The organism is Methylobacterium gossipiicola (assembly GCF_900113485.1).
Lineage (GTDB): Bacteria > Pseudomonadota > Alphaproteobacteria > Rhizobiales > Beijerinckiaceae > Methylobacterium > Methylobacterium gossipiicola.
This window is the reverse complement of sequence record NZ_FOPM01000009.1, coordinates 55209-108688: the sequence shown is the minus strand read 5'-3', so window position 1 is coordinate 108688 and position 53480 is coordinate 55209. Positions and strand designations below refer to the sequence as shown.

The 53480-nt window shown below is 69.9% G+C and carries 63 protein-coding genes (2 of these 63 cut by a window edge); 32 read left to right on the top strand and 31 right to left on the bottom strand.

Annotated elements, in window-relative coordinates:
* The 4 genes from msuE to BM249_RS10275 all read right to left on the bottom strand — a co-directional run.
* A protein-coding gene (gene msuE, locus BM249_RS10290; protein WP_091971514.1) for an FMN reductase crosses the window boundary here: on the bottom strand, positions 1-362 show its 5' portion. The gene continues 220 nt to the left of window position 1, outside the view; only the first 362 of its 582 coding nucleotides appear in the window; it begins with the start codon at positions 360-362; its stop codon lies beyond the left edge, outside the window.
* A 379-nt stretch (positions 363-741) separates the two neighbouring features.
* The gene (locus BM249_RS10285) at positions 742-1056 is read right to left on the bottom strand and encodes a lysozyme inhibitor LprI family protein (protein ID WP_091971612.1); all 315 of its coding nucleotides are present in this window, start codon (positions 1054-1056) and stop codon (positions 742-744) included.
* A gap of 73 nt (positions 1057-1129) precedes the next feature.
* Complete coding sequence (gene hemJ, locus BM249_RS10280; protein WP_091971511.1) at positions 1130-1573, bottom strand: protoporphyrinogen oxidase HemJ; 444 nt, start codon at positions 1571-1573, stop codon at positions 1130-1132.
* On the bottom strand, positions 1573-2703 hold the full coding sequence (locus BM249_RS10275; RefSeq protein ID WP_091971508.1) for a uroporphyrinogen decarboxylase: 1131 nt from the start codon (positions 2701-2703) through the stop codon (positions 1573-1575). The genes hemJ and BM249_RS10275 overlap by 1 nt, the downstream gene beginning before the upstream one ends.
* Positions 2704-3220: 517 nt before the next feature.
* Between BM249_RS10275 and BM249_RS10270 the strand changes: the two genes are divergently transcribed.
* The 9 genes from BM249_RS10270 (at position 3221) to BM249_RS10230 (ending at position 9827) form a co-directional block, all read left to right on the top strand.
* Positions 3221-4051 (top strand): pyruvate, water dikinase regulatory protein, encoded by an 831-nt coding sequence (locus BM249_RS10270; RefSeq protein WP_091971506.1) that lies wholly within the window; start codon positions 3221-3223, stop codon positions 4049-4051.
* A 78-nt stretch (positions 4052-4129) separates the two neighbouring features.
* A complete protein-coding gene (locus BM249_RS10265) occupies positions 4130-4360 on the top strand; it encodes a hypothetical protein (RefSeq protein WP_091971609.1) in 231 nt (76 codons plus the stop codon).
* A 105-nt stretch (positions 4361-4465) separates the two neighbouring features.
* Positions 4466-5080: a Maf family protein gene (locus BM249_RS10260; RefSeq protein ID WP_091971504.1), complete on the top strand. Its 615-nt coding sequence runs from the start codon at positions 4466-4468 to the stop codon at positions 5078-5080.
* A 40-nt stretch (positions 5081-5120) separates the two neighbouring features.
* Entirely contained in the window at positions 5121-6050 is a 930-nt protein-coding gene (locus tag BM249_RS10255) for an AEC family transporter (protein WP_091971501.1), read from the top strand.
* A 100-nt stretch (positions 6051-6150) separates the two neighbouring features.
* Positions 6151-7143 (top strand): cation diffusion facilitator family transporter, encoded by a 993-nt coding sequence (locus BM249_RS10250; RefSeq protein ID WP_091971498.1) that lies wholly within the window; start codon positions 6151-6153, stop codon positions 7141-7143.
* On the top strand, positions 7140-7979 hold the full coding sequence (locus BM249_RS10245; protein WP_091971495.1) for a shikimate dehydrogenase: 840 nt from the start codon (positions 7140-7142) through the stop codon (positions 7977-7979). The genes BM249_RS10250 and BM249_RS10245 overlap by 4 nt, the downstream gene beginning before the upstream one ends.
* On the top strand, positions 7976-8584 hold the full coding sequence (gene coaE / locus BM249_RS10240; protein WP_091971492.1) for a dephospho-CoA kinase: 609 nt from the start codon (positions 7976-7978) through the stop codon (positions 8582-8584). Before BM249_RS10245 ends, coaE begins: the two co-directional genes overlap by 4 nt.
* A gap of 59 nt (positions 8585-8643) precedes the next feature.
* The gene (gene dnaQ, locus BM249_RS10235) at positions 8644-9369 is read left to right on the top strand and encodes a DNA polymerase III subunit epsilon (RefSeq protein WP_091971490.1); all 726 of its coding nucleotides are present in this window, start codon (positions 8644-8646) and stop codon (positions 9367-9369) included.
* 17 nt (positions 9370-9386) lie between these two features.
* Positions 9387-9827, top strand: coding sequence for a protein tyrosine phosphatase family protein (locus tag BM249_RS10230; RefSeq protein WP_091971488.1), 441 nt, complete (start codon positions 9387-9389; stop codon positions 9825-9827).
* 179 nt (positions 9828-10006) lie between these two features.
* Here BM249_RS10230 and BM249_RS10225 read toward each other — a convergent pair whose 3' ends face one another.
* From BM249_RS10225 to BM249_RS10205, 5 genes are all read right to left on the bottom strand, one after another.
* Positions 10007-11053 (bottom strand): sulfate/molybdate ABC transporter ATP-binding protein, encoded by a 1047-nt coding sequence (locus tag BM249_RS10225; RefSeq protein ID WP_091971486.1) that lies wholly within the window; start codon positions 11051-11053, stop codon positions 10007-10009.
* Between the two features lie 4 nt (positions 11054-11057).
* Positions 11058-11936: a sulfate ABC transporter permease subunit CysW gene (gene cysW / locus BM249_RS10220; RefSeq protein ID WP_091971484.1), complete on the bottom strand. Its 879-nt coding sequence runs from the start codon at positions 11934-11936 to the stop codon at positions 11058-11060.
* Entirely contained in the window at positions 11929-12783 is an 855-nt protein-coding gene (cysT, locus tag BM249_RS10215; RefSeq protein WP_091971482.1) for a sulfate ABC transporter permease subunit CysT, read from the bottom strand. The genes cysW and cysT overlap by 8 nt, the downstream gene beginning before the upstream one ends.
* A 57-nt stretch (positions 12784-12840) precedes the next feature.
* On the bottom strand, positions 12841-13893 hold the full coding sequence (locus BM249_RS10210) for a sulfate ABC transporter substrate-binding protein (RefSeq protein ID WP_091971480.1): 1053 nt from the start codon (positions 13891-13893) through the stop codon (positions 12841-12843).
* A gap of 319 nt (positions 13894-14212) precedes the next feature.
* Entirely contained in the window at positions 14213-15538 is a 1326-nt protein-coding gene (locus tag BM249_RS10205; protein WP_091971478.1) for a flavin monoamine oxidase family protein, read from the bottom strand.
* Between the two features lie 336 nt (positions 15539-15874).
* Between BM249_RS10205 and BM249_RS10200 the strand changes: the two genes are divergently transcribed.
* The 10 genes from BM249_RS10200 to BM249_RS10165 all read left to right on the top strand — a co-directional run bounded on the left by BM249_RS10200 (position 15875) and on the right by BM249_RS10165 (position 22456).
* Complete coding sequence (locus BM249_RS10200; RefSeq protein WP_091971476.1) at positions 15875-16591, top strand: sulfate transporter family protein; 717 nt, start codon at positions 15875-15877, stop codon at positions 16589-16591.
* Positions 16592-16775: 184 nt separating this feature from the next.
* On the top strand, positions 16776-17918 hold the full coding sequence (locus BM249_RS10195) for a complex I NDUFA9 subunit family protein (protein WP_091971474.1): 1143 nt from the start codon (positions 16776-16778) through the stop codon (positions 17916-17918).
* Between the two features lie 19 nt (positions 17919-17937).
* Positions 17938-18306, top strand: coding sequence for a fluoride efflux transporter CrcB (gene crcB, locus BM249_RS10190; protein ID WP_091971471.1), 369 nt, complete (start codon positions 17938-17940; stop codon positions 18304-18306).
* 266 nt (positions 18307-18572) lie between these two features.
* On the top strand, positions 18573-18737 hold the full coding sequence (locus tag BM249_RS21660) for a hypothetical protein (RefSeq protein ID WP_177232383.1): 165 nt from the start codon (positions 18573-18575) through the stop codon (positions 18735-18737).
* The gene (locus BM249_RS10185) at positions 18734-19057 is read left to right on the top strand and encodes a hypothetical protein (RefSeq protein WP_177232382.1); all 324 of its coding nucleotides are present in this window, start codon (positions 18734-18736) and stop codon (positions 19055-19057) included. Before BM249_RS21660 ends, BM249_RS10185 begins: the two co-directional genes overlap by 4 nt.
* An 88-nt stretch (positions 19058-19145) precedes the next feature.
* Positions 19146-19316, top strand: coding sequence for a hypothetical protein (locus BM249_RS21655; RefSeq protein WP_177232381.1), 171 nt, complete (start codon positions 19146-19148; stop codon positions 19314-19316).
* Positions 19317-19487: 171 nt separating this feature from the next.
* Positions 19488-19736 (top strand): hypothetical protein, encoded by a 249-nt coding sequence (locus BM249_RS10180; protein ID WP_091971466.1) that lies wholly within the window; start codon positions 19488-19490, stop codon positions 19734-19736.
* A gap of 216 nt (positions 19737-19952) precedes the next feature.
* Positions 19953-20414: a hypothetical protein gene (locus BM249_RS10175; RefSeq protein ID WP_091971464.1), complete on the top strand. Its 462-nt coding sequence runs from the start codon at positions 19953-19955 to the stop codon at positions 20412-20414.
* Positions 20415-20671: 257 nt separating this feature from the next.
* Complete coding sequence (locus BM249_RS10170; RefSeq protein ID WP_091971461.1) at positions 20672-21568, top strand: GGDEF domain-containing response regulator; 897 nt, start codon at positions 20672-20674, stop codon at positions 21566-21568.
* 213 nt (positions 21569-21781) lie between these two features.
* Positions 21782-22456, top strand: a complete 675-nt coding sequence (locus BM249_RS10165) for a response regulator transcription factor (RefSeq protein ID WP_091971458.1) — start codon at positions 21782-21784, stop codon at positions 22454-22456.
* A gap of 71 nt (positions 22457-22527) precedes the next feature.
* Here BM249_RS10165 and BM249_RS10160 read toward each other — a convergent pair whose 3' ends face one another.
* Positions 22528-23751, bottom strand: a complete 1224-nt coding sequence (locus tag BM249_RS10160) for a DNA topoisomerase IB (RefSeq protein WP_091971455.1) — start codon at positions 23749-23751, stop codon at positions 22528-22530.
* Between the two features lie 71 nt (positions 23752-23822).
* Positions 23823-24245, bottom strand: coding sequence for a GNAT family acetyltransferase (locus tag BM249_RS10155; RefSeq protein WP_091971453.1), 423 nt, complete (start codon positions 24243-24245; stop codon positions 23823-23825).
* A gap of 44 nt (positions 24246-24289) precedes the next feature.
* Here BM249_RS10155 and BM249_RS10150 point away from each other — a divergent pair, with 44 nt between their 5' ends.
* Positions 24290-25441: a glycosyltransferase gene (locus BM249_RS10150; protein WP_091971452.1), complete on the top strand. Its 1152-nt coding sequence runs from the start codon at positions 24290-24292 to the stop codon at positions 25439-25441.
* Positions 25438-26097 (top strand): class I SAM-dependent methyltransferase, encoded by a 660-nt coding sequence (locus BM249_RS10145; RefSeq protein WP_091971450.1) that lies wholly within the window; start codon positions 25438-25440, stop codon positions 26095-26097. The genes BM249_RS10150 and BM249_RS10145 overlap by 4 nt, the downstream gene beginning before the upstream one ends.
* Here the strand turns inward: BM249_RS10145 and BM249_RS10140 are convergent.
* From BM249_RS10140 to BM249_RS10130, 3 genes are all read right to left on the bottom strand, one after another.
* The gene (locus tag BM249_RS10140) at positions 26087-26767 is read right to left on the bottom strand and encodes a hypothetical protein (RefSeq protein WP_091971448.1); all 681 of its coding nucleotides are present in this window, start codon (positions 26765-26767) and stop codon (positions 26087-26089) included. The two genes, BM249_RS10145 and BM249_RS10140, sit on opposite strands and share 11 nt — an antisense overlap.
* Positions 26768-26873: 106 nt before the next feature.
* Positions 26874-27275 carry a DoxX family protein gene (locus BM249_RS10135; RefSeq protein WP_091971446.1) on the bottom strand — a complete coding sequence of 134 codons (402 nt, stop codon included), beginning with the start codon at positions 27273-27275 and terminating at the stop codon, positions 26874-26876.
* A 251-nt stretch (positions 27276-27526) separates the two neighbouring features.
* Complete coding sequence (locus BM249_RS10130; protein WP_091971444.1) at positions 27527-27745, bottom strand: hypothetical protein; 219 nt, start codon at positions 27743-27745, stop codon at positions 27527-27529.
* Between the two features lie 388 nt (positions 27746-28133).
* On the opposite strand from BM249_RS10130, the gene BM249_RS22185 reads away from it, so the two are divergent.
* Complete coding sequence (locus tag BM249_RS22185) at positions 28134-28316, top strand: hypothetical protein (RefSeq protein WP_091971442.1); 183 nt, start codon at positions 28134-28136, stop codon at positions 28314-28316.
* Between the two features lie 25 nt (positions 28317-28341).
* On the opposite strand, the gene BM249_RS10120 is transcribed toward BM249_RS22185, so the two are convergent.
* The 4 genes from BM249_RS10120 to zapE form a co-directional block, all read right to left on the bottom strand.
* The gene (locus BM249_RS10120; protein ID WP_091971603.1) at positions 28342-28740 is read right to left on the bottom strand and encodes a hypothetical protein; all 399 of its coding nucleotides are present in this window, start codon (positions 28738-28740) and stop codon (positions 28342-28344) included.
* A gap of 216 nt (positions 28741-28956) precedes the next feature.
* The gene (locus tag BM249_RS10115; protein WP_091971440.1) at positions 28957-31302 is read right to left on the bottom strand and encodes a xanthine dehydrogenase family protein molybdopterin-binding subunit; all 2346 of its coding nucleotides are present in this window, start codon (positions 31300-31302) and stop codon (positions 28957-28959) included.
* A complete protein-coding gene (locus tag BM249_RS10110) occupies positions 31299-31778 on the bottom strand; it encodes a (2Fe-2S)-binding protein (protein ID WP_091971438.1) in 480 nt (159 codons plus the stop codon). The genes BM249_RS10115 and BM249_RS10110 overlap by 4 nt, the downstream gene beginning before the upstream one ends.
* Before the next feature lie 358 nt (positions 31779-32136).
* Positions 32137-33366 carry a cell division protein ZapE gene (gene zapE, locus BM249_RS10105; RefSeq protein WP_425284816.1) on the bottom strand — a complete coding sequence of 410 codons (1230 nt, stop codon included), beginning with the start codon at positions 33364-33366 and terminating at the stop codon, positions 32137-32139.
* 220 nt (positions 33367-33586) lie between these two features.
* On the opposite strand from zapE, the gene BM249_RS10100 reads away from it, so the two are divergent.
* From BM249_RS10100 to BM249_RS10090, 3 genes are all read left to right on the top strand, one after another.
* A complete protein-coding gene (locus BM249_RS10100) occupies positions 33587-34153 on the top strand; it encodes a GNAT family N-acetyltransferase (protein ID WP_091971436.1) in 567 nt (188 codons plus the stop codon).
* A 39-nt stretch (positions 34154-34192) separates the two neighbouring features.
* Positions 34193-34492 (top strand): hypothetical protein, encoded by a 300-nt coding sequence (locus BM249_RS10095; RefSeq protein WP_091971434.1) that lies wholly within the window; start codon positions 34193-34195, stop codon positions 34490-34492.
* A 107-nt stretch (positions 34493-34599) separates the two neighbouring features.
* Complete coding sequence (locus BM249_RS10090; protein WP_091971432.1) at positions 34600-34800, top strand: hypothetical protein; 201 nt, start codon at positions 34600-34602, stop codon at positions 34798-34800.
* A 202-nt stretch (positions 34801-35002) separates the two neighbouring features.
* Here BM249_RS10090 and BM249_RS10085 read toward each other — a convergent pair whose 3' ends face one another.
* A complete protein-coding gene (locus BM249_RS10085) occupies positions 35003-35689 on the bottom strand; it encodes a spermidine synthase family protein (RefSeq protein ID WP_091971429.1) in 687 nt (228 codons plus the stop codon).
* A gap of 155 nt (positions 35690-35844) precedes the next feature.
* Between BM249_RS10085 and rlmN the strand changes: the two genes are divergently transcribed.
* The 3 genes from rlmN to ggt are packed head-to-tail and all read left to right on the top strand — an operon-like array spanning position 35845 to position 39395.
* Positions 35845-37146, top strand: coding sequence for a dual-specificity RNA methyltransferase RlmN (gene rlmN, locus BM249_RS10080; protein WP_091971427.1), 1302 nt, complete (start codon positions 35845-35847; stop codon positions 37144-37146).
* A 23-nt stretch (positions 37147-37169) separates the two neighbouring features.
* Positions 37170-37658, top strand: a complete 489-nt coding sequence (locus BM249_RS10075; RefSeq protein ID WP_091971425.1) for a hypothetical protein — start codon at positions 37170-37172, stop codon at positions 37656-37658.
* Positions 37659-39395 (top strand): gamma-glutamyltransferase, encoded by a 1737-nt coding sequence (gene ggt, locus BM249_RS10070; RefSeq protein WP_091971423.1) that lies wholly within the window; start codon positions 37659-37661, stop codon positions 39393-39395.
* Positions 39396-39561: 166 nt separating this feature from the next.
* Here the strand turns inward: ggt and rpoN are convergent, their stop codons facing one another.
* The 6 genes from rpoN to BM249_RS10040 all read right to left on the bottom strand — a co-directional run bounded on the left by rpoN (position 39562) and on the right by BM249_RS10040 (position 45026).
* Positions 39562-41145: an RNA polymerase factor sigma-54 gene (rpoN, locus tag BM249_RS10065; RefSeq protein ID WP_091971421.1), complete on the bottom strand. Its 1584-nt coding sequence runs from the start codon at positions 41143-41145 to the stop codon at positions 39562-39564.
* A gap of 280 nt (positions 41146-41425) precedes the next feature.
* Entirely contained in the window at positions 41426-42271 is an 846-nt protein-coding gene (gene lptB / locus BM249_RS10060) for an LPS export ABC transporter ATP-binding protein (RefSeq protein ID WP_091971419.1), read from the bottom strand.
* A complete protein-coding gene (locus BM249_RS10055) occupies positions 42268-43011 on the bottom strand; it encodes an LptA/OstA family protein (protein WP_091971417.1) in 744 nt (247 codons plus the stop codon). The genes lptB and BM249_RS10055 overlap by 4 nt, the downstream gene beginning before the upstream one ends.
* The gene (lptC, locus tag BM249_RS10050) at positions 43008-43745 is read right to left on the bottom strand and encodes an LPS export ABC transporter periplasmic protein LptC (RefSeq protein WP_091971415.1); all 738 of its coding nucleotides are present in this window, start codon (positions 43743-43745) and stop codon (positions 43008-43010) included. Before lptC ends, BM249_RS10055 begins: the two co-directional genes overlap by 4 nt.
* A gap of 126 nt (positions 43746-43871) precedes the next feature.
* Positions 43872-44498, bottom strand: coding sequence for a ribonuclease D (locus BM249_RS10045; protein ID WP_091971413.1), 627 nt, complete (start codon positions 44496-44498; stop codon positions 43872-43874).
* Between the two features lie 114 nt (positions 44499-44612).
* Entirely contained in the window at positions 44613-45026 is a 414-nt protein-coding gene (locus BM249_RS10040; RefSeq protein WP_091971411.1) for a ComEA family DNA-binding protein, read from the bottom strand.
* A gap of 330 nt (positions 45027-45356) precedes the next feature.
* Between BM249_RS10040 and rpmF the strand changes: the two genes are divergently transcribed.
* The gene (gene rpmF / locus BM249_RS10035; protein WP_018046018.1) at positions 45357-45545 is read left to right on the top strand and encodes a 50S ribosomal protein L32; all 189 of its coding nucleotides are present in this window, start codon (positions 45357-45359) and stop codon (positions 45543-45545) included.
* Between the two features lie 117 nt (positions 45546-45662).
* Here the strand turns inward: rpmF and BM249_RS10030 are convergent, their stop codons facing one another.
* Positions 45663-45899: a hypothetical protein gene (locus BM249_RS10030; protein ID WP_091971409.1), complete on the bottom strand. Its 237-nt coding sequence runs from the start codon at positions 45897-45899 to the stop codon at positions 45663-45665.
* A gap of 92 nt (positions 45900-45991) precedes the next feature.
* A complete protein-coding gene (gene phaR, locus BM249_RS10025) occupies positions 45992-46603 on the bottom strand; it encodes a polyhydroxyalkanoate synthesis repressor PhaR (RefSeq protein WP_091971407.1) in 612 nt (203 codons plus the stop codon).
* 298 nt (positions 46604-46901) lie between these two features.
* On the opposite strand from phaR, the gene BM249_RS10020 reads away from it, so the two are divergent.
* Together BM249_RS10020 and phbB are read left to right on the top strand one after the other, a co-directional pair.
* On the top strand, positions 46902-48083 hold the full coding sequence (locus BM249_RS10020; RefSeq protein ID WP_091971405.1) for an acetyl-CoA C-acetyltransferase: 1182 nt from the start codon (positions 46902-46904) through the stop codon (positions 48081-48083).
* Positions 48084-48227: 144 nt separating this feature from the next.
* Positions 48228-48956 carry an acetoacetyl-CoA reductase gene (gene phbB, locus BM249_RS10015; protein WP_091971403.1) on the top strand — a complete coding sequence of 243 codons (729 nt, stop codon included), beginning with the start codon at positions 48228-48230 and terminating at the stop codon, positions 48954-48956.
* Positions 48957-49005: 49 nt separating this feature from the next.
* Here the strand turns inward: phbB and BM249_RS10010 are convergent, their stop codons facing one another.
* The 4 genes from BM249_RS10010 to BM249_RS09995 form a co-directional block, all read right to left on the bottom strand.
* The gene (locus BM249_RS10010; protein ID WP_177232386.1) at positions 49006-49539 is read right to left on the bottom strand and encodes a c-type cytochrome, methanol metabolism-related; all 534 of its coding nucleotides are present in this window, start codon (positions 49537-49539) and stop codon (positions 49006-49008) included.
* 120 nt (positions 49540-49659) lie between these two features.
* A complete protein-coding gene (locus BM249_RS10005) occupies positions 49660-50115 on the bottom strand; it encodes a cupin domain-containing protein (RefSeq protein ID WP_091971401.1) in 456 nt (151 codons plus the stop codon).
* Positions 50116-50320: 205 nt separating this feature from the next.
* Positions 50321-51067 carry a hypothetical protein gene (locus tag BM249_RS10000; RefSeq protein ID WP_244528677.1) on the bottom strand — a complete coding sequence of 249 codons (747 nt, stop codon included), beginning with the start codon at positions 51065-51067 and terminating at the stop codon, positions 50321-50323.
* On the bottom strand, positions 51064-51312 hold the full coding sequence (locus BM249_RS09995) for a hypothetical protein (RefSeq protein ID WP_091971398.1): 249 nt from the start codon (positions 51310-51312) through the stop codon (positions 51064-51066). Before BM249_RS09995 ends, BM249_RS10000 begins: the two co-directional genes overlap by 4 nt.
* Before the next feature lie 219 nt (positions 51313-51531).
* Here BM249_RS09995 and BM249_RS09990 point away from each other — a divergent pair, with 219 nt between their 5' ends.
* On the top strand, positions 51532-53480 hold the 5' portion of the coding sequence (locus BM249_RS09990; protein ID WP_091971396.1) for a phosphoenolpyruvate carboxylase. Its footprint extends 949 nt past the window's final position; the window shows 1949 of its 2898 coding nt (coding positions 1-1949); it begins with the start codon at positions 51532-51534; its stop codon lies beyond the right edge, outside the window.

Below are 53480 nucleotides of genomic sequence, written 5' to 3'. Positions count from 1 at the left end.
AGGGCGTGGCGGGCGCCGCCCCCCGTGGCCACGATGGCGACGGGCGTGCCCGTGAGCGCCGTCGGATCGACGAGATCGAACAGGTGCTTGAACAGGCCGGTATAGGCGCCCTTGTAGACGGGCGAGCCGACGATGAGGCCGTCCGCCGCCTCGATGGCCTCGACGATGCGGCGGGCCGGCAGGGACAGGTCCTGCCGCGACCAGGCGGCCCCGAGGGCGGTGCCGGCATCGACCATGTCGAACAGCTGGATGTCGGCCTGGAGCTGGGTCTCGGTCTGGGCGGCGACGGCCTCCACGAGGCTGCGCGTCTTCGAGGGGCGCTGCAGATTCGCGCTGAAGCCCACGATGCGAGGACGTGTCATGATGGTTCCGATCGGACAGCTTTTTGAAGGAAAGGCAGCGTCGCCCGAAGCAACGCTGTATTCATAAAAAGATGTCCGACGGCCACGCGCCGGTCAATGAAACGTTCCTGCAAAGATCAGTCGGAACAAGGATGGTCTTGTTCTCAACTCCACGCGTGGGCAGGATATTCTTTCGCGACGCACCGAAGCCCCCCGAGATTTCAGACCGCTTCGCCTAGGGGACGGTCTCCGCCTGATCGAAGCCGAAACCGTCTCACAAAGCCCGCGCGGCGCGTGAGGACAACCGAACTCCGCCCGTCACCGGCAAGCAAACGGAGTTCGTGTCGCGGAATCCTGCCGCTTCCGGGTGATCGCCGCGGATCGCTGCGATGCGACGGGATCAGAGCGGCCCCTGCTTGGCGAATTCCGAAAACACCGCCCGTAGGGTCGTCAGCCGGGCATCGTAGGCTTGGGTGAGGCAGGCGAGGTCGGCCCCGCAGGCGCGGCGCTCCGTGAGCCACGCTTCCTGATCCTCGCGCAGCTTGGCGTTGCCGCCCATGGGCAGCATCGCCCGCAGGATCTCGAACCGCGTCGCCATCTCGACGTCACGGTCGTTGAGGGGAAGATGGGCGCAGACCGCCTTCTCGTCGGCGGCCTCGGCCCTATCGCACGGGAAACTCGCCGCCCCGGCGGCTCCCGTAGTGACGAGGAGCATGACGATTCCGGCGAGGACGGACGTCGGATCGATACGCATGGCAGTCCTCGGAAAACGGATCGGATCTGCGTCTCTACGTTCCCGGCTTCAGCACCACCAGCACGACGATGACGACCATCAGCAGGGTCGGGGCCTCGTTGAGCACCCGGTAGAACGTGTGGCCGCGCGTGTTCCGGTCGGCGGCGAAATCCTTGACCATGCGGGCGAGCCAGCCGTGGATGCCGCTCATGGCGAGCACGAGGGCGGCTTTCGCCTGGAGCCATCCGGCGGCGTAGAACCCGCTCTGCCAAGCGAGGATCAGGCCGAAGATCCAGGTGGCGATCATGGCCGGCGTCATGATCGCCTTGAGGAGCCGGCGCTCCATGACCTTGAAGGTCTCGGACTGCGCCTGCGCGTGCGGTCCCGGCACCAGGGAGGCGTGGTAGACGAACAGGCGCGGCAGATAGAGCATCGCCGCCATCCAGGAGATGACGGCGACGATGTGGAGCGCCTTGATCCAGAGGTAGAGGCTGTCCATCAGCCGCGCAGCCGCTTCAGCATCTGCTCGACATGGGCGATGGGCGTCTGCGGCGTGATGCCGTGGCCAAGGTTGAAGATGTGCGGCAGGCCGTCCGTGGCCGCGAGCACGCCGTCCACGGCGGCGTCCAGGGCCGCGCCACCCTCAATGAGCGTCTCGGGATGGACGTTGCCCTGCGTGACCGTGGAGGCCGGCACGCGGCCCCGCAGGGCCGCGAGATCCACCGACCAGTCGACGCCGACGGCATCGGCCGCCGTCTCGGGCACCACGCGGGCATGACCGTCGAGGCCCGAGCCCCGGGCGAACACGATGATCTTCGCGCCCGGCACGCGGGCCCGCACACCCGCGATCATCCGCGCGATGGGCTGGAGCGACCAGCGGGTCAGGGCATCGCGGGGGCCGGTCTCCGGCAGGGCGCTCTCGGCGACGTCGTTGACGGGCGCCTCTTCGGGCTCCGCAGCACCACGCGCATCGGGCAGCGACCCCGCATGGGACTCGAAGATCTGCACGGCGTCGGCCCCGGCCTCGAGCTGGCGCACGAGGTACTCCGTCTGCACCGTCACGAGGCGGTCGATGAGGGCTTCGACGAGGGCGGTGTCGTGGCGGGCAAGCGCCCGCGACGGGGCGAGGTCGGGCGTGCCGCGTCCGCCGATCATGTAGCTCGCCACCGTCCAGGGCGCGCCGCAGAAACCGAGCAGCGTGGTCTCGCGGGGAAGCTCGGCCCGCAGGCGCCGCACGGTCTCGAACACAGGGGCCAAGTGCGAAAAAATCGCCGGATCGTCGGCCTGGCGCAGGCGCTCGAACTCGGCCCGGCCCGCCATCGGGTCGAGGCGCGGCCCCTCCCCTTCCACGAAGCGGACGTTCTGCCCGAGGGCGTCGGGGACCACGAGGATGTCGGAGAACAGGATCGACGCCTCGAAGCCGAAGCGGCGGATCGGCTGCAGGGTCACTTCCGTGGCGAAATCCGGATTGTAGCAGAGGTCGAGGAACGAACCGGCCTTCGCCCGCACTGCCCGATACTCGGGGAGATAACGCCCGGCCTGACGCATCATCCAGGCGGGCGGTCGCGCCTGCGCCTCGCCGGAGAGCACCCGCAGGACCACGCGGTCCGCCCCATCACCCTGGCTCATCCGATCTCCGACCCTAAGCACCGTGATCGCTATGTAGCACCGATGCTCCGGCTGTCTCCCCTCGAAAACCGTCCTTGCCGCCTATCCGGATGGATCGCGACGGATCGGTCCCCACACGGCCCCTCTAAAAGGAAAGAGAGATTCTAGGACTCTGTTTTTTCTTTTAGGGGGCCGGATGGCGGGAGCGGAAAAACGTCCACAGGCCGTCCCCGCCGCCACGGCGTTAAGAGGGCTTTAACGGATTGAGAGCAATGTCCCGGATAGACGATGCGAGACAGTGCCTTGCGTGGCGTGATGCGCCGCCGGAGGCCGGTCGGTCCCTGATTCTCCCAAACCCGCGTTTTCACGACGCGCGCCTGATGGGGTGTGGAGGCCAGAGTCGACAAGACGGGGCGGCCTTTCCCTGGACCCCGTTGGCGAGCCGGCTTATCCACACTCATCGACTCCCCCTAGGCGGCGCCGTGGACAAGGCCGGCCCGCTCCGTGTCTCCTGGCGTCCAAGGAGACCGTTTTCTCGATGAGCCGCAGCTACTTCCACCTCCACCTCGTGTCGGATTCCACCGGCGAGACCCTCATCAATGTCGGTCGCGCGGCGGCGGCCCAGTACGAGGGCGTCTCGGCCATCGAGCACGTCTACCCCCTCGTGCGTTCGGGGCCGCAGCTCGAACGGGTGATCTCCGAGATCGAGGCGGCGCCCGGCCTCGTGCTCTACACCCTCGTGGGCCAAGACCTCACGGAGCGCCTGGAAGCGGCCTGCCGCGAGACCGGCTCGCCCTGCCTCTCCGTGCTCCAGCCCGTGCACGCCCTGCTGCAATCCTATCTGGGCGCGGATTCCACGGCCCGGCCGGGGGCGCAGCACATGCTCAACGCCGAGTATTTCAAGCGCATCGACGCCATGAACTTCACCCTGGCGCACGATGACGGAAACCTGCCCGTCGATGTCGAGGAGGCCGACGTGATCCTGGTGGGGGTCAGCCGCACCTCGAAGACCCCCACCGCCATCTACCTCGCCAATCGCGGCCTCAAGACCGCGAACTTCCCCCTCGTGCCCGGGATGCCGCTGCCGCCCTCCCTGGAGAATGCGCGCAAACCCCTCCTCGTCGGCCTCCTGGCGAGCCCCGAACGCATCGTGCAGATCCGGCAGAACCGCCTGCTCAGCCTCAAGGCCGACGATTCGTCCCTCTATGTCGACCGCTCGGCCGTGGCGGACGAGATCGCGGCGTGCCGGCGTCTCTGCACCAAGCACCGCTGGCCGACCATCGACGTGACGCGCCGCTCCATCGAGGAGACGGCCGCCGCCATCCTCGACCTGCACCGCGAGCACCGCCTGAAATTTCTGGTGGCGTGAGCCGGGGCCTTCGCCCGAGGCGAACCGATGGGGCCGATGCGGGTTGACGGATCGTTCGCCCATCACCCGGACTGCTCGATGCCGCACCGTCTCGCCCGCGCCGCCCTCCTGTCCCTGATCGTCGGAGTACCGATCACCGTCTCGTCCGCCGAGGCCGGCCGGGCGCAGAGCTGGGAGTACCGCAACAAGCAACACAAATTCTCCTGCCGGCCGCCGCTGAAATTCGCGGCTGGGGCCTGCGTCGCCCGCTGTCCCGGCGGCTTCCAGGATAACGGCCGCTATTGCCGCTTCCGCAGCATGCGCCGCTGATTCGGCGTCCGCTGGATCGGCGAACTCCGTCATGCCGCGGACCGCGAACGGCGTTCGTATGGGGCCGGAACTTGTCGCCGCGCGCCGATCCGTGACACTGGAGCGATGGCTTCCCCCTCCCCCCTCTGGCGCTGTGCCGCGCCCCTGCTCCTCGCCTCCACCAGCCCGACGCGGCGCGCCCTTCTGGCCGGGGCCGGGCTGACCGTCGAAACCCGCAGCCCCGGCGTCGACGAGCGCGCCATCGAGGCCGCCTGTCTCGGTCTTTCCCCCGCCGACCTCGCCCGCCGCCTCGCCCGCGCCAAGGCCGAGGCGGTGGCGGCGTCGGCGCCGGGCCGGATCGTCGTCGGGGCCGATCAGGTGCTCGAATGCGACGGCGTCGTGTTCCACAAGCCCGCCGATGCCGAGGCCGCCCGCGCGCAGCTCGGGCAACTCGCCGGGCGCACCCACCGTCTCCATTCCGCCGTGGCGCTAATCGCCGGTGAGCCCGAGACCTTCGTCGAGACGGCGCACCTCACCCTGCGGCCCCTGCAGCCGGAGGCCATCGCCGCCTATGTCGCCCTCGCCGGTCCCGGCGCGACGGCGAGCGTGGGGGGCTACCAGCTCGAAGGTCTCGGCATTCACCTGTTCTCCGAGATCGCGGGCGACCACACCACGATCCTGGGCCTTCCGCTGCTTCCGCTCCTGGCTCGCCTGCGCGCCCGCGACCTCCTGGCGTTCTGATGTTCCCTCCGGAAATCGGCCCGCGAAACGCCGGGCCACGATGATTGCGTCGGTCGTCCTCGCCCTCATCCCCATCGGGTTGCTCATCGCCCTCGGCGCCGTCCTGCGCCGGGCCGGCTTTCCCGGGGAGACGTTCTGGCCGCAGGCCGAGCGCCTGAGCTATTACGTGCTGCTGCCCGCCCTGTTCGTGCACGGGCTCGCCACCGCCCATCTCGACGGCGTGCCGGTCTTCACCCTGGCGCTCGCCCTCATGGCCGCCACCTGCGCGGTCGCGGCGGGGCTGCTCGCCGCGCGTCAAAAACTCGGATTTGAGGGCGCGGCCTTCACCTCGGTGTTCCAGGGCGGGGTCCGGTTCAACAATTACGTCGGCGTCTCGGCCACCATCGGGGTGTTCGGCGCGCAGGGGATCGCCCTCGCGGCCGTGGCCAACGCCGCCATCGTGCCGACGGTGAACATCCTGTGCGTCCTCGTCTTCGCCCGGTTCGGCACCGGCGGGCGTCCGCAGCCGGCCGCGATCCTGCGCCAACTCGCCCTCAACCCCCTGGTGGTCGCGTGCTTCCTCGGCATCGGGCTGCAGGCGACGGGGCTCGGTCTGCCGCCGGGGATCGAGCCGATGCTGAAGGCGCTCGGTCAGGCGTCCCTGCCGCTGGGCCTCCTCTGCGTCGGCGCCGCCCTCGACCTCTCGGCGGCGCGAACCTGGATGCGTCCGGTCCTCGTCTCGTCGGTCGTGAAATTCCTGGTGATGCCCTTCGCCACGGTCCTGGCCTGCCGGGCCTTCGGCCTGCACGGACCGGCCGCCGCGACCGCCCTCATCTTCCAGGTTCTGCCGACGGCCTCCTCCTCCTACATCATGGCGCGCCAGCTCGGCGGCGACGCGCCCCTGATGGCCGGCATCATCGCGGCCCAGACGATTCTGGCCGGCCTCGCCATTCCCCTCGTCCTGCTGGGACTTCAGGGGTTCGCGGTCTGAATCGGCCCCGCATCGCGCCGCCCCGCTGGATTGGCGCAGGCATCACGGTTAAGGCCACGGGCGGCCGCGATCGCGATTGGCCGAGCGCCACGGAGACCCCATGGCCGGACACCACCACGACCACGATGATCACGCGGGCCACGACCACGGCCATCGCCACAGCCATGGCGGGCACGGGGGTGGGCATGGGGGTGGGCATGGCGGCCACAGCCACGCGCCGGCCTCGTTCGGCCGGGCCTTCGCCATCGGCATCGCCCTCAACACCGGGTTCGTGATCGTCGAGGCGGCTTACGGCTTCGCCTCGCAATCCATGGCCCTCGTGGCGGATGCCGGCCACAACCTCTCCGACGTGCTCGGCCTCCTCGTCGCCTGGATCGCCTCGGCTCTGGTGAAGCGCGCCCCGAGCGCCCGCTTCACCTACGGGTTGCGCGGTTCCTCGATCCTCGCCGCCCTGTTCAACGCCGTGTTCCTCCTCGTGGCCACGGGGGCCATCGCCTGGGAGGCGGTCCTGCGCCTCATGAGCCCCGAGCCGGTGGCGGGGGTGACCGTGATGGTGGTGGCCGGGATCGGCATCCTCATCAATGGAATCACCGCCTGGCTGTTCGCCTCCGGCAAGGGCAGCGACATCAACATCCGCGGCGCCTACCTCCACATGGTGGCCGATGCCGCCGTGTCGCTGGGCGTGGTGCTCGCCGGCCTTGCCATCGTGCTCACGGGCGCCCTGTGGATCGACCCCGTGGTGAGCCTCGCCATCGCGGGCCTCATCGTCTGGATGACCTGGGGGTTGCTGCGCGACAGCGTCGTCATGGCCCTGTCGGCGGTGCCGCCGGGGATCGACCCGGAGGCCGTGCGGCGTTTCCTCGAAGCCCGGCCGGGCGTCGCCACCCTGCACGATCTCCACATCTGGCCCATGAGCACCACCGAGATCGCGCTCACCGCCCACCTCGTCATGCCGGGGGGGCATCCCGGAAACGCCTTCCTGCTTCACCTCGCCGAAGACCTGCGCAAGACCTTCGGCATCGGGCACGCGACCGTGCAGATCGAGGGGGCGGACGGCCCCGCCTGTAACCTTGTCCCGGAGGACGTGGTGTGACGAAAGCCTTCGTGGTCGGGCACCCCATCGCCCATTCGCGCTCGCCCCTCATCCACGGCCACTGGCTCGCCGAGCACGGGATCGAGGGCGCCTATGAGCGCCTCGACGTGGCGCCGGAGGCGTTTCCGGCGTTTCTCCGAACGTTTCGCGACGGCGGCTTCGTCGGCGGCAACGTCACGATCCCGCACAAGGAAGCGGCCTTCGCCGGGGTCGATGTCCTGACGTCGCGCGCGCAGAAGATCGGCGCGGTCAACACCCTGTTCTTCGACGCGGACGGCCGCCTCACCGGCGACAACACCGACGCGCCGGGCTTCATCGCCCATCTCGACCAGAGCTTGGGCGCCGATTGGGTCGAGCGCAGCGGCGGCACCGCCCTGGTCCTCGGGGCCGGGGGCGCGGCGCGGGCCATCGTGGTGGGTCTGCTGGCGCGCGGGGTGAGTCGCATCCACGTCGCCAACCGCACGCGGGCGCGGGCGGAGGCCCTCGTGGCCCTCGATCCCGACCGGGTCGCGACCCTCGACTGGACAGACCTGCCGGCGGCGCTCCCCGGCACCGGCCTCCTCGTCAACACCACCTCCCTCGGCATGGCCGGCCACGGCGCCCTCACCCTCGACCTCACGCCCCTGCCGGCGACGGCTTGTGTCGCCGACATCGTCTACGTGCCCTTGGAAACGCCCCTCCTCGCCGCCGCGCGGGCGCGGGGGCTCGCCGCCGTCGATGGCCTCGGGATGCTGCTGCATCAGGCGGTGCCGGGTTTCGAACGCTGGTTCGGGGTTCGGCCCGCCGTGACCCCGGCCCTGCGCGACCGCATCGTGGCGGACCTCGTCGGCCGATGAGCCGACCCGTCATCCTCGGCCTCACGGGCTCCATCGGCATGGGCAAATCGGCCACCGCCGCGATGTTTCGCGCCCGCGGCGTGCCCGTCCACGATGCCGATGCGGCGGTCCACGCCCTCTATGCCCCCGGAGGGGCGGCGGCCCAGGCCATCGGGGCGGCGTTTCCCGGCACCCTGGCGCCGGACGGCTCGGTGGATCGGGCGCGCCTGCGGGCGGAGGTGATCGGCAAGCCTGAACGCCTCGCCGCCTTGGAGGCCCTGGTCCATCCCCTCGCCCGGCAAGCGGCATCCGAGTTCCTCGGACGCCATGCAGAAGCCCCCGTCGTGGTCCTCGACATCCCCCTCCTGTTCGAGACGGGGGGCGACGAACGCTGTGACGCCGTCCTCGTCGTCACGGCCCCGGCCGAAATTCAGCGCGCACGGGTGCTCGCCCGCCCCGGCATGGACGCCGACGCCTTCGCGGCGATTGTGGCCAAGCAGATGCCCGATGCCGAGAAGCGGGCGCGGGCGGATTTCATCCTCGACACCAGTCTCGGCTTCGCCCACGCCGAGGCCGAGGTCGACGCGATCCTCGCACGGTTGCGCGGACCGCGCCCCGTGCCTTGAACCCGCCCGGTCGCGGGCGCATGGTCGATCCCCTTCCCGATCCTCCATGGGCCCGAGCGATGCTGCGCGAGATCGTCCTCGATACCGAGACCACCGGCACCGACGCCAAGAACGGCGACCGTCTCATCGAGATCGGCTGCGTCGAGCTCATCAACCACGTTCAGACCGGCAAGTTCTTCCACAAACTCGTGAATCCCACCCGGCCGGTGTCCCAGGGCGCCTTCGCGGTGCATGGCATCTCGGATGCGATGCTGGCCGACAAGCCGCTGTTCGCCGACATCGTCGACGAGTTTCGCGCCTTCTGCGGCGACGCTCGCCTGGTGATCCACAACGCGCCCTTCGACGTCGGCTTCCTCAACATGGAATACGCTCGCCTCGGAGAGAAAGCGCCCCCGCCCATCGACCTCGCCGATGTCATCGACACCCTGCAGATGGCCCGGCGCAAGCACACGGGCGCGTCGAACACCCTCGACGCCCTCTGCGCACGCTACGGCATCGACACCACCCGGCGCACGAAGCACGGGGCGCTCCTCGATTCGCAGATCCTCGCGGAGGTCTATGTCGAGCTGCTCGGCGGCAAGCAGACGAGCCTCGGCCTCGCCGTCGCCGAGACCCTGACGTCCCAGGCCGGGCCGGCCCTCTCCGACGACGACACCCCCCTCGGCCCCCGCCGCCTGCGCCATCGCCTCACCCCGGAGGAAAGCGCCCGCCACGCGGCCTTCCTCGCCACCCTCGGACCCGCCGCCGTGTGGCGCGACTACCTCGGCGAAGAGGGAACGGCCTGACCCGAACGAGGAACCTCATGCGACTGACCCGAATCGACGACACCCTCTCGGTGGCGAGCCAGCCGACGCTCTCCGAAATCGAAGCCTTGAAGGACGGGGTGGCGACCGCGCTCATCAACAACCGGCCGGACGGTGAGGAGCCGGGCCTGCCCGGAACCGCCGCCGAGGCCGAGGCCGCCCGGGCGGCCGGCCTCGCCTATCACCACATCCCGGTCACTGGCCCCACCCTCGGCCGCGCCGAGATCGACGCCTTCCGCGCGGCGGTGAGGGCCGCCCCCGGCCCCGTCGTGGCCCATTGCCGCTCGGGAACACGGTCCCTGACCCTGCACGTGCTGGGCGAAGTCCTCGACGGCCGCCTGCGCCGTGACGAGGTGGCGGCCTTCGGCACGCGGCACGGCTTCGATCTCTCGGGCGCCGTGGCCTGGCTCGACGCCAACGCGCCCGACACCGCCGGCTGAAGCCCGCACGGCGCTCGGGGACGAGCGAACGCCGCCTTTCCGAGGGATTAGACGGGGTTCGGTTGATCCATTCGGCCTGTCACGGCGCGGGTCCCGTTCCGTCCAGTCTCGACCTTTCGGAAGGCCCGTCTCCCGTCGTCCCGGATCGCCCCGCGCCGCGGGCGTCCGGGACGGGGCGATTACCCGGCGAAGACGTGGCCGGCGAGGATCCGCAGGCCCACGGCGCGGCCGGCGGGCAGGCGGGCGGTGTCGGAGGCTTCCACCACCACGGTCTTGCCCTCGGGGCGATCGACCTCGATGCGCTGGCGGCCCTGACTGCGGTAGGACGAGCGCACGGTGCCGTGCAGGTGCGCTTCGTGGCTTTCCGCGAACTGGAGCTGCCACGGCCGGGCGTAGAGCTTCACCGGGCCGACGAGGCCGGCGGGCGCCGTGACGGGGGTGAGGCGCCCCTCGACCCGGACCTCGCCGCCCTGCGCGATGGCCTCGACCTCGATGGTGTCGCCGAGGAACTTCAGCACCGTGGACGAGACCGGGGCTTCCTGCACCTCGTCGGGCGTGCCGATCTGTTCGAGGCGGCCCTTGGCCAGCACCGCCACGCGGTCGGAGAGTTCCAGGGCCTCGTCCTGGTCGTGGGTGACGAAGATCGTGGTCTGGCCGGTGCGGTCGTGGATCTCGCGCAGCCAGCGGCGCAGGTCCTTGCGCACCTGGGCGTCGAGGGCGCCGAACGGCTCGTCGAGGAGGAGCACGCGCGGTTCGACGGCGAGGGCGCGGGCGAGGGCGATGCGCTGGCGCTGGCCGCCCGAGAGCTGGCTCGGATAACGGTCGGCGAAGCCTGACAGCTTGATGAGGTCGAGGAGGTCGCCGACCCGGCGCTTGATCTCGCTCTTGCCGGGCCGATCGGCGCGTTTGCGGGCGTTCAACCCGTACGCGATGTTGTCGGCGACGGTCATGTGCTTGAACAGGGCGTAGTGCTGGAACACGAAGCCCACGGCGCGCTGCTGCACGGGGAGCCGCGTCGCATCCTCTGCACCGAACACGATGCGGCCGCGATCCGGAAAATCGAGGCCCGCGATGATGCGCAGGAGCGTGGTCTTGCCCGAGCCCGAGGGGCCGAGCAGCGCCAGCAGCTCGCCCGCCCGCACGTCGAGGGACAGGTCGTGCAGGACCGCGGCCGTGTCGAAGGTCTTCGACAGGGTCTCGACCCGGATGGCGGTGGAGCCGGTCACGGGATCAATGCCGCCGGCCGGACGCCGCGAGGTCGCCGGCGTAGCGCCATTCGAGGAGAGACTTGAGGCCGAGGGTGACGAGAGCGAGGCCGGCAAGGAGGGAGGCGACGGCGAAAGAGGCAACGAAGTTGTACTCATTGTAGAGAATCTCCACGTGGAGCGGCAGCGTGTTGGTCAAGCCGCGGATGTGGCCCGAGACCACGGAGACCGCGCCGAATTCACCCATCGCGCGGGCGTTGCAGAGGAGCACGCTGTAGAGGAGCCCCCAGCGGATGTTGGGCAGCGTCACCGTCCGGAAGGCGTGCCAGCCCGATGCCCCGAGGGTCAACGCGGCCTCCTCCTCGGCGGTGCCCTGCTCCTGCATCAAGGGGATGAGCTGGCGGGCGACGAACGGGAAGGTGACGAAGATCGTCGCGAGCACGATGCCGGGCAGCGCGAAGATGATCTGGATGTCGTGCTCGATGAGCCAGGGGCCGAGCAGCCCCTGCGAGCCGAACACGAGGACGTAGATCAGGCCCGAGACCACCGGCGAGACCGAGAACGGCAGGTCGATGAGCGTGACGAGGAGGTTCTTGCCCGTGAACTCGAACTTGGCGATGGCCCAGGACGCCGCGATGCCGAAGACGAGGTTGAACGGCACGGCGATGGCCGCCGTGATCAGGGTGAGGCGGATGGCCGAGAGGGCGTCGGGCTCGCGGAAGGCGGCGAGGTAGGCGTCCCAGCCCTTGGCGAAGGCCTGAACGAACACCGTCACCAGGGGCAGGACGAGGAACAGGGCGAGGAAGACGATGGCCACCGTGACGAGGAGGCCGCGCACGAGGCCCCCCTCGGTGACGACGCTGGCCGCTTGCGGCCGGGGCAGGTCGGTGGCGATCTCAGACATAGCCGAATCTCCTGCGGCTCCAGGCCTGGATCAGGTTGATGACGAGCAGGGTGACGAACGAGATGCCGAGCATGATGGTCGCGATGGCGCAGGCGCCGCCATAATCGAACTCGGAGAGCTTGATGACGATGAGGAGCGGCGCGATCTCGGAGACGTAGGGCAGGTTGCCGGCGATGAAGATGATCGAGCCGTACTCGCCGACCCCGCGCGCGAAGGCCAGGGCGAAGCCCGTGAGCACGGCGGGGATCAGGGGCGGCAGCACCACCCGCGTCAGGGTCTGGATGCGCCCGGCCCCGAGGGTGGCGGAGGCCTCCTCGATCTCCCGGTCGATCTCGACGATGAGGGGCTGCACGGTCCGCACGGCGAAGGGCAGGCCGATGAACACCATGGCGATGAAGATGCCGAGCGGCGTGTAGGCGGCCTCGATGCCGAGCTTCGCCAGCTGCGCGCCGACGAGGCCGTTCGGCGCGTAGAGCGAGGCGAGCGCGATGCCCGCGACGGCGGTGGGCAGGGCGAAGGGCAGGTCGACCACGGCGTCGACGATGCGGCGGCCGGGGAACTCGTAGCGGGTCAGCACCCAGGCGACGAGGAAGCCGAAGACCGACGCGGTGAGCGCCGCGAGCGCCGAGACGCCGAAGCTCACGCGCAGGGCCGAGGCCACGCGCGGATCGGTGGCGACCTCCCAGATGCCGGAAAGGCCGAGGCCCGAGGCGCGCACCACGAGGGCGGCGAGGGGCAGGAGCACGATGAGGCCGAGGCAAGTCAGGGTGTAGCCGAGCGTCAGGCCGAAGCCGGGAATGACGCTCGGCTGACGAAACCGACGTCTCGGGCGAAGGGGTGGGGGCATGGGGTTCGTCCTGGGTGGTTCTTTCAACCCTCCCCCTCTGGGGGGAGGGTCGAGCGGCTATCGCCCGGCCTTGCTCAGCTGGTCGAACAGGCCGCCATTGTCGAAATTCTTCTTCTGGATGTCGTCCCAGCTACCCTGGAGATCTTCGATCTTGAACAGCTTCACCTCGGGCAGCTGCGCCAGATCCTCGGGCTTGGCCGCGGCACGCTTGAGGGGGCGGTAATGGTGCTTGGCGAAGATCGCCTGAGCGGCGTCCGAGTAGAGGAACTGCAGATAAGCCTCCGCTTGGCGGCGGGTTCCCTTCTTGTCGACGTTCGCCTCCACCAGGGCGACGGGCGGCTCGGCGTAGATGGAGGTCGGCGGCACCACCACGTCGAACTTGTCGCGGCCGAACTCGTCGAACACGAGATAGGCCTCGTTCTCCCAGGTCGGCAGCACGTCGCCGAGGCCCCGCTGGGCGAAGGTCACCGTCGAGCCGCGCGCGCCGGTGTCGAGGACCGGGACGTTCTTGTAGAGGTCGCCCACGAAGGCGTTGGCCTTGTCGGCGTTCTTGCCCTCCTTCTCGAAGGCGTAGCCCCAGGCGGCGAGGAAGTTCCAGCGCCCGCCCGCCGAGGTCTTCGGGTTCGGGGTGATGACCTTGACGTCGGGCTTGACGAGGTCGCCCCAGTCCTTGACGCCCTTCGGGTTGCCCTTGCGGACGAGGAACACGACGGTCGAGGTGTAGGGCAGGCCCTCGTTGGGAAGCTTCGAGCGCCAGTCGGCCGGGATCTTCTTCGAGAGCCGGCTGATCGCGTCGATGTCGGACGGGATGCCGAGGGTCACGACATCGGCCGGGATGCCGTCGATCACCGTGCGGGCCTGGGAGCCCGAGCCGCCATGGGAGGCGCGCACGGTCACGGTCTCGCCGGTCTTGGCCTTCCAGTCCGCGCTGAAGGCGGCGTTGATGTCCTTGTAGAGCTCGCGCGTCGGATCGTACGAGACGTTGAGCAACTCGCTGTCGGCCCGGGCAGGCCCCGCCCAGTGAACGGGTCCCGCGAGCACGAGGGCGGCGAGGCACACGGACAGGCTCAGGCTCCGCCGGGTCGGGGTCGGATGGGTCTCGCGCTGCATCTGTCACCTTTCGAGAACGGGCCGCAGGGTCGTCGATCCGATCACGGTTCCGCGATCCTGCGGCCTCGTTTTCGTTCGATATAACGAACGTTGTCAACCGAGACGATGCTGGCTTCAGCCCGGAGATGCTCACCCTGGAGGAAATTTCTGGTTACAGCCCTCGGAATACCAGGGTGACGAGAACGATGTTTTCCAGTTTACGGCCTCGGGGATAGAACTCTTCTCTCTCGAACCGTTCTTCAGGAAGAACATTTTTTCGTCGGATCCTGCCGCTCGGTTCCGGACAGGCCCGCCGTCGGAGATCCGATGGCCCTCGCGCCTAGGCGTCCTCGACCGTCCGGCCCCGCAGGCGGGCGGCCACCTCCGCCGCCGCTCGCATCCCCTCCGCGTAGGCGCCTCCGGCCGTGCCCCATTGCAGGCGCGACAGGGCCTCGCCGGCGAACCAGATCCGCTCGCCCACGGGCGCGCGCAAGGCCAGGCGGGCGCCGGCATGGCCGGGCGGCACCACGGCCCAGGAGCCGCGCGACCAGGGATCGTGGCGCCATTCGCTCACCACCGGAATCGACAGGTCGTGCAGGGCGCGGGCGCCGAAATGCTGCGCCAGAGCCCGGCGGACGAGGCGCCGCACCCCGTCGGGGCCGGCCCGCCGGGCATCGAGGGACGCGGCCATCGGAGCGTCGAGCTCGAAGTAGTGGAACGGCGTGCCGTCGATGCGGGTGAGGAGCCCCGGCAACGGATGATGGCCGCCGAGGAAGCTCGCGAGGCGGTCCGCCCCCCGGAACGGGCAGGACGGCCAGTGCAGCACGGCGTGCTCGTAGATGCCCGTCGAGAAGCCCGCGATGGCCGCCGCCACCGCCGCCGGGAGCGCCGGGGTGAACAGGCTGGCGCGCGCCAGGACCATCATGGGGATCGTCACGATCACGGCCTTCGCCGTGAGGGCCGGGCCGTTTTCGCGGGTCACGCGGACCCCGTCTCCGGTCCAGTCGATCCCCGTCACCGGATCGTTCAGGACGATGGGCAGCCCCTGCGCGAGGCGGGCGAGGTAGCCGCCGTAGCCGCCCGCGATGAAGCGGTTGTCGCCGTATTCCAGGCTGGGAAAATCGTGCAGGGAGACTTGCCCCAGGGGCTGGCCCGAGACGAGACCGTGGACCCGTTCCACCAGCCGCCCGGAGGGGCCGAGCCCCGGCGGAAGGGCGCTGGCGGCGGGCCGGTCCGGGCCGCCCCGCGCGGCGCCCTCGCTCATGGCCCGGTCCGCCCTCGCGAAGGCCCGGTCGAGGGCGGCGACGTCCGAGGGCCGGCCCATCCTGCGCCCGACCCGGACGTGGCTCTCCTGCGCGGCGATCCGCAGGGGCTCGCCCCGGGCCTCGCCGAGGCGGACCAGGGGGTTGATCGGCCCCGCATGGAGCCAATGGGCGCCGAGATCGATGGGGTGGCCGCGCAGGGTCGTGGTCGCCACGCGCCCCCCGACCCGGCTCCGCGCCTCCAGCACGGCGACCCGGAGGCCGGCGGCGCGCAGATCCCGCGCCGCCGCGATGCCCGCCGCCCCCGCGCCGACGACGATCACCTCCGGCTCGGCCGGCAGGGGCGCGCGGCGCGGCGCGATGCTGGGCGGCAGGCACGCGTGCTCGGGTCGCGTCGGGCGCATGGGGGCTCCGGGGCTCGGGCTGGGACTTGTCTTGGCGTGCTTCACGAAACGCCCGCCCCTGGACGGTTCTCGCCCTGAAGGCGACGGTGCAGCGGGAGTTTTGTCAGACAGACTTAACGGTCCAAAGTCGCGGATCGAACCCATGGCGCGGCATCGACGGGGGCGGATCCGCGGTCCGGTCATCCCGGGGCGGGCTGCACCGGCCTCGCGCCTCCCCGCCGCCCGCGTCGGACCACACCCTTGCGCCCGCCCGCGCGCATCGCCAAAACCTCCCACGACCGGGCGGCGGGGGCCGGGCGCGGTCAGTCAGATCCGATCACGGGATTTCCAACGTTCATGCTGGTCAAGGCTGCGTTCGCTGCCCTCCGACAGGTGTTCTCCCCGCCGCTGCGGGCGATCCTGTGGAAGTCCCTCGGGCTCACCGTCGGGCTCCTCGTGGTGGTCTGGGCCGGGTTGACCCGGGCGATCAACTGGTTCCTGTCGAACCATCACCTCTCGGTGGAGTATCCCTTCCTCGACACCCTGGCGGTGTTCTTCGCGGGTGCCGGCCTGTTCGTCGGCCTCGCCTACGTGATGCCGGCCATCTCGATCCTGGTGGCGGGCTTCTTCCTCGACGATGCCGCCGCCATCGTCGAGCGCACGGACTTTCCGGGCGATCCGCCGGGGGTGGCCCTGCCGCTGGCCCAAGCGATGCTCTACGCCGTGCGCTTCGCCGGCCTCGCCTTGCTCGTGAACCTCGTCGCCCTGATCCTGTTCTTCGTGCCGGGGGTGAACCTCGTCGCCTTCTTCGGTGCCAACGCCTACTTGCTGTCGCGGGAGTATTTCGAACTCGCCGCCGGGCGTTTCCGGCCCCTCGACGAAGCCGGGGCCATGCGTCGGCATTTCGGGCTGACCACGCTCTCGGCTGGCGCCCTGCTCGCGGGCCTCATGGTGGTGCCGGTGCTCAACCTGCTCACCCCGCTCTTCGGCATCGCCCTCATGGTCCATGTCCACAAGGGCCTGAGCCGGAAAACCCCCCTCGCCCCGCCCGAGACCTCCGCGCGCCTGCGCTGAATCTTCCCCTGACAGCGGAACGCTTTTCATGGCGGCCACGGCTCCCCCAGGGGCCGGAACTGTTCTAGATAGTCCCCGTCGAAGCCCGCCGGTTTCGGCACCCGTCCAGGATCGGCACGGCCCCTCAGGCCCCAAACGGGGCGGCCGGGCGCGCCGGGGATGCTGTTCGAGACGTTTGAGAGCGATGACCGGCTTCGAGACCCTTCCCCTCACCCGCCCCGACGCCCAGCTCGTCACGGTGTTCGGCGGCTCCGGCTTCCTCGGCCGCCACGTGGTCCGGGTCCTGGCCAAGCGCGGCTACCGTGTCCGCGTCGCCGTGCGCAGGCCCGACCTCGCCCTGTTCCTCCAGCCCCTCGGCAAGGTCGGCCAGATCGTCGCCGTGCAGGCGAACCTGCGCTATCCCGACTCCATCGTGGCGGCGGTCCAGGGCTCCGACGTGGTGGTGAACCTCGTCGGCATCCTGCAGGAGACCGGCCGCCAGAGCTTTTCGCGGTTGCAGGCGGAAGGGGCCGGCGAGATCGCCCGCGCGGCGGCCGCCATCGGCGCGCCCCTCGTCCACGTCTCGGCCATCGGAGCCGACGCCGCCTCCCCTTCCGCCTATGCCCGCACCAAGGCGCTGGGCGAGGCCCGCATCCGCGACGCGGGCGGGGACTACGTCATCCTGCGACCGTCCCTGGTGTTCGGCCCCGGCGACAGCTTCTTCAACCGCTTCGCCGCCCTCGCCCGTGCCCTGCCGGTGCTGCCGTTGGCCGGTGCCCAGAGCCGGTTCCAGCCGGTCTATGTCGGCGACGTCGCCGAGGCGGTGACCCGCGCCGTGGAGGGCCGTGTTCCCGCCGGCCGGGTCTACGAACTCGGCGGACCGGAGGTCGCCACCCTCGAGGCCATCGTGCGCTACATGCTCACGGTCATCATGCGCCGCCGCAAGGTCCTCGACCTGCCCCTGCCCGTGGCGCGCCTTCAGGCGAAGGCCCTGGAGATCGTCGACACCCTGTCCCTCGGCCTCCTGCCGGATGCCCTGAAGCTCACCCGCGATCAGGTGACGCTGCTCCAGTCCGACAACGTCGTGTCCGAGGCCGCCAAGGCGGAGGGGCGCACCCTGGAGGGCATCGGCCTCCAGCCCACCACCATGGAAGCCGTGGTGCCGGGCTATCTCTGGCGCTTCCGCAAGGCCGGCCAGTTCGCCAAGCCCCGCGTCGCCGTGGAGTCGGCCGTTCCCGAAACCCTGAGCCCGGTGCCGTACGCGCCGGTGAAGCCGAGCGGGCCGGCCCTGGGTCCCGATGCCAGCCAGCCGAGCCGGATGGGCACCCGCTGGGGTACGCGCGGCTGAGGACGCCATGAGCGGTGCGATGGGGTTCCTCCTCGTCTTTGTCGGAGCGGGGCTCGGCGGCATGGTACGCCACGGCATCGGCCTCGCGTCCGTGCGCCTCGGATCGGATTTCCCGTTCGGAACGCTGGCCATCAACGTCCTCGGCTCGATCCTAATGGGCGTGCTGGTGGGCTGGTACGCCATGCGCAGCGGCAGCCAGCCCCTGCGCCTGTTCCTCGCCACCGGGGTGCTCGGCGGCTTCACCACCTTCTCGACCTACGCCCTCGACGGGATCGTGCTCCTCGAGCGCGGCGAGACCGGCGCGGCGCTCGCCTACATCTTCGGCTCCATCGGGCTGGGCCTCGGCGGCTTGCTCCTCGGCCTCATGGCGATGCGCACGCTCCTTTAGGCCACGCCCGCCCGGCCGCCGATTTTTTTATTCGGCCGCTGCGTTGTTCGTTTTTCCCCATCGTCAAGCTTGCAGACCGGCGGCGCAAGTCGAGGCGCGAACTCGCATTTTGCAGAGAATTTGGAACTGATCCAAATTTAAGATCACCGTTTTACGATCAGGACATCGATTTATACGCATTCTAATCTTTTCTAATACGGTTGAAATCCAAATTGCTGCACTGCATTGCTGTTGTCGTCGATTCGGCGACGCGCAGGGAGGCAGTCATGATGGAACGCGCACTGGATTGGGTTCGGGGATACGCGCAGCTCACGTGGTGGGACGGCTCCTGCGTCGACCTGCGCCTGCATCGCCTCACGGATTTCCTCGATTTCGTCGCCACCGCCCCGGAGCCGGCGGGCGCCCATTCTCGCCGGGGGACCGCCGCATGAACGCCCGTCCCACGGTCCATGCCTGCACCGAGACGGTCTCGGCCGAAGACGCCCTCGGCGAGGCCCTGCGCCGGGCCTTCTGGCAAAGCCTCAACCGCCGCCCCCTTCCGGCCATGCAGGCCCTCGAAATCGCGGCCCGAACCCTCGGCCTCCTCTACCGTCAGGTGGCGCAGGCCCATGAGGGGCCCGGCGGCTGCGGCTGCGGCTGGGACCCCGATCCCGATTGCGATCTCATCGTCCTCGAAGCCAACCTCGCCGCCGCCCTGCTTCATCCGCCGCAGGCGGATCTGTTCCGGATGCCGGCCGTCGGCACCGCCTGACGGGGCGGGCCTCCCGGATCGGAACGGTTACCGTTTCGTCAAGATTTGGGGTGGATCATGCGCTCCACCACCGGACGGGAGGCAGGGCATGGACGGGTTCTATCGCGGCATCGAGGCGTCCTTGCTGGGCCTCACGTTCCTCCTCGGTCTCGGTGCGGTCCTGCTCCCGACCCTGCCGGGGGCGCCCGTCTCGCTGGAGACGCGCGCGGCGCCGTTCGCCGTGAGCCTACCGATGATCACCGTGACGGCGGAGCCCTGATCCGGCCCGCCCGGACTTCGGCCGAGCGACACGGTTTCGCCATCCCGGCGCCAGAATTCCTGCAACCCTTCGGGCCTGCCGCGACTTAACCCGTCATCAACGGATCGGCACCTCGAGGCCGGTTCGGGCGGTGGTTGGATGTGCCGAGACGGCACCGGTCAGGATTTCGGAATGTCGGGTTCCCTCACGCGTCTTCCCCTCGCGGCAGGTCTCCTGGTCCTCGTTTGCTCGGGAGCCCTGGCGGGTCCGGCCGCGAGCCAGGGCTCTTCGGAGGTGTCGAAGCTCCCCGTTCGCGCCGTCAGCGCCGTGGCGGCCATGACCGAGGGCGACGACGACCTGACCAATTGCAGCCGGACCCGGCGTCGCCTGTGGGTCGACGGCGAGGGTTGGATCGTCCGCCGCGTCACCACCTGCCGCTAGGGCGGCTTCCGCCGCAGGGGCGGTCGGGTGGGCAAAGCAAGACCCGCAAGGCCACAATCGAAGAGGCCCGAACCCGCCGGAAGGCGGGTTTTTCCGTGGGCCGCCCCGTCTGCGTAGTCTTCCGCGTCGTCCGCGAAGGGAACGCCCGCGCGGGTCCCTCGATTGTCCTGCATGGTACCGTCGTGGAACGAGGCCCAATCCGGGAGTGCGCAGCCGATGAACCGAGTCCTCCCGACCTCTCTCCTGGGGGCCGCCCTCTCCTGTGCGGTGCTCGGCGGCGCGCAGGCCCAGGTGATCTACGGCGCGGCCCCGACCTACGCCTATGCCGGACCGGCGATTCGGGGGGATTACGTCGGTGCTCCCTTCACCCGTTTTCCGCGCCCCGATCGACTCGTACCGAGCGCTTGGGGCTACGGAACCTACGGCGTGCCCACGGTCTCGGGCATCGCGCCGGCCCCCATCGGCACGCCGACGGTCTACGTGATCGATTCGCCCTCGGCCCTGGCGCGGACGAAGCCCCTGCGTACCCGCGCCCAAGCGTCGTCGCGCCCGCGGCCGCAGGCGTCGTTCCGCCCGGATTCATGGGCCGAAGCGCCGCCCGTGGCGGGGGGCGCCCGTATCATTTCGGTGACCGTTCCACCGCGACGGGCTTCCTTGCGGGCGATCGCGTCCCGCTGAAGCGAGGCCGGTTCAACGAGAAAAAGCGTGCGATCAACGCGATAGCGGGTTTCGTGTGATCCCTGGATGATGTGACGCGCCCTCGGGCCTTGCACATGGCCCCGGCGTGAAAATCCGCTGGTTTCCAACGGGATAAGGGCCTTTCCCTCGATTGCGGCGCGACGCCGTGCATCGAACGCCCCGGCGATGGGGAGCCTTTGGCAACAATTTAATCTCTTGGCGGCATCTTTCCTGGACTACAGGGGGGCCGCCGCGCCATGCACATTGTTCTCGTCGATACCAGTCGCGTGGTCCTCAAGATGATCGCCGCGTTGCTCGAACCCCACGGGCACACGGTGACGGTCTTCACGAATTCGACCGAAGCGCTCGATTTCATCGAGACCACGGCGTCCGTGCGTGTGCTGATCACCAGCCTCGAAGTCCGGCCCTTGAGCGGTCTGGAACTGTGCTGGTCGGCCCGGTTGCTCGCCGAGTCCAACCGACCCCTCTACGTCATCACCATGTCGTCGGCCCGCAGCGAACGCAATCTCGCCGAAGCCCTCGACAGCGGCGCCGACGACTTCATCGAGAAGCCGCCGAGCCCCGAGGAACTGCACGCCCGCCTGCGCGCCGCCGACCGGCTCACCAACATGCAGAGCGAGTTGATCCGTCTCGCCCAGACCGATCCCTTGACGGGTCTCCTCAATCGCCGCGCCTTCCTCAGCCGTTCGCAAGAGGCGGCCGAGCGGGTCGGCAATCACGGCAAGATGTCGGCGGTCCTCCTCGACATCGACAACTTCAAACGAATCAACGACGAGTATGGCCACGATGTCGGCGATGCCACGATCCAGGCCGTCGCGCGGGAACTCGGCACGGACGGCATCGTCGGCCGTCTCGGCGGCGAGGAATTCGGCGTGATCCTGCCGCATCGTCCGGGCACCGATGCGGAAGCCTTGGCCGGGCGCCTGCGCCGGGGCATCGAGGCCCTGCGCCTCCGGGGCGGAAAAGCCCCCATCCGGATCACCTGCAGCTTCGGCGTCAGCGAGTGGATCGAGGGCGATACGGTGGAGGGTCTGGTCAAGCGCGCCGACATCGCCCTGTACGAAGCCAAGGCGACGGGCCGCAACCGGATCGTCACCGCCATCTCCGACCTCATGCTCAACCGCGCCGGGTGAGAGCCTGGGCAAGGACCGAACGGCCCCTCGGGACGCCGTTCGCCGACTTGGACGATGGAAATCGGTGAGACTTGCGGAGCGGCAGGTCGTTCCGGTTCTCGGGGATCGGAACAGCGTGCGAGACGCGGCACAGGGGCGCCTGGAACAGATCTTGAAATCCCACCCTCGGGTCTTGTCGCGGTGTCCCGCGATGGCACAGGGGGGGAGTGCAGGATGCCTCGGGCCGTGGGTGTGTTGACGATCGACGAGCCATGCGGGCTCGATCCGACCTTGCGGGCGGCTCTGAACCACGACCCGATGGTGCGGACCTTGAGCGAAGCCGATCTGGTCGGCGTGGGAGCGGCCCTGCCGGAGGTCGTCGTCGCCCTGGTGACCGTCGGCGACGGGAACGTCCAAGCCGTCGCCGACCGGATCGGAGATTTGCGAGCCCGGTATCCCAGCCTCAAGGTCGCCGCCGCGTTCGAGAGGCTCGATGCCGCGTCCCTCGGCCGATTGTCCGGGGTGGACGTCTTCGTGGCCCGCACGGCCTGCGCCGGACTGGTCCGCGCCACGCTCCTCACCCTGGCGCAAGGTCCGGAGATGACCCCGAAGCCCGTCGACGCCGTCGATGGGCTCACCCCCCGCGAGGCGGAAATCCTACGGTTCCTCAGCGCCGGCTTCAGCAACAAGGAGGTGGCGCGCCGCCTCAATCTCAGTGTCCGCACCGTCGAGACCCACCGCCTCAACCTGCGGCGCAAGACCCAGACCGGCCGCCTCAAGGATCTCGTCGCCCTCGCCCGCCGCCTCGGCCTCGCCCCCGTGACGGAGACCGGCAGCGCCGTGCCGGCCCGGCGCGCCACGGGCGCCTATCCGGGAACGGCCCCGAACCCCGTCACCCTGGCCGCCTGAGGATCGGGCCGGGCGACGCGCCTCGTTCACGGCCGCGATCGAGCGCCCGGGGTGCCGCCGGGCTTGCCGGATCAGGCGGCCTGCCTGTCGTCCGAAGCCCCCTCCCCTGCCGTCGCGCGGGGCTTGGTGCCCGTTCGAGCCTTGGTCTTCGCCGATGGGGCCCGCTTGCCGGCCTTGCGCTTCCGACCGCCCTTTCCCTTGGCGGTGGCTTTGGCGAGACGGGCCTGGAGCAGGCCGAGCACCGCCGCTTCCTCCGGCTTCAGGCGCGTCAGGTCGTGGCGTAACTCGTCCTCGACGGCGTCCTTCACTTGGAGAAGGAGATCGCCTTCGAGATAACAATCGAGCACCTGCGGGTGGATGTAGCATTTGCGGCAGATGGTCGGGGTGTTGCCCAGACGGGAGGCCACGCTCTCGATGGCGGCCCGCAGGTTCTTCTTGGCGACGGCCTGGCTGTCGAAGGCCTCGAATTCCTGGAGCGCCAGGGCGGCCAGCACCGTGCCGGCCCAGGTCCGGAAGTCCTTCGCGGTGATGGGCTGGCCCGTGACCTCGCGCAGATAGGCGTTCACGTCGGCCGAGGTGACGTCGCGGATGGCGCCGTCCCCGTCGCGGTACTGGAACAGCTCCTGGCCCGGCAGATCCTGGCAGGCCTTGACGATCCGGGCCACCCGCCGATCCTCGACACCGAGATCCCAGGTCTTGCCGCTCTTGCCCTTGAACCGGAAGGTGAGGCTTTTTCCCGCGATGGTGGCGTGGCGGTCGCGCAGGGTGGTGAGGCCGAAGCTCTTGTTGGTGCGGGCGTAATCGTCGTTGCCGACGCGGATGAGGGTGGTCTCCAGGAGGTGCACCACCGTCGCCAGCACCTTTTCGCGCGGCAGGCCGGGCTTGCCCATATCGGCATCGACGCGGGCGCGCAGGGCCGGCAGCACATCCGCGAAGGCGATGATGTGCTCGAACTTGGTCTGGTCGCGGGCCGCCCGGAAATCGGCGTGATAGCGGTATTGCTTGCGCCCCTTGGCGTCGCGGCCCGTCGCCTGGATGTGGCCGTTGGCGCGGGCACAGATCCACACGTCGGTATAGGCGGGCGGGATCGCCAGCGTCCGGATGCGGGCCAGGGTCTTCGCGTCGCGGACGGGGGCGCCCTTCGGATCGCGGTAGGAGAAGCCCGTGCCGCTCCTGCGCCGGGTCAAACCGGGCGTCGCCTCGTCGACATAGGCGAGGCCCGCTTCCTCGGCCGCATCGCGGGGATCGGCGACGGTGCCGTCCTCGTCACCAGCCCGCTCCGCCGCCGCCGCCATGGTTCGCCCCTCCGGATATTATCGCGGAGAAACAACCGGCGGCCGGGCGGCGTTCCCGGCGCGTCGTCCCGCTACAGCCAGCGCTCCATGACGATGCGGGGGCTCTCGTTCCACCCGAGACCGGCATAGAAGTCGCGCACGGCCGCGTTGGTGTCGCGGATCATGAGCTGGGCCTTGGGGATGCCGCGGGCCCGCAGCCAGTCTTCCGCCGCCGCCACCATGGCCCGGCCGTGGCCCCGGCCCCGCGCTTCGGGGGAGACGGCGACATAGTAGAGCCACCCGCGATGGCCGTCGTGACCGACCATCACGCTCGCGGCGATGCCGTCGTCCGCCAGGAGGCCAAGGAGGATGTCGGAATTCGGCTGACCGGCGGCGCGGGCGATGTCCGCCTCCGGATCGTTGTGCGGGACCACGAGGCCGCAGGCCCGCCACAGGGCCGTGACCGCCGCCCGGTCGTCGGATCGATAGGTCCGGATGGTAAGGCCGTCCGTCATTCCCTCTCGCCTCCCCTGCGGTGGGACATGCTACAGGCGAAACGATGGACACGTCGCCTCCCCCCTCGCCTGCGCGAAAAACCCTGGTCTTCATCGTCACCGAGGATTGGTTCTTCGCCTCCCACTTCCTGCCCCTGGCGCGGGCCGCCGTCGCCATGGATCTCGCCGTGGCGGTGGTGACGCGGGTGCGGGCCCACCGCGCCGTCATCGAGGCCACGGGCGCGCGGGTGATCCCGTTCGAGGCCGAGCGCTCCAGCCTCAACCCCATGGCGGCGGGCTACGCCGCGGGGCAACTCGCAGGCATCCTCAAGGCGCTGAAGGCCGACATCGTCCACTGCATCGCCCTGCGGGCGATCCTCGTCGGCGGCACCGCCGCCGCCATGGCGGGCATCCCGGCCCGGGTCTATGCCCTCACCGGCCTCGGTCTGCTCGGCGCCCGCGGCGATGCCACCGGACGGGTGTCCCGCGTGGCCCTGCGCAGCCTGATTCGCGGGCCGCTGTCATCGCGAAAAACCCGGTTCGTGTTCGAGAATCCCGACGATGCCCGGGCCCTCGGCCTCGACCCGGCCGAGACGGCGGTGACCCTCGTGGGCGGCGCGGGCGTCGATCCGGCGGTCTTCGTCCCCCGCCCCCTGCCGCCGGCCCCGCCCCTGCGGGTCGCCCTGGTGGCGCGAATGCTGTGGTCGAAGGGCGTCGACACGGCGGTGGAGGCCGTCCGCCGCGCCCGCGCCGACGGAGTGGCCGTCGAGCTCTCCCTCTACGGCGCGCCCGATCCCTCGAACCGCCGGGCGATCCCCGAGGCGACCCTGCGCGACTGGTCGCACGACGGCGTGACTTGGCACGGACCCACCACGGATGTGGCGGGGGCCTATGCCGCCCATCACGTCGCCTGCCTGCCCTCGCGCGGCGGCGAGGGCCTGCCCCGCACCCTGCTGGAGGCGGCCGCCTGCGGGCGGGCGCTCCTCACCACCGACGTGCCGGGCTGCCGCACCCTGGTGCGGGACGGGATCGAGGGCTGCGTCGTGCCCCCGGACGATCCCGCCGCCCTGGCCGCCGCCCTGGCGCGCCTCGCCGCCGATCCGGATCGCGTGGCACGGATGGGAGCGGCGGCGCGGACGCGCATCGAAACCGGCGGTTTCACGGAAGCGGCCGTGGCGCGGGCGCTCGGCGCCGTCTACCGGGAGCTCGCGGCATGATCGCGTCATCCGATCCCCTGGCGTTCATCCGCCAGAACACCCGGCTGCTGCCCGTGCCGCACGCCCCCGAGATCGTGCTGCATGTGGCCGACGAGGCCACGGACCTGTGGCAGAAGACCGAGGAGGAACTCGAGGCCATCGGCCTGCCGCCGCCGTTCTGGGCCTTCGCTTGGGCGGGGGGCCAGGCGCTTGCCCGCTACGTCCTCGACCATCCGCCCGTGGTGGCCGGGCGCCGGGTCCTCGATTTCGCGTCGGGCTCCGGCCTCGTCGCCATCGCGGCGGCGAAGGCCGGGGCGGTCCACGTCACGGCGAGCGACCTCGACGGCTTCGCCATTCCCGCCATCGGCCTCAACGCGGCGGCCAACGGCGTCGCCGACCGGATCACGGCCGTGCGGGACGACCTCATCGGTTCCGACCCCGGCAGCGCCGTGGTGCTGGCCGCCGACATCTTCTACGAGCGCGACCTCGCGGAGCGCGTCACGGCGTGGCTCGCCGGATTGCATGCCCGGGGCGCCACCGTGCTGGTGGGCGATCCCGGCCGCTCCTACCTGCCGCGCGACCGGCTCGAACAGCTCGCCACCTACGAGGTGCCCGTGAGCCGGTCTCTCGAAGACGCCGAGATCAAGCGCAGCAGCGTCTGGCGCTTCACGGCCTGATCGCGGGCGGCATCACGGCCCGCAGGATCAGGTGCGTCGGCCCGCACAGGGCGAGGGGGATGCCGACGACGAGGAGGCCGAACCACGCGAGCGGCGGCATCCAGGTCTGGGCGGCGGTGTCGCTCAGGCCCCAGACGTAGTTGATGTTGACCGGGACGAGGCCCGGATCGGGCCGGGGCGCCGGCATGGCGAGGAAGCACACGGTGAGCACGGCCACGGCGAGGCCCGACCACGCCGCCCAGGCGCGGCGGTCGTAGCCGAGGCGCCGGACGAGATAGACGAGGAGGAACGGCAGCCAGCCGTGAAACAGCGACAGGCCGCGCAGGAAGGCCGAGTTCTCGGACTTGAACATGTAGTCGGTCATGCCGGTGAGGCGCCGGCCGAACAGCCCGGCCGCGAAATCCACGACCCAGACCACCTGCGGCACCACGATGCCGACGGCGCATAGGGAGATGAGGAGCGCGCTCTCCGTCCAGAGCCCGATGAGGGTCAGGATGAGGGCGATGTCGCAGAAGTAGAGGAAGTTCGTCGGCCCGTAGTAATACGTGTAGGTCGGCACCAGCACCGCCATGAAGGCCGTGTAGGCGAGCTTCAAGCCGAGGGGCAGACGCTGCCGGCGGGTCGCCGGTCGCGGCGCATCCCAGGAGATCGGTGACAGGGATGCGCTCATCTTCAGGAACTCCCGTCCGCCACGCTTCGCTTGGCCCTCGGATCGTCAGGTTGCCGTGCCGTCGCCCCGAACGCGGTGATGAACGGCACAGCTTGGCGCCGGGCGCTCAGAACCGGCCGCGGCGTCCGGCGTCGAGGCTCCACGGGCCAGCTCCGGCGGCGGCGAGGTAGAGGAAGACGAAGCAGAACAGGATCGCGGCGTCGCCGCCGTTCAGGGCGGGGAACGGGCTCTTGGGCGCGTGAGCCATGAAGTAGGCCACGGCCATCTGGCCCGACAGGAGGAACGCCACCGGCCGGGTGAACAGGCCGAGCACGATGAGCGCGCCGCCGACGAGTTCGAGGACGCCGGCAAAGCCGATCAGGGAGAGCAATTCCGGCGCGCCACCGGCACGCGGCGGAAACCCGAGCAGCTTCTGCGAGCCGTGGGCGAGGAACAGCAGGCCCGTCATGATGCGCAGGACGCTGAGGAGACGGGGAGACCAGCTGGCGGCGAGGGCGGTGAGATTCATACGGTGTCGTACTCCGGAACTCCGTCCCGGGGCCGGGACGGTCGAACCCGCACGGAGCACAAATTCCCCGCTCCGTCGATTCGCCCGCCTTCGGGACCGCCCGGCTAGAGCATCGTTCTGGATATGAGATCCAGGACGATGCTCGACGCGCTCGGGCCGCATCGGCTTTTTTGCGAAAGCCGGTTCCCACCTTTCGAGCCGATGCTCCAATCCGCGTGATTCGGCGACCCGTTCGATCGCACGGGCGCCGATCAGTCCGCCGCACGGTCCGGTGTGGTGTCGTCGAGGCGGTTCAGCAGCCCCGCGATGCGTTCGCCCGGGGGATCGGCGGGGCGGGCGGCGTAGGCGGCGCGCAGCGCCCCCCCGAGATGGCGCCGGATGTTGGGGGTGAGGGGCGGGCCGGGCCGTCCGTCGTTCGGTCCCGAGACGCCCTCGGCACTCCGGGGTGATTCGCCATGCGTTTCGGGCATCCGGGCGGCTCCCTTCCACCGCACCGTCACGACGGCACCGAACGCGAGCGGCGGCGGATCAGCAGGCTCACACGGGTAGGGTTAAGGACAGGTGTCGCGCCTCCGGGCGCGGTTCGAAGAGCGACCGACCAGCGCGAAGAAAATTTTAATGAACGGGGTGATTTCCAGGAAAGAGCGCAGCGGCAGAGACTTGCGTCCGATGCCCCCTCACGGCCCTCGCCCCTGTCCGTTTTCGATCCGCTGTCAAGCCATGGACGCCGGGATCGGTGCCGGTCTACATCCTTCTTTGAGGCGCTTGGATACCTATTGCCTCATCACAGGGAAGTGGAATGAGGTTGCGTTGAACGGAAAACAAAGTATATCAGTAACAGAACGTGAGCGGGATACGATGATTGCTGCACTGCGGTATTATCAATTTTACCGTTTGCAGGGAAATCCGTTCAATCCGCAGCATGACCATTTGATCGACGCCATTGCCGGTCAATCCGGCGAGGCCCTGGATCTTGCTGCCATCGACGATCTTTGCGCCGGACTCGGCGGCAACAAACACGCCCTCAGCGCCGCCGCCTGAGGGCGACGACGCCGGGACCACACCGTCAGGGCGCTGCGTCGAGCTGCTGCTTGGCCCGCCCGAGGGCCGCTTCGCAGCCCTTCGCATCGCCCTTCCCGTCGGCGGTGCGTGCCTCGTCGAGGGCGACCTTGGCTTGAATCGCCTTCTCGCTGCCCTGGCCGGCCTCGGCCGATTTGCCGGGCGGGGCCGTGGGCGTGTCGGGCTTGCCCCCGGCCGCCCCGCCCTCACCCTCGCGGGCGCCCGCATCGGCCTTGCCGCTCGTGGAGGCCGAGATCGATTCCCGCGCCTGATCCTTCACCTTGCCTTCGAGGGCCTTGATGCCGTCGCCGCAGGGCGAAGCCTGGGCTTGACCGATGGCGCCCGCGAGGGCGCTGGCGAGAAGGCCGGCGGCGAGGCCCGCGCGGGGCCAGATGTTTGATCGCATCGTCGATCCGTCCTGAAACAATCGGAGACCGCCGACACGGCGATCTCTTCCTTCCATCAACCCGCCGGGCGGCGGAGGGCTCCGGATCGGAGGTCGAATCCCTTCGGTTTTCGGTGGTGCGTCGGCACGAGACGTTTCAAAACCTTGCAATCACGAAAAAGGGGTGCCGCAGGACGCGGCACCCCTTCGTCATCGTCGTCTCGAAAGACTTCGGGCTCAGGCGCTGAGCTGATCGCGGATCGGCAATTGCCGGATGCGACGGCCCGTGGCGGCGAAGATCGCGTTGGCGATGGCCGGGGCCACCGGCGGCACGCCGGGTTCGCCGACGCCGCCCAGGGGTCCCGAATAGTTCGGGTTCGGCAGCAGGTGGACGTGGATCTCCTTCGGGGCGGCGTCGATGCGGGTGATCTCGTAGCCGTCGAAGTTGTTCTGCTGGGCGCGCCCGTCCTTGAAGGTGATCTCGGACGACAGGGCGAGGCCCATGCCCATGACCACGGCGCCTTCCATCTGCGAGCGGATGCGCTCCGGGTTCACCTGCGGCCCGCAATCGATGGCGATGTCGACGCGCTTGACCCGGACCTCGCCCTTGTCCCCGACCTCCACCTCGGCCGCCACCGCCGTGTGGGTGACGAAGCTGTAGTGGCCGGCGATGCCGAGCCCCGTGTTCTTCGCCATCTTGCGGCCCCAGCCGATGCCCTTGGCCGCCGCCTCGATGACGCCGCGCAGGCGCCCCGTGTCGATGGGATAGCGCGACGGGTCCTCGCCGTAGTTCCACACGTCGCCGAGGGTGGTCGGGTCGATCTTGCGATCGGGGCCGATGAGGGCGAGCAGGTAGTCCTTCGGGTCCTTGCCCGCCGCGTGCGCCAACTCGTTCACGAACGATTGGATCGCGAAGGCGTGCGGGATGTTCGAGACCGAGCGGAACCAGCCGATGCGCACATGCGCGTCGGCCTCCGGGTTTTCGAGGCGGATGTTCGGCACGTTGAACGGCGTGTTGGTCAGGCCCATGCCGAGCTCGAACGGCAACTCGTTCTTGGCGCCCGCCGCGAAGATCGACCCGATGGTGGGGGCCGCCGAGCGGTGGAGCCAAGCGACCGGCATGCCCTTGTCGTCGAGGCCGGCTTCCAGGCGCTCCACCGAGATGGTGTGGTAGTAGCCGTGGTGGATGTCGTCCTCACGGGTCCAGACGAGCTTCACCGGCGCGCCGTCCACGGCCTGCGAGCACAGGGCCGCTTCCACCACGTAATCGGGCTTCGACTTGCGGCCGAACCCGCCGCCGAGGAGGGTCTGGTTGACCCGCACCTTGTCGGCCGCGAGGTTCAGCTTCTTGGCCAGGCGATCGTGCGTCGCCTGCGGCGCCTGGGTACAGGCCCAGGCCTCGCAGAACCCGTCCTTGATCCGCACCACGGCGGCCGGCGGCTCCATGGGGGCCTGGACGAGGTGGGGCACGAAGTATTCGGCCTCGATCTTCTTCTTGGCCTTCGCCATGGCGCCGTCGACGTCGCCCTGGTTGCGCACGACCTTGCCGGGCGCGCGCGCCGCCTTCTCCAGCTCGCCCCGGAAGGCGACGGAATCGTAAGTCGCGTTCGGGCCGTCGTCCCAGGTCACCTTCAGGGCATCGCGGGCCTTCATGGCCGCCCAGGTGTTCTTGGCGATGACCGCGACGCCGCCGAGCGGCTGGAACTCGACGGGGGCTTCCGGCGCGTCGATTTGGAAGATCTTCACGACGCCGGGGATCTTCTTCGCGTCCGCGTCGTCGAAGCTCGTCACCTTGCCGCCGAAGACCGGCGGACGGGCGACGACGGCGTAGAGCATCCCGTCGATGCGGGTGTCGAGACCGTAGATCGCCTTGCCCGTGGTGATGTCGCGGTTGTCGACGAGGCCGATCTTGCCCTTGCCGATATACTTGAAGTCCTTCGCGTCCTTCAGGGCAACGCTCTCGCGGGCGGGCACTGGCAGGGCCGCGGCGGCGGCGGCGATCTCGCCGTAGCCGAGGCTGCGCTTCGATTTCGCGTGGGTGACCACGTGGTTCTCGGCCTTCACCTCCGAGACCGGCACGTTCCACTGCTTGGCGGCGGCCTGGACCAGCATGAGCCGGGCGGCCGCACCCGCATGGCGCAGGTGCTGGAAGAAGTGGCGGAGCGACCGCGAGCCGTCCGTGTCCTGGTTGCCGAAGCGGGTCTCGTCGCCCCAGGCCTGGGTGACCTTCACCTTATCCCAGATGGCTTCGAGTTCGTCGGCGATGACGAAGGCGATGGAGGTGCGAACCCCCTGGCCCATCTCGGCGCGGTGACAGGTCACCGTCACGGTGCCGTCGGGCGCAATCGCGACGAACACCTTCGGGTCGTCCTGCCAGCCATGCGGCATGGCGTCGGCGCCGAACTTCTTCGGCTCCTCTTTCTTGTCTTCGGCGAGCGCCGGCTCACGCCACGACAGGGCGAGCACCAGGGCGCCCATGCCGCCCAGCATGGCGCGGCGGCTGACATTGGCCAGCGCCGTGGGAGCCGCCGGGGTGGGCTCGGAGACGGGCGTGTCGGACATCATCTGGGATTCGTGGATCACAGGCGCTCTCCCTTGGTGGCGGGGGCAGCCTGACCGGCGGCCTGATGGATGGCGGCGCGGATGCGCGGATAGGTGCCGCAGCGGCACAGGTTTCCGCTCATGGCCTCGTCGATCTGCGCGTCCGTGGGCTTGGGCGTGTCCTTCAGGAGCGAAGCGGCCTGCATCATCTGCCCGCACTGGCAGTAGCCGCATTGCGAGACGTTGAGGTCGCGCCACGCCGCCTGGACGGGGTGGTTGCCGTCGGGCGAAAGCCCCTCGATGGTCACCACCGCCTGCCCCTCGGCCGCCGAGACCGGGGTGACACAGCCGCGCACGGCAGTGTCGCCGACGTGAATCGTGCAGGCGCCGCACAGGGCGGCGCCGCAGCCGAACTTGGTTCCGGTGAGCCCGACCTCGTCGCGCAGGTACCAGAGCAGCGGCATGTCGGGGTCGCCGTCGAAGCTGCGTTCAGCCCCGTTCACGGTGAGTTTGATCATCGGTCCATCCTGTCATGGATCGGACAGGGCCCGCGCCTCGGCGCGCGCCGTCCGTTTTCGAGTCGCGTGGTCGGCGTCCGGGCACGCGATCCGTGTCGCGGTCCCGCATCGATCGCTCGCGCGGAGAGCCCCGGTCTTCCGTGGGAACGGCCATCGCCGCCCGGAGGCGGCAAGCAGGGTGCATCGCGGCACCGTCGTGCTTCGGCATCGTTCTTGGGAATGAGACCAATTAAACGAAGCGCCCGCCGCACTTCAACGCCGCCGGTCAAAACAAGCTCCCCGCACGGGAGCTTTCGGCATGGTGTCTGTGCGGTGGCACACCAGCGACCAGGCGTTCGCTGCGACCGCCTGACGCCGCTCAGGTCTCGACGAGACCCGTGCTCGATCCCGACGCCTCCGAATCCCCCGCGCCGTGCGGCAGGCCGAGATACGCGGCGGATTGCATCTCGATGAGGCGCGAGACCGTGCGGTCGAACTCGAAGGCCTCGCGACCTTCCGTGGCGGTGTACAGCCCTTGCGGCTCGGCCGCCGCCGAGGCCACGAGCTTCACGTGGGCATCGTAGAGCGTGTCGACCAGGGTGATGAAGCGTTTGGCCTCGTTGCGGGTCTCAGGCCCCATCACCGGGATGTCGGCGAGGATCACCGTGTGGAAGGACCGGGCGACGGCCATGTAGTCCGAGGCGCCGAGCGGCTGCGCGCAGAGATCGTGGAACGTGAAGCGCGCCACCCCGGCCGCCGCTTCCGGCACGGCGACCTCGCGTCCCTTCACCCGCACGGTGGTGGGTTTGCCCCGGCCCTTGCCGGTGAGGCCCTTGAAGGCCAGGGCGAGGGCCGCGTCGGCCTCCGGCCCGGCGGGCACGTGGTAGACGGCGGCGCCCCCGAGCTTCTCCAGGCGGAAATCCGTGCGCGAATCGAGGCGCAGGACCGTGACCCGGCTCTTCAGTTCGGCGACGAAGGGCAGGAACAGGGCGCGGTTGAGACCGCCCTCGTAGAGCCGATCGGGCTCGACGTTGGAGGTCGCCACCACGGTGACGCCGCGCTTGAACAGGGCGTCGAACAGGCGCCCCAGGATCATCGCGTCGGCGATGTCCGTCACGGTGAATTCGTCGAAGCACAGGAGGGTGGCTTCGTCGGCCAGCGCATCGGCCACCACGGGGATCGGATCGTCACCCTTGGCGGTGCCGGCCTTGAGGGCCTGACGGTGGGCGTGGATGCGCTCGTGCGCGTCCGCCAGGAAGCCGTGGAAATGCACCCGGCGCTTCGGAGCCGGTGCCGCCTCGTGGAACAGGTCCATGAGCATGGTCTTGCCGCGCCCGACGGAGCCCCAGATGTAGAGCCCCTTCGGCACCGCCGCCGGATCTTCCTTGCGGCCGAACAGCCAGCCCAGGGCGCTGCCCTTGCGGGCGCGGCGGCGGCGGCCGAGTTCCTGTGCCAGGCCGTCCAGGGCCTGCACCAGCCGGATCTGGGCCGGGTCGCGCTCGATGGTGCCCGAGGCCACCAGGGTTTCATAGCGTTCCAGGACCGGGCCATGGGGCTCCGCGCCCGCGCGGACATGCTCGTGCGGCCCCGGAGAAATGAATGAACTCACGACGAAACGGCCTCGGCGCGTGGGCGGCGGACGGGTGTCCCGTCGATCTGCCGCGCACCCCGGAGGGGTTCAAGCCCGGTTCGGGCCGCAGGAGAGACAGGGGCGGCATTGCGTTCTGCTGCATTGCACAAATCGATCTGGGATGCCACATCCACGGAGCCTTGAGGGAGGCAACGTCCGGTCCCGGCACGCGCAGCGTGCCACGATCCCGGAGTGAACCATGCCCGAATCCCAACCCCTGCATCCCATCATCCGCCGCCTCTGGCCCACAGACGCCGCCGCGGTGGAGGCGTATTTCCTGCGCCTCGACCCCGAGACCCGCGCCAGCCGCTTCATGGGCACCCTCGGGGACGCGGCGGCCCTCGCCTATGCCCGGCAGGCCCTGAAGGTCGAGGGTGTCGTGTTCGGCGGTTTCGTCGACGGCACCCTGCGGGCTTTGGGCGAACTGCGCCCGACCCATATGCCGCCCGCGCCCTACATTCTCGGTCCCGAGGCGGAGGCCGCCTTCGCGGTGGAGCGGGGGTATCGCCGCAACGGCCTCGGGCAGGCGCTGTTTGCCCGCATCGCCGGGGCCGCGCGCCATCGCGGGGTGCGGGATCTGCGGGTGCGCTGTCTCAGCCGCAACCGACCGATGCAGGGGCTCGCCGCCCGCGTCGGGGCCGACCTGCGCATGGTGGGGGGCGAGGCCGAGGGCGCCCTGCACCTGCCGCGTCCGACCCCGGTCTCCCTCTGGCGGGAGAGCGTCGCCGAGGCGTTCGATTTCACCCTGGCGCTCACCGCCGCGTGAGCCCTATGGAGAGGACACGCCGTCGAGAGGACCCTCCTCATGCGTGCAAGCCTGTTCGCCATCCTCGTCGTGAGCGTGTCCGCCGGTCCGGTGGCGGCGCAACCGCGCCTGGCCACCCCCGACATGGCCTGCGCCGAGGCGGCCGACCTCGTCGCCCGGGCCGGGGCCATCGTGCTCACCACCGGGCCCTTCACCTATGCGCGCTTCGTGCGCGACGGCGGCTTCTGCCCCCTGCCCGAAACCACCCGGCCCGCCTTCGAGGTGACCCGCGACGTGCCGCGCTGCTTCGTCGGCTACACCTGCCACGACCGCTTCACCGAGGGCGAAGGGCGCGAGTAGCGTCCCACGGCCAAAATGCCTACGGCCAAGCTGCCTTGTTGCGGCCAAGCCCATGCCGATGCTGGCCTTTGCGCCCGACGAGGGGGCGCGCACGAGGGGCCACCGTCATGGACAGGACCGACCCGACCGCACGGCACACCGGCGACCTGCGCTTGCAACGGTCCGTCGCCGACACCCTGCGGGTCATCGCCGCCGCCTGCGCCGAGCGCGAGGCGCCGCCGGTCAAGGCGGCCCGGCAGGAACTCGCGGCGATCTACGGCGCCACCCGCCTCAGCCGCCGCCGCGACCGGCTCCGGGCCACAGGCTGATGCGATTTCCGGTTGATCGCTCCGGCGTTTGACAAGCGCAGGTCCCCTCTCCTGTAAGGAGAGGGACAGGGTGAGGTGTGTAACCTTTCCGGAGATGGACTACACCTCACCCCAGCCCTCTCCTTTCAGGAGAGGGAGCACCCTTGCGTCCGATCAATCCGAGGCAATCAACTGGAGCCCGTATGATTTCTCAGTCAAACCTCTAGCGACCCCGCTCCGGCCGCGTGGCGAGCCAGATCGTGTGGCGGGCGCCTCGCCCCCGCCCGGCCCGCACGGGCACGGTCTCCACGGCAAATCCGGCGCGGCCCAGGCGCTGGGTGAAGGCCTCGTCGGGATGGGCCGACCACACCGCGAGCACGCCGCCGGGACGCAAGGCGCCCCGCGCCGCCGCGAGGCCGGCGGCCTCGTAGAGCCGATCGTTGCCCGCCCGCGTCAGGCCGTCCGGGCCGTTGTCGACATCGAGAAGGATCGCGTCGTAGGCCCCCGACGCCGACCGGATCAGGGCCGCGACGTCGCCCTCCCGCGCCTCGACCCGTGGATCGGACAGGGCCTCCTTCGCGATATGGGCCAGGGGGCCGCGCCCCCAGGCGAGCACGGCCGGCACCAGTTCGGCCACCACCAGGGTGGCGTCGGGCCCGAGGGCGTCGAGCCCCGCCCGCAGGGTGAAGCCCATGCCGTAGCCGCCGACGAGAACGCGCGCCCGTGCCCGCCCGCCGATCCGCGCGGCGCTCAAGGTCGCCAGCGCCTCCTCCGAGCCGCTGAGGCGGCTGTTCATGAGTTCGTTGTGGCCGAGCTGGATCGAGAATTCGTGGCCGCGCTGCAGCAGGCGTAAGCGCTCGCCGTCCGTGCCGGGAATGGGGGCGGTGTCGAGGACGACCCAGGGCGTCACGGCGGAACCTCGCGCGGGAAGAAGGACCTGCCGGGTATCACAGCCCGCGCGCGCCCTCCATGCATGGGCGCAGCCCAACCCTGCGCGGGCGCATTCGCGTTCGGGATTCGAATCGCCTATACCGGACCGATTCCAAATCTTAAGGTCTTGATACCATGGCGACGGCGTCGTTCGACACCGCCCGGCGCGACGCGAGCGCCCTCCCCGCAATCGAGAAGCTGCCCGAGTTCGAGCCGGCGGCGGTGCCGGTCGGTGGCCCCCTCGGCCGTTCGTCCCTCGTCGGCCTGACGCGGGACGACCTCAAGGCGCGGCTCGGCGCCATCGGCGTGTCAGAGCGCGAGCAGCGCATGCGGTCGGGCCAGATCTGGCACTGGGTCAACGTGCGGGGCGCCAAGAGCTTCGACGAGATGACCAATGTCGGCAAGGGCCTGAAGGCCGATCTGGCCCAGGCCTACACCCTCGACCGGCCGGAGGTGGTCACCGAGCAGATCTCGCGGGACGGCACCCGCAAGTGGCTCCTGCGCATGGCGCCCACGGGCAAGCACGACCACAATCGCGGCGCCGAGATCGAGTGCGTGTACATTCCCGGACGCGGCCGGGGCACGCTCTGCGTCTCGAGTCAGGTCGGCTGCACCCTCACCTGCTCGTTCTGCCACACGGGCACGCAGCGCCTCGTGCGCAACCTCACGACGGCCGAGATCGTGTCGCAGCTCGTGGTGGCGCGCGACCACCTCAACGACTGGGCCGGCCAGAACCCGACCCCGCCGGGGGCCGACGAGGTTCGCCGCGCCGTGACCAACATCGTGTTCATGGGCATGGGCGAGCCCCTCTACAACCTCGACAACGTCGTCGATTCCGTCGGCGTCATGGCCGATCAGGAGGGCTTGGGCCTGTCGCGCCGGCGCATCACCGTCTCGACCTCCGGCGTGGTGCCGCAGATGCAGCGCCTCGGCGACGAATCCCACGCCATGCTGGCGATCTCGCTCCACGCCGTGCGCGACGATCTTCGCGATACGCTGGTGCCCTTGAACCGCAAGTATCCGCTCGCCGAACTCATCGCCGCCTGCCGCAACTATCCGGGCCTCAACAACGCCCGGCGCATCACCTTCGAGTACGTGATGCTGAAGGGCGTCAACGACACCGACGCCGATGCCCGCGAACTCGTGCGCCTGCTCAAGGGCATCCCGGCCAAGATCAACCTCATTCCGTTCAACCCCTGGCCCGGCAGCGCCTACGAATGTTCGGATTGGGAGCGTATCGAGCGCTTCTCCGAGATCGTGTACGAGGCCGGCTACGCTTCGCCCGTGCGCACGCCGCGCGGCCGCGACATCCTCGCCGCCTGCGGCCAGCTCAAGAGCGAGACCGAGAAGCTGCGCGCCCGTGCCCGGATGATGCTGGAGGACGGCATCGGGGCGGAGGGCGTCTATGCGGGCGCCGACGACGGCGACGACGAGTGATGCCGGCGCGGCGGCCGTAGCCCATGCGGTTCCTCGGCCGCCTGTTCGTCGGGAGCCTTGCCCTCGTCCTGGCGATTCCCTGTGGCGCCCTCGTCCTCGGCCTCGGGGCGATGCTCGATCCGGTCTCGCGCGAGGTCCTGGGGAGCCTCGGCCTCGTCGGCCTGTTCGCGGGGTTGAACGACCTCGCCTCCGGCGTCGGACCTGAGACGATCCTGTTCGCCCTCGCCGCCTTCGCCCGCGCCCTGTTCCTCCTCCTCGTGGTGCCGCCCGTTCTCGTGGCCGTCTTGGGCGAGACCCTGAATTGGCGCGGCGCCATCGGGTACGGTGCCGGCACCGGCCTGCTCACGGCCCTGGTGCCCTGGCTCGCCCGGGGCGCCGTCCGTATGGGCGATCCGCAGGTCCTGGCGTTGGAAGGCCGCATCACCGCGATCCTGTTCCTCACGGGCGCAGCCTCGGGCCTCGTCTACTGGCTGGTGGCGGGCCGGTTCGGCCCGCGCGACGGAGCCGTCTGAATGCGCCGCCAAGCCCTCGCCTCCGGCCTCGCCCTCTCGCTTCTGCTCGCCCCGCCCCAACGGGCCTGGGCGCAGGCGGATTCCTCGCCGATCCAGGCGGATACGGCGCGGATGCTGCCGGTGCTCGCCGCCCACGGCATGGTCTCGTCGCAGGAGGCGCAAGCGACACAGGTCGGCGTCGCGATCCTGAAGGCGGGCGGCAACGCCGTCGATGCGGCGGTGGCCGTGGGCTTTGCCCTCGCCGTCACGCTTCCACGGGCGGGCAATCTCGGCGGCGGCGGCTTCATGCTGGTGCATGTGGCGAAAACCGGTGAGACGGTGGCCATCGACTACCGCGAGACCGCACCGGCCGCGGCCCGGGCCGATATGTTTCTGGACGCGCAGGGCGAGCCCGACCGCGACGCCTCCACCCGCAGCGGCAAGGCCGTGGGCGTGCCCGGCACCGTGCGGGGCCTAGCCGAAGCGCACCGCCTCTACGGCTCCGGCCGCTTTACTCTGGCCGCGCTGATCGCGCCGGCGTCCCGCTTGGCGCGCGACGGCATTTCCGTCGAGGCGGGCCTCGCCGATTCCCTGCCCCGGGCCAGGAGCCTCCTCGAACCCTGGCCGTCGAGCCGCGCCATTTTCTTTGCCGGCAACAGGCCGCTTCAGCGGGGCGAACGCCTCGTTCAGACCGACCTCGCCGCGACCCTCGCGGCAATCGCGACGGGCGGGCCGGATGCGTTCCACACCGGCCCCATCGCGGCCCGTATCGTCGACGCCGTTCGGGATGCCGGCGGGGTCATGACACTCGGTGATTTAGCCGACTACAAACCGGTGGTCCGCCCACCCGTGCGCGGCACCTATCGCGGTCTCGCCATCGCGTCGATGCCGCCGCCGAGCTCGGGCGGCATCCACCTCGTCGAGATCCTCAACGTGCTGGAGGGGTTCGACCTCGCGGCCATGGGGGCCGGTAGTGCCGACGCCATCCACACCCTCGCGGAGGCGATGAAGCCCGCTTACGCCGATCGCGCCACCTGGCTCGGCGATCCGACCCGCTCGCAGATCCCCGTGGAGGGGCTGACGGCCAAGAGCTACGCCGATACCCTGCGGGCCGCCATCGATCCGGCCCGCGCCCGCCCGGCCTCGGAGATCAAGGCCGGCGATCCCCTGCCCCATGAATCCGACCAGACAACGCATTTCTCGGTGATCGACGCCGAGGGCAACGCGGTGTCGAACACCACCACCCTCAACTTCTCCTACGGCATGGGCCTCGTCGCCCCCGGCACCGGGGTTCTGCTCAACAACGAGATGGACGATTTCTCGGCGAAGACCGGGGCGCTCAACGCCTACGGCCTCGTCGGCGGCAAGGCCAACGCCGTGGCGCCCAGCGCCCGGCCCCTCTCCTCCATGACCCCCGCCTTCGTGTTCCGGGACGGCAAGCTGCTCCTGGTCACGGGCAGCCCCGGCGGCAGCCGCATCATCTCGACGGTGCTGCAGACCATCGTCAACGTCGTCGATTTCCGCATGAACCTCCTGCAGGCGGTGGCGGCGCCGCGCATCCACCACCAATGGCGGCCCGATGTCCTCACCCTCGAGGAGGGCGTCTCCCCCGACACCATCCGGCTGTTGCGGGCGCGCGGCCACAGGGTGGTGGTGGCACCGGCCTCGGGCTCGGCCAATTCCGTCATGGCCCTCGACGGACTCAAGGCCGGGGCCGCCGACCCGCGCCAGCGCGGGACTCTCGCGGAAGGGCACTGACGGGGGCGCCCTTCCCCGGACGGATGCCGCGCAGCGGAGCCCGATCCGGGGTCCAGCATAGGAAGTCGCGCAGCGTCGAAACATCGTGCCGCTGCCGCGGCGCTTCTTGTGCTGGGTCCCGGATCGCCTTCCGCTGCGCTTCAGGCGTCCGGGACGGGTGCCCTTCTCAGCGCGCTGACGCCAGATGGGCGCGGCGGCGCTCGATGGAGGAGGGAATCCGCAGGGATTCCCGGTACTTCGCCACGGTGCGGCGGGCGATGTCGATGCCCTCGTCGCGCAATTTCTGCACCAGGGCGTCGTCGGAGAGCACGTCCTTGGCCGTCTCGCCGTCGACGAGCTGCTTGATCCGGTGGCGCACGGCTTCCGACGAGTGCGCGGCGGCGCCGGCCGCCCCGGGAATCGCGGCGGTGAAGAAGTATTTCATCTCCAGGGTGCCCCGGCTCGTGCCGATGGATTTGTTGGAGGTCACCCGCGAGACGGTGGATTCGTGCATGCCGATGGCCTCGGCTACGGTCTTGAGGTTGAGGGGGCGCAGGTGCGACACCCCGTGCAGGAAGAACCCGTCCTGCTGGCGCACGATCTCGGAGGCGACCTTCAGGATCGTGCGGGCCCGCTGCTCCAGGCTGCGGGTGAGCCAGTTCGCCGTCTGCAGGCATTCGGATAGGAACGCCTTGTCGCCCTCGGCCACCGCCCCGCGCGCGACGCGGGCGTAGTAGCTCTGGTTCACCAGCACCCGTGGCAGGGCCTCGCCGTTGAGCTCCACCAGCCACGACCCATCGGCGGCGGCGCGGACGAACACGTCGGGGATCAGCACTTCCACGGCGCTCGCCCCGAAGGCGCGACCGGGCTTCGGGTCGAGGCGGCGCAGCTCGGCCAGCATCTCGACGAGGTCCTCATCGTCGACGCCGCAGAGGCGGCGGAGCGCCGGGAAATCGCGCTTGGCCACGAGATCGAGGCGCGAGACCAGGGCCTGCATGGCCGGATCGAACCGGTCGCGGTCGCGCAATTGCAGGGCGAGACATTCGGCCAGATCACGGGCGGCGATGCCGGCCGGCTCGAAGCTCTGCACGAGCTTCAGGACACGCGCGACGGTGTCGAGGGAGGTGCCAAGGCGCTCGGCGACGTCGTCGAGGGATTCCCGGAGGTAGCCGGCATCGTCCACGGCGTCGATGAGGAAGCCGCCGATGAGACGGTCGATGGGGTCGCGGGTCGCCAGATCGAGCTGGGCGGCGAGGTGCTCGCGCAGCGACAGCTCGGCGGTGAGCGTCGCTTCGAAATCCGGTGCCTCGCCGTCGAAGCTGCCGCCGGTGTTGCCGTAGGGGGCGGGCGTCAGGGAGAGCATGTCCCCGGACCCCGCCTCGCGGGCATGGGTGGGGTTCTCGTCGGCGAAGACGTTGTCGAGGCGGCTGTCGAGGGTGCTCTCGATGTCGGCGCTGCTCGCCGTCAGGGTGCTGGAGATCCAGGGCTCCTCGCCCCCGTCGAAATCGCTGCCCTCGAAGTCGCCCCCCTCGTCGCCGGGACCGTCACCTTGGCGGTCGACGGAGGATTCGGACGGGGTCTCGCCGGGCGTGCGCTCGACGTCGCCCTCGGCCTCGACGCGTTCGAGGAGCGGATTGCGCTCGAGTTCGGCATCCACGTAGGCCGTGAGATCGAGATGCGAAAGTTGGAGAAGCTTGATCGCCTGCAGGAGCTGTGGCGTCATCACCAGGGCCTGGCCCTGGCGCATCTCGAGTCGTTGCATCAGACTCATGGTGGATTTAACCCCCGAGTTGCCCCCGGAACTCGACGGCGCACGTCACCGTGAGCCGAGTCTCGGCATCAATCTTGCTTCTTTTTTGACATTCCAAGGTTTAGCGCCAACCGACCCGCTCGTCAAAGCGTGGCGGGCGAGTTTTGGCGAAATGCGTCGACGACCGCTGGTTGTCGGCGGGGCGTGGTCTCGGCACCACAGGGGGCACGGTCTCGGGGCCGAGCGCCAGCGGTCGTCGAAGGAGATCGGGACGGGGCGGTGGCGGGGGTAAGGCGAAGCCTTACAGGCGAAAATCTTCGCCGAGGTAGAGACGGCGCGCATCGGCGTTGGCGACGATCTCCTCGGGCGTGCCCTCCGTGAGGATGCGGCCCGAATGGGCGATGTAGGCCCGGTCGATGAGACCGAGGGTCTCGCGCACGTTGTGGTCGGTGATGAGCACGCCGATGCCGCGCTGCTTCAGGTGCTTCACCAGATCCTGGATGTCACCCACCGCGATGGGATCGATGCCCGCGAAGGGCTCGTCGAGGAGCATGAAGCTCGGGGACGAGGCGAGTGCCCGGGCGATCTCGCAGCGGCGGCGCTCGCCGCCCGACAGGGCGATGGAGGGGGATTTGCGCAGGCGCGCGATGTCGAATTCCTCCAGCAGGGATTCGAGTTTTCGCGCGCGCTCCTTGCGGTCCGGTTCGGCGACTTCGAGGACCGCCCGGATGTTGTCCTCCACCGTGAGGCCGCGAAAGATCGAGGCTTCCTGCGGCAGGTAGCCGATGCCGAGGCGGGCGCGCTGATACATCGGCAGATGGGTGATCGGCAGCCCATCGAGACTGATCGCGCCGCGATCGGCCGAGACCAGGCCGGTGATCATGTAGAAGATCGTGGTCTTGCCGGCGCCGTTGGGGCCGAGCAACCCCACGGCCTCGCCGTTGCGGACGGTCAGGCCGGCTTCGTGCACCACCGTGCGGGAGCCGTAGCTCTTGCGCAGGCCGCGCACGTGGAGGATGCCCGGCCCGCCGCCCTCGGCGAGGATCGCGGCTTCCCGCGCGGCCGCCTCGCGATGGCCGCGGCCGAACAGGCGGCCGAACAGGGAGGGGCGGCCAGCCGGAGCGGCCGCCGGCGCTGCGTCGCTCAATTGGTCTGCGCCCGGGGCTTCGTGGGGTCGGTCGTGACGGGTTCAGCCGGCTTCGGCGCGGCCTTCGCGGCGGCGGCCGGTTGGGCGCAGCCCTTGGCGCCCTTGGCGCCCTCGTCCTTCTGCGGCACGAACAGGGCCGAGACCCGGCCGCCGGCCACGGGGTCCATGTTCGCCCGGCCGGTGTTCATGTCGTAGACGAGGCGCGAGCCGCGGGTCACGTTCTGGCACTGGCTCAGCACGACGTTGCCCGTGAGCACGATGCGCTTGGCCTCCTGATCGAAGACGGCGTTGTCGCCGGTGGCGACCTGATCCTTCTGCACCACCGTGACGGGGCCGGCGCATTCCACCCGCTGGATGCCGTTTTCGCCCATGCCGCCGGCGGCCTTCTCGGAGCCGCCGGCGGGCTTCTCGCTCGCCTCGGCCGTCTCAACGGACTCCTTGGCGGCGCCGGTCTTCTTGTCGTCCTTCTTGGCGCGCTTGTAGCGCACGGTCATGCTGGAGCAGCGGATGGTGCTGTCCCCCTGGACCGCCACGACGTTGCCGGCGAAGACCGCCTTGTTCTCGCGGTCGAACACATCGAGGCGGTCGGCGTCGATCTTGATCGGCTCCTTGCCGCCGCCGCCGAGATTGCCGAGACCGGCCGGCTTGTCTTTCTTGGCGGGCGTCTGCGCCACGGCCGGTGCGGCGAGCGTCAGTCCGGCCGCGAGGGCCGCCACGATCAGGGAGCGGACGGGCGTCACGGCCGGGCCTCGCCGTCCGTCGGTTCGGCGGACGAGGTCAGGACCCGCGCGGGCTTGCCCGGCTTTCCGGCCCTGTCGGTCTCGTGCAGCACCGTATGGACGTTGCCCACGAAGGAGATCACATGGCCGCTGTCGCTCACGTCGAGGGTGTCGGCCCCCACGGTTCCGCTCGGGATCGTCACGGTCACGGGTTCGTTCGACTTCACCGTGCCGGCCTTGAAATCCACCGCCGCCGTCGAGAGGCGAATCTCCTCGCCCTTGTCCGTCCAGATGCGGATGTCCTGGTTCAGGGTCAGGGATTCCCGCGCCGTGTCGAACAGGCCCGCCGCCGCTTCGAGGTGGGCGACGCCGCCCTTGTCGTCGGTGGCGAGGTGTCCCTTCATGGCCTGCAATTCGATGAGGGTCGGCTTGCGCACGTCCTGAAACGCGGCGGTGGCGGTGACCTCGTAGCCGCGCTCGCCCTGCCGGAAGCCGGACAGGCGCGGGCTCTCCATCTTCACCTTGGTGCCCGACAGGCTCACCGGGCCGATGCCGACGCTCGGCAGGGTGGTGCCGAAGGGGTTGAACAGAACGGCGGCCAGCGCCAGCACCGAACCGCCGGCCACGACGGGGATGAGCCGCCGCAGGGCGTGCACCCGCGTGCTGTGGCTGCGGGCCCGCGCGTGGGCGCGGGTCCGGCGTGCATCGACGCGGATGGGGACGGCCCCGGTCTGGCTGGACTCGTCCACCTGCATGATCGTCCCAAACATGCCGCCGGATGCGTGCGGGCCATGGCGAAGTTATGACCATCGCCTTGCGAAATCATCAAGGTCGATGCGGTGCCCGTGTGCGACGGCACACCCGCCCGTCCGGGCGCTCCCTCAAGTATGCGCGAAGATGTCGGTCTCGGGCCAGCCGGCGAGATCGAGGCGGGCGCGGGTCGGCAGGAAGTCGAAGCAGGCCTGGGCCATGTCGGTGCGGCCCTCGCGGGCCAGCATCGTGTCGAGGCGGGCGCGGGCGGCGTGGAGATAGAGCACGTCGGAGGCCGCGTAATCGACCTGGGCCTGGCTCAGGGTCTCGGCGCCCCAATCGGAGGATTGCTGCTGCTTCGACAGATCGACGCCGACGAGTTCGCGGACCACGTCCTTGAGGCCGTGACGGTCGGTGTAGGTGCGGGCGAGCTTCGAGGCGATCTTGGTGCAGTAGACCGGGCCGGGCATCACCCCGAGGGCCTTGAACAGCACCGCGAGATCGAACCGGGCGAAGTGGAAGATCTTCAGGATCTCGGGATCGCCCATCACCCGCTGCAGCATCGCCGGCGCCGGTCCGCCGGGGACGATCTGCACCACGTCGGCGCTGCCGTCGCCGCGGGAGATCTGCACCACGCACAGCCGGTCCCGATGCGGGTTCAGCCCGAGGGTCTCGGTGTCGATGGCGAGGGCGGGGCCGGCGACGTAATCGGCCGGAAGGTCGCCGCGATGGACGCGCACGAGGGGCTGGGGGGCCATGGGGGATTTCGCTGCCGGTCGGAAAGATCCGCGCCTATCATCCACCCTCCGGCCCGACAAGCCCGGGCCGATCCGGGCGTGCCGAAGGCGCTCCCGCCCTCGGCACGCACCGCGCTACTTCTGCTTGGCGATCACCCGGTCCTTGATGCCGTCGTAGACGCCCTGCGGGATGATCTTCTTCGACACGAGTTCGTCCTTGCCGTGATAGGGCCGGCCCTTGACGATGGCCGCCGCGCGGGCGGTGCCGATGCCCGGCAGGGCATCGAGTTCGGCCGGGGTGGCGCTGTTGAGGTCGATCAGCGCGGCCTTTTCGGATTTGGCCTCCGTCTTCGTCTCCGTCTTGGCCTCGGGCTTGCCGGTCGTGGGAGCCTTCGGCGCCGCCACGGTGGGGGGCGTCGGGTTCGCGGGCGCCGGCACGGCGGGGGCGGGCTTCGTCGCCGGGGTCGCGGGGCTCGGGGATTGTGCGAGGGCGGGCGCCGTGGCGAAGCAAGCCAGGACGGCGAGGCTGCGCAGAAGGGATGACGACATGGGAATCTCCCGGATCGTGACGCGGTCGCGATGCCGCGCCGACACCGGACAATCTGGGAAAGCGCGCTTGAACCGCGGCTTAACGGTACGACCCCGTCGTCCGGTCGCGCGCCGATCGGGCGGAGGATCCGGTTTCCTCGAACGGGGCGGATGCGGCCGGGGATGTCGCTGGGGATGGGCGCCGTTCGATCAGGCGCGCGACACCCCTAGCCATGGCGATCCGGCGCGGTTATAAGCCCGCCTCGAATCTCCGTTTGAACACGGTGCCGAGGCGATTCTCCCGGAGGAGGTCGTCTTGAGGCACCCTTTTGCCATCGACAGGATCATCCCATGGCCGTTCCGAAGCGCAAGACCTCCCCCTCGCGGCGCGGCATGCGCCGGTCCGCCGACGCCCTCAAGGCCCCGACCTATGTCGCCGACAAGGATTCGGGCGAGCTGCGCCGTCCCCACCACATCGACCTGAAGACCGGCATGTACCGCGGTCGTCAGGTGCTGAAGGTGAAGTCGGCCGAGGCCTGAGCCTTCACGCCTCGCCCTTCGGTGAGGCGGGCCGCTCCGGCGGCCGTTCTAGGATTGTCGCGACAAGGTCGTGATCCGCCCGGGCGGTCACGGCCTTTTTGCCGTTTCCGGACTGGTTCACGCCGTCTGGCGGGCCATGGCGGCGTAGGTGGCGGCGGCATTGCGTGTCCGATCGAGGCGGGTCGGCCGCAACACCGGATTGGCGCCGAGGAGCAGTTGGGTGAGGAAGCCCGAATCCGGGCGCGGCGGCGCGGGCCGGCGCGTGCCGTAAGCCTCGCCCCCCGGGATCACCACGAGATCGTAGGCCGGAGTCCGTTCCGTTTCGGGATGATCGCTCGTCTCAAATCGCGCCATGGCATCCGGTCCCGTCTGGAGTCGGGGTGTAGGATGCAAGAAGTGGGGCGCGCTTAACGGTTCGTCAATCTTTGGCCGGGGCGCCGGGCGGCCTACTTCTTCGCCAGATTCTCGAGGCGCGATTGCATCTCGGCCATCTGCCGTTTCAGGTCGTCGAGGTCGTTGCCGCTGGGGGCCGGAGCGGGCGGCTGCGCCGGGGCGGCGGCCGAGGGATGCGCGCCCATGCCGGAGAGCGGCCCGGTGCCGAAGGTGGTGAACATCTTCATGGCATCGCCGAAGAAGCTCATGTTGGCGCGCACCTGCTCCTCCATGGCGTTCTGGAACACCGTCGGGGCGAAGCTCTGGCTCATCTTTTCGCGCAGGCCGTCCTGATCGCGGGCGAAGTTGGCCATGGAGAATTCGAGGAAGCTCGGCACCATGGTGCGCATGCTGTCGCCGTAGAAGCGGATGAGCTGGCGCAGGAAGGCGACGGGCAGCAGGTTGTCGTCCCCGGCCTTGTTCTCCTGCTCGAAGATGATCTGCGTCAGCACCGAGCGGGTGATGTCGTCGCCCGAGCGCGCGTCGTAGACGAGGAAATCCTCGCCGTTCTGGACCATCGTCGCGAGGTCGTCGAGGGTGACGTAGGTCGAGGTGCCGGTGTGATAGAGACGGCGATTGGCATATTTCTTGATGACGGTGTGGTTGGACTTACCGTTGTCCGCCATTTCTGGGGGCCTCTCCCGACGCGATCATGCTGGCCGCTCGATTGTCCGACGACGCATGCGGGGACGAGAGTGTTCCCGATCCGCCTGGTCCACCTTAAGGCGTTCGCCCGCCGACGAAAACACCTATCTCGCCACAGTCCACGCGGAAGAGTGCCGATCCGGTGGTGACAGGGCGGCGGTGTCCGCGTCAAACCGCCTTGACTTCGCAAGGTCGTCGGCTTTCATCCGGGGGCGAAGGCACAAGGCGCGCCCGCTCGAGGGCGATAACGGAGCGCCGGCCGGCATGAGGAGACCATCCATGGCAGCAGAAGACATCGTCATCGTCGGGGCGGCCCGCACCGCCGTCGGCTCGTTCGGCGGGGCCTTCAACACCGTACCGGCCCACGAACTCGGCGCCGTGGCGATCAAGGCCGCCCTGGAGCGCGCCGGCGTCTCGCCCGACGACGTGGACGAGGTGATCTTCGGCCAAGTGCTCACCGCCGGCGCCGGCCAGAACCCGGCCCGCCAGGCAGCCATCAAGGCCGGCATCCCCGAGAAGGCGACGGCCTGGGGCCTCAACCAGGTCTGCGGCTCCGGCCTGCGCACGGTGGCCATCGGCATGCAGCAGATCGCCAACGGCGACGCCACCGTCATCGTGGCCGGCGGCCAGGAATCCATGTCCCTCTCCCCCCACGCGCAGTACCTGCGCGGCGGCCAGAAGATGGGCGACGTCAAGCTCGTCGACACCATGATCAAGGACGGCCTGTGGGACGCCTTCAACGGCTACCACATGGGCACCACCGCCGAGAACGTGGCCCAGGCGTTCCAGCTCACCCGCGAGGAGCAGGACGCCTTCGCGGCCAAGTCGCAGAACAAGGCCGAGGCCGCCCGCAAGGAAGGCCGCTTCAAGGAGGAGATCGCCCCCGTCACCGTGTCGGGCCGCAAGGGCGACACGATCGTCGACACGGACGAGTACATCCGTGACGGCGCCACCGTCGAGGCGATGGCCAAGCTCAAGCCCGCCTTCTCGAAGGACGGCACCGTGACGGCCGCCAACGCCTCCGGCCTCAACGACGGCGCCGCCGCCATCGTGCTGATGTCGGCCTCCGAGGCCGAGCGTCGGGGCATCAAGCCGCTCGCCAAGATCGTGTCCTGGGCCACCGCCGGCGTCGATCCGAAGATCATGGGCACCGGCCCGATCCCGGCCTCGCGCAAGGCCCTCGACAAGGCCGGCTGGAAGCCGTCCGACCTCGATCTCGTCGAGGCCAACGAGGCGTTCGCCGCCCAGGCGCTCGCCGTGAACAAGGACATGGGTTGGGACACCGACAAGGTGAACGTCAATGGCGGCGCCATCGCCATCGGCCACCCCATCGGCGCCTCCGGTGCCCGCGTCCTCGTCACCCTGCTGCACGAGCTGAAGCGCCGCGACGCCAAGAAGGGTCTCGCCACCCTCTGCATCGGCGGCGGCATGGGCGTCGCCATGTGTGTCGAGCGCGTCTGACCGCGCGCGAAGTCGCGGCGCCGGTTCGGGAATTCTTGACGGCGCCGCAAATTTAAATGGGTCGCGTGCCGGTGGCCTCGCCAGCTAAAGCCGCACGCGACACCCCTTCAGAAGCCTGCAAAAATCGAAAAACCGGAGGAAATCATGGCTCAGGAACGCGTCGCCCTCGTCACCGGCGGAACGCGCGGCATCGGTGCCGCCATCTCGAAGGGCCTCAAGGCCAAGGGCTACAAGGTCGCCGCCAATTACGGTGGCAACGACGAGGCCGCCAACGCTTTCAAGGCCGAGACCGGCATCCCGGTCTTCAAGTTCGACGTCGGTGATTATGCCGCCTGCGAGGCCGGCATCAAGCAGATCGAGGCGGAAGTCGGCCCCATCGACATCCTGGTGAACAACGCCGGCATCACCCGCGACGGCGCGTTCCACAAGATGACCTTCGACAAGTGGCAGGCGGTCATCAAGACCAACCTCGACTCGATGTTCACCTGCACGCGTCCGCTGATCGAAGGCATGCGCTCGCGCAATTTCGGCCGCATCATCCTGATCTCATCGATCAACGGCCAGAAGGGCCAGGCCGGCCAGACCAACTATTCGGCGGCCAAGGCCGGCGTCATCGGCTTCGCCAAGGCCCTCGCCCAGGAGAGTGCCGGCAAGGGCATCACCGTCAACGTGATCGCGCCCGGCTACGTCGCCACCGAGATGGTGATGGCGGTGCCGGAGGACATCCGCAACAAGATCATCGGCACCATCCCCGTCGGCCGCCTCGGCGAGGCCGAGGAGATCGCCCGCGCCGTCGAGTACCTCGCGGCCGAAGATTCGGGCTTCGTCACCGGCTCGACCATCACCATCAACGGCGGCCAGTACATCGCCTGATCGCTCGCGACGGCGGCCGCACGGCCGCCGTTGCTTTGGTTTGGGCGCCTCAGCCCATGCAGGCATCCTCGCGCTTCTTGTACGCGTCGGATTTCGGCTCGTGCTCCGCGGGCCGCCCGCGACCGACGACCCCCTCGGACCGGGCCCGCAGATAGACGTAGATGTCGTCGATATAGCACATCACGTTCCGGTTCTCGCCGAAGGCCGGCATCACCAGTTCCTGCGAGGAGCTGATGTCTTTCTTGCCGCCCGCCACGATGCCCACGAAGGTGGCGTAATCGTCGTGCTTGAGGGCATCGACGAGGGACGGCGCGTAGGTCGATCCGGCCCCGTCCGGCCCGTGGCAGACGATGCAATTCGAATTGTAGCGCAGGTAGCCCGCCATGGTCGGCCAATCGACCATCTTGCCGCCCTGGGTGACGTGGTAGGTCGGCGTGCCGTCCTTGTCCTTGTAGGTTCCCTCCTCGACCTTCACCGGCTGTGACGGCCCCTCGCTCTTGAGCGACGCATCGGCGGTGGAACCCGGCGCCGGGTCGGCCCGGGCATGGGGTGAGCCGGCGAGGAACACGGCCAGGGGGATCATGGCGGCGGTAACGGGGCGACGCACGTCGGGGGCTCCCAGGAGGTGGCGGAGACCCATGAATTTATGTTGCACCCGTTTGCGACAAGCGGCAGCGGAAACTTTTATTTCCGTGATGGGGGATTATTTCGGCGCCCGCGGCGTGGGCCGCCAGTTCGCCGGGGCCATCTCGAATCCCTTGAAGGTGAAGGCCGGTGAGACCGTGCAGCCGACGAGGGTCCAGGCGCCCAGGCTCGTCGCCGTCTGCCAATGCCCGGCCGGAACCACGATCTGCGGCCGCTGCCCCCGCGCGAGATCGGGGCCGAGATGGGTGGCGGCCGCGTCGTGGCCGTTGGGGCTCGTGGTGAGCACCAGGGGCGCGCCGGCATGCCAGTGCCAGATCTCGGCGGCATCGACCCGGTGCCATTCGGACACCTCGCCCGTATCGAGCAGATAGTAGATCGCGCTGCCGACGGAGCGCCCATCGACGGTCCGGGGATCGCGGAACGTCTCGCGGTAATGGCCGCCCTCGGGGTGCGGGATCAGCCCGAGGCGGGCGATGATGTCGGCGGCGGTCGCTCCGCCCGGTCCCGTATCCATGGGCATCTCCGGCTTAGTGTCTCTCACGAAACTCCCGTGGCGCCGTCGAGCCCAAGGCAAGAGCCGACCGTGATCGGGAGTTTCGTGAGGCACTCTTAGGGCGTTACAGGCGCCCGTGTCAGGCTCGGTGTCTCTCACAAAACTCCCGCCGCACCGTCGCCTTCGGGGCGAGGACCGTTCGGAGAGGAGCGTTGCGTGAGGGCTCTCAAAGGGCCGAAGCCGGCAGCGGGATGCCGGGCGGACCCGCCGGCGCCGCCTTGGGAGCCTTCGGCCGCGCGGCGGCCTTGGCCTTGCTGGCGCCCCTGGCCTTGGCGACCGGGGCTGCCTTGACCGCCGGCGCGTCGCCGCAGGATTGGAAGGCCAGTTGCGCCAGGGGTTGGCCGGCTTCGGAGACGATGTTCAAGGTGTCGGGCAGGGGCGTCGGCGTCGCGTCCCAGCGCAGGGTTCCGCCCGTCGCGGCTTCCAGGGCGGCGGGGGCCCCGCCCCGGCGCAGGGCGAACAGGTCCGGGCCATACGCCGTGGCGACCTTGCCGGCGATCACGACCTGGAGCACCCGCGCGCTTTCCGGGGTGAGGGGCCGAAGGGGATTCTCGATGACCACGAAGCCCGTGCGCGTCACCCAGACGGAAAAGTTGTTCGAGCCTTCGTAGAGCGCGGCCTTGTCGGCGCAGGCGACGGTGAGGTCCGGGCGCGGCTCAGGCGGCGGCGCGGCGGCGGGCGTCACGGGCTCCGGGGCGGGCTTGGTCTCGTCGGGCGCCGGCTTGGCCTCCTCCGGCGCCGGCGCGGTGGCCTTCGGCTTCGGCTTGGCCTTCCGGGGCGGGGCCTTGCGCGGCGGGGGAGCGGGATCGGCGGGAGCCTCGATGGCGGGCGCGTCCTGAGCCGCGGCCATCGGTCCCCACAGGGCGAGGGCGGCGGCGAGGGCGAGGGCCGACGGGCGCATGGGGGGGCTCATCGACGCGGTCCGTCGCCGGGGGGGCGGGTGTCCGGTTCGATGGGCAGGATCGTCGCCGACCGGTCGATGGGGCTGGCCCGGGGCGGCTCGACGCTGCGCATCAGGGTCTCTTCCCCGTCCTCCATCAGGTCCTCTTCGCGTTCCATGCGCAGTTCGGGGCGCCGCGCGCGCGCCATCATCGCCATCACCACGAGGCACGAGAGGGTGAAGGCCGCGAGCGCCGCCAGGATCAAGGTGGTTTCCATGCGGTTACCAGCGTTACCCCAGGATGATCCGCGATGCATCCGCCGCCGGGCTCGAACATCGGGGCCGGAACGGTCCTTGCGTGAAGCGCGCGGGGCTTCGGTGCGGCCATCCTGTCCACGCGGCCATCCTGTCCACGCGGTATGCATCGCCGGGCCTTGCTCCCCCCACGTCGGGCTGTCCTATGGCGACAGCCATCCACCCCGTACCAAGGTCGATCGATGCGCAGGCAGGACCGCAGCCCGGATCACGCGACGAGTGCGAACCCCGAGACCCTGGAGGCCGATCTCCTCGGGCTGATCGAGGACTCGCGCGAGCAGGCGGCGGAAGACCCGTTCCGCAATCCCGTGCTGGCGGTGACCCTGGCCATCACCCGCCGGTTCGACCGGGGTGAGATCGGCGAAGCGGACCTCGACGCCCTGTTCGCGCGGCTGCGGGGCCAGTCCCTCGCCGCCCGCGCCGAGCGCCTGCGTGCCTATGTCGGCCTCGATGGCCATGACACGCGGGAGAACGCCATGCCGGCCCGCCTCGTCGCGGCGGTTCCCCGGCGCCAGGGCGATTTCGAGGCGTTTCGCGATCTCGTCGGCCGCACCGGGTTCGCCGTGGTGTTCACCGCGCATCCGACCTTCGGCATGCCCCGGGCCGTGGCCGGCCTCATCGCCCAGGCCGCGACGGCATCGGACGCGGCGGCCCGCCGACCCCTGACGGACAAGGCCGCCGCCCTCTCGACCCGCCCCGATCCGGCCATTTCCCTCGACGACGAGTTCGATCAGGCCTGCATCGCCGCCAATCACGGCCGGGCCGCCGTCGACGCCTTCAACGACGCCCTGCTGATGGCGGCGCGGGAGCGCTGGCCCGACCGCTGGACCGAACTCGTGCCGAAACCCTTCGCCATCGCGAGCTGGGTCGGCTGCGACACCGACGGGCGCACGGATATCGGTTGGTGGGACACCCTGCGCTACCGCCTCGAATCCAAGCGGATGCAGCTCGACCGCCTCAACCGCGAACTGCCGGGCGTGCCCGCGACCCAGGTGGTGCGCGATCTCACCGCCGGGGCCCTCGCCGCCGTCAACCGCCAGCTCGCCGTGGCGCCGCGCCTCGGCACCAAGCCGTCCCTGGAGGCGGTGCACCGCTTCGCCCTCGCCCTCATCATCGAGCGCGAGCGCGCCCAGACCGATGCCACCGCGATCCTGGCCGGTCTCGCCGGGGCCATGGGCGGGGTCACGACGGACGAGGAGCGGCGCACCATCGCGATCCTGCGCGCGGGCATCGCCACCCACGGGCTCTCGAATGCCCTGCCGCATTTCCGGCTCAACGCCAGCCAGATCCACAACGCCGTGCGCCGGGTGACCGACCTCGAGGGCGAGCCGACGGATGCCGCCCAGCGCCGCTCGCACCTCGCCACCATCCACGCCCTGCTCAACGACGTTCAGGCCGTGGACGTGGATTTCGGCGCCCTCGCCGCCGAACGGGCCTCGGCCGCCCGGCTGATGATGACCATCACGCAGATCCTGAAGCACGTGGACGGAACCCACCCCGTGCGGTTCCTCATCGCCGAGACGGAGACGGGCTACACCCTCCTCGCCGCCCTGTGGCTCGCCCGGCATTACGGGATCGCCGACAAGGTCGAGATCACGCCCCTGTTCGAGACGGCCTCGGCCCTGGAACAGGGCATCCGCGTCCTCGACGACGCCCTGCGCAATCCGCATTGGCGGCAATATCTCAAGCGCATCGGCCGCCTCACGGTGCAGTTCGGCTACTCGGATTCCGGGCGCTACGTCGGCCAGCTGGCGGCGAGCTTCTGGATCGAGCGCCTGCGCCTGCGCATCACCGAACTCATGACGCAGAACGACCTCACGGGGGTCGAGCTCGCGATCTTCGACACCCACGGCGAATCCATCGGCCGCGGCGCGCATCCGACAAGCCTGCGCGACCGCCTCGCCTATCTGGCGCCCGAGGATGCCCGGCGGCGCAACCGGGCGGCGGGCATCCGGGTTCGCCTCGAATCGAGCTTCCAGGGCTCGGACGGCTACCTCATGTTCGGCACCCTGCCCCTGGCCCAGGCCACGGTGGAGCGCATCGCCGAGCACGTCTTCGCCCTCGACGTCGCGGACGACGATTCATTTGCCGACTATGTTCTATCCGATGCGGCGAGCGGGGCCGACGAGGC

Bases quoted from the DNA above. Each gene is read 5' to 3' on its own strand.
- BM249_RS10090 (WP_091971432.1), top strand. From the start codon at position 34,600: ATGGACAGGACCGACCCGACCGCACGGCACACCGGCGACCTGCGCTTG.
- BM249_RS10145 (WP_091971450.1), top strand. From the start codon at position 25,438: ATGATCGCGTCATCCGATCCCCTGGCGTTCATCCGCCAGAACACCCGG.
- phaR (WP_091971407.1), bottom strand. From the start codon at position 46,603: ATGGCGGACAACGGTAAGTCCAACCACACCGTCATCAAGAAATATGCC.
- BM249_RS10140 (WP_091971448.1), bottom strand. From the start codon at position 26,767: ATGAGCGCATCCCTGTCACCGATCTCCTGGGATGCGCCGCGACCGGCG.
- BM249_RS10185 (WP_177232382.1), top strand. From the start codon at position 18,734: ATGAACGCCCGTCCCACGGTCCATGCCTGCACCGAGACGGTCTCGGCC.
- lptC (WP_091971415.1), bottom strand. From the start codon at position 43,745: ATGCAGGTGGACGAGTCCAGCCAGACCGGGGCCGTCCCCATCCGCGTC.
- rlmN (WP_091971427.1), top strand. From the start codon at position 35,845: ATGGCGACGGCGTCGTTCGACACCGCCCGGCGCGACGCGAGCGCCCTC.
- BM249_RS21655 (WP_177232381.1), top strand. From the start codon at position 19,146: ATGGACGGGTTCTATCGCGGCATCGAGGCGTCCTTGCTGGGCCTCACG.
- BM249_RS10285 (WP_091971612.1), bottom strand. From the start codon at position 1,056: ATGCTCCTCGTCACTACGGGAGCCGCCGGGGCGGCGAGTTTCCCGTGC.
- BM249_RS10075 (WP_091971425.1), top strand. From the start codon at position 37,170: ATGCGGTTCCTCGGCCGCCTGTTCGTCGGGAGCCTTGCCCTCGTCCTG.
- BM249_RS10265 (WP_091971609.1), top strand. From the start codon at position 4,130: ATGCCGCACCGTCTCGCCCGCGCCGCCCTCCTGTCCCTGATCGTCGGA.
- BM249_RS10165 (WP_091971458.1), top strand. From the start codon at position 21,782: ATGCCTCGGGCCGTGGGTGTGTTGACGATCGACGAGCCATGCGGGCTC.
- BM249_RS10250 (WP_091971498.1), top strand. From the start codon at position 6,151: ATGGCCGGACACCACCACGACCACGATGATCACGCGGGCCACGACCAC.
- BM249_RS10130 (WP_091971444.1), bottom strand. From the start codon at position 27,745: ATGCCCGAAACGCATGGCGAATCACCCCGGAGTGCCGAGGGCGTCTCG.
- BM249_RS10205 (WP_091971478.1), bottom strand. From the start codon at position 15,538: ATGCGCCCGACGCGACCCGAGCACGCGTGCCTGCCGCCCAGCATCGCG.
- BM249_RS10110 (WP_091971438.1), bottom strand. From the start codon at position 31,778: ATGATCAAACTCACCGTGAACGGGGCTGAACGCAGCTTCGACGGCGAC.
- BM249_RS21660 (WP_177232383.1), top strand. From the start codon at position 18,573: ATGATGGAACGCGCACTGGATTGGGTTCGGGGATACGCGCAGCTCACG.
- coaE (WP_091971492.1), top strand. From the start codon at position 7,976: ATGAGCCGACCCGTCATCCTCGGCCTCACGGGCTCCATCGGCATGGGC.
- BM249_RS10120 (WP_091971603.1), bottom strand. From the start codon at position 28,740: ATGCGATCAAACATCTGGCCCCGCGCGGGCCTCGCCGCCGGCCTTCTC.
- BM249_RS10275 (WP_091971508.1), bottom strand. From the start codon at position 2,703: ATGAGCCAGGGTGATGGGGCGGACCGCGTGGTCCTGCGGGTGCTCTCC.
- BM249_RS10160 (WP_091971455.1), bottom strand. From the start codon at position 23,751: ATGGCGGCGGCGGCGGAGCGGGCTGGTGACGAGGACGGCACCGTCGCC.
- BM249_RS10030 (WP_091971409.1), bottom strand. From the start codon at position 45,899: ATGGCGCGATTTGAGACGAGCGATCATCCCGAAACGGAACGGACTCCG.
- BM249_RS22185 (WP_091971442.1), top strand. From the start codon at position 28,134: ATGATTGCTGCACTGCGGTATTATCAATTTTACCGTTTGCAGGGAAAT.
- BM249_RS10180 (WP_091971466.1), top strand. From the start codon at position 19,488: ATGTCGGGTTCCCTCACGCGTCTTCCCCTCGCGGCAGGTCTCCTGGTC.
- crcB (WP_091971471.1), top strand. From the start codon at position 17,938: ATGGGGTTCCTCCTCGTCTTTGTCGGAGCGGGGCTCGGCGGCATGGTA.
- BM249_RS10045 (WP_091971413.1), bottom strand. From the start codon at position 44,498: ATGGCCCCCCAGCCCCTCGTGCGCGTCCATCGCGGCGACCTTCCGGCC.
- BM249_RS10175 (WP_091971464.1), top strand. From the start codon at position 19,953: ATGAACCGAGTCCTCCCGACCTCTCTCCTGGGGGCCGCCCTCTCCTGT.
- rpmF (WP_018046018.1), top strand. From the start codon at position 45,357: ATGGCCGTTCCGAAGCGCAAGACCTCCCCCTCGCGGCGCGGCATGCGC.
- BM249_RS10270 (WP_091971506.1), top strand. From the start codon at position 3,221: ATGAGCCGCAGCTACTTCCACCTCCACCTCGTGTCGGATTCCACCGGC.
- BM249_RS10150 (WP_091971452.1), top strand. From the start codon at position 24,290: ATGGACACGTCGCCTCCCCCCTCGCCTGCGCGAAAAACCCTGGTCTTC.
- BM249_RS09995 (WP_091971398.1), bottom strand. From the start codon at position 51,312: ATGGAAACCACCTTGATCCTGGCGGCGCTCGCGGCCTTCACCCTCTCG.
- BM249_RS10170 (WP_091971461.1), top strand. From the start codon at position 20,672: ATGCACATTGTTCTCGTCGATACCAGTCGCGTGGTCCTCAAGATGATC.
- BM249_RS10195 (WP_091971474.1), top strand. From the start codon at position 16,776: ATGACCGGCTTCGAGACCCTTCCCCTCACCCGCCCCGACGCCCAGCTC.
- dnaQ (WP_091971490.1), top strand. From the start codon at position 8,644: ATGCTGCGCGAGATCGTCCTCGATACCGAGACCACCGGCACCGACGCC.
- BM249_RS10020 (WP_091971405.1), top strand. From the start codon at position 46,902: ATGGCAGCAGAAGACATCGTCATCGTCGGGGCGGCCCGCACCGCCGTC.
- BM249_RS10100 (WP_091971436.1), top strand. From the start codon at position 33,587: ATGCCCGAATCCCAACCCCTGCATCCCATCATCCGCCGCCTCTGGCCC.
- cysT (WP_091971482.1), bottom strand. From the start codon at position 12,783: ATGCCCCCACCCCTTCGCCCGAGACGTCGGTTTCGTCAGCCGAGCGTC.
- BM249_RS10010 (WP_177232386.1), bottom strand. From the start codon at position 49,539: ATGATCCCCCTGGCCGTGTTCCTCGCCGGCTCACCCCATGCCCGGGCC.
- BM249_RS10095 (WP_091971434.1), top strand. From the start codon at position 34,193: ATGCGTGCAAGCCTGTTCGCCATCCTCGTCGTGAGCGTGTCCGCCGGT.
- rpoN (WP_091971421.1), bottom strand. From the start codon at position 41,145: ATGAGTCTGATGCAACGACTCGAGATGCGCCAGGGCCAGGCCCTGGTG.
- BM249_RS10230 (WP_091971488.1), top strand. From the start codon at position 9,387: ATGCGACTGACCCGAATCGACGACACCCTCTCGGTGGCGAGCCAGCCG.
- BM249_RS10000 (WP_244528677.1), bottom strand. From the start codon at position 51,067: ATGAGCCCCCCCATGCGCCCGTCGGCCCTCGCCCTCGCCGCCGCCCTC.
- hemJ (WP_091971511.1), bottom strand. From the start codon at position 1,573: ATGGACAGCCTCTACCTCTGGATCAAGGCGCTCCACATCGTCGCCGTC.
- BM249_RS10155 (WP_091971453.1), bottom strand. From the start codon at position 24,245: ATGACGGACGGCCTTACCATCCGGACCTATCGATCCGACGACCGGGCG.
- phbB (WP_091971403.1), top strand. From the start codon at position 48,228: ATGGCTCAGGAACGCGTCGCCCTCGTCACCGGCGGAACGCGCGGCATC.
- BM249_RS10005 (WP_091971401.1), bottom strand. From the start codon at position 50,115: ATGGATACGGGACCGGGCGGAGCGACCGCCGCCGACATCATCGCCCGC.
- BM249_RS10255 (WP_091971501.1), top strand. From the start codon at position 5,121: ATGATTGCGTCGGTCGTCCTCGCCCTCATCCCCATCGGGTTGCTCATC.
- ggt (WP_091971423.1), top strand. From the start codon at position 37,659: ATGCGCCGCCAAGCCCTCGCCTCCGGCCTCGCCCTCTCGCTTCTGCTC.
- BM249_RS10135 (WP_091971446.1), bottom strand. From the start codon at position 27,275: ATGAATCTCACCGCCCTCGCCGCCAGCTGGTCTCCCCGTCTCCTCAGC.
- BM249_RS10040 (WP_091971411.1), bottom strand. From the start codon at position 45,026: ATGTCGTCATCCCTTCTGCGCAGCCTCGCCGTCCTGGCTTGCTTCGCC.
- BM249_RS10260 (WP_091971504.1), top strand. From the start codon at position 4,466: ATGGCTTCCCCCTCCCCCCTCTGGCGCTGTGCCGCGCCCCTGCTCCTC.
- BM249_RS10200 (WP_091971476.1), top strand. From the start codon at position 15,875: ATGCTGGTCAAGGCTGCGTTCGCTGCCCTCCGACAGGTGTTCTCCCCG.
- BM249_RS10210 (WP_091971480.1), bottom strand. From the start codon at position 13,893: ATGCAGCGCGAGACCCATCCGACCCCGACCCGGCGGAGCCTGAGCCTG.
- cysW (WP_091971484.1), bottom strand. From the start codon at position 11,936: ATGTCTGAGATCGCCACCGACCTGCCCCGGCCGCAAGCGGCCAGCGTC.